The organism is Hymenobacter fastidiosus, from assembly GCF_039539565.1.
GTDB classification, from domain to species: Bacteria; Bacteroidota; Bacteroidia; order Cytophagales; family Hymenobacteraceae; genus Hymenobacter; species Hymenobacter fastidiosus.
This window is the reverse complement of record NZ_BAABDJ010000007.1, coordinates 456742-514412: the sequence shown is the minus strand read 5'-3', so window position 1 is coordinate 514412 and position 57671 is coordinate 456742. Positions and strand designations below refer to the sequence as shown.

At 62.8% G+C, this 57671-nt stretch carries 51 protein-coding genes and 1 pseudogene (2 of these 52 only partly in view); 31 read left to right on the top strand and 21 right to left on the bottom strand.

The window, feature by feature from the left end; translation table 11 throughout:
- The 7 genes from ABD833_RS07210 to ABD833_RS07180 form a co-directional block, all read left to right on the top strand.
- Window positions 1-1655, top strand: the 3' portion of a protein-coding gene (locus ABD833_RS07210; protein ID WP_345071959.1) for an ATP-binding protein. Its footprint begins 664 nt before the window's first position; only the last 1655 of its 2319 coding nucleotides appear in the window; its start codon lies beyond the left edge, outside the window; the stop codon is at window positions 1653-1655.
- Window positions 1656-2102, top strand: coding sequence for a response regulator (locus ABD833_RS07205; protein ID WP_345071957.1), 447 nt, complete (start codon window positions 1656-1658; stop codon window positions 2100-2102). It begins immediately after the preceding gene.
- A 10-nt stretch (window positions 2103-2112) separates the two neighbouring features.
- Window positions 2113-3306, top strand: a complete 1194-nt coding sequence (locus ABD833_RS07200) for a sensor histidine kinase (RefSeq protein WP_345071955.1) — start codon at window positions 2113-2115, stop codon at window positions 3304-3306.
- A 361-nt stretch (window positions 3307-3667) separates the two neighbouring features.
- Complete coding sequence (locus ABD833_RS07195; protein ID WP_345071954.1) at window positions 3668-5431, top strand: amino acid permease; 1764 nt, start codon at window positions 3668-3670, stop codon at window positions 5429-5431.
- 123 nt (window positions 5432-5554) lie between these two features.
- Window positions 5555-10558 carry a DUF3320 domain-containing protein gene (locus ABD833_RS07190; protein WP_345071953.1) on the top strand — a complete coding sequence of 1668 codons (5004 nt, stop codon included), beginning with the start codon at window positions 5555-5557 and terminating at the stop codon, window positions 10556-10558.
- A gap of 5 nt (window positions 10559-10563) precedes the next feature.
- Complete coding sequence (locus ABD833_RS07185; protein ID WP_345071952.1) at window positions 10564-11187, top strand: hypothetical protein; 624 nt, start codon at window positions 10564-10566, stop codon at window positions 11185-11187.
- A gap of 154 nt (window positions 11188-11341) precedes the next feature.
- Entirely contained in the window at window positions 11342-12322 is a 981-nt protein-coding gene (locus ABD833_RS07180; protein WP_345071951.1) for a lipid A deacylase LpxR family protein, read from the top strand.
- Window positions 12323-12534: 212 nt separating this feature from the next.
- Here ABD833_RS07180 and ABD833_RS07175 read toward each other — a convergent pair whose 3' ends face one another.
- Together ABD833_RS07175 and dusB are read right to left on the bottom strand one after the other, a co-directional pair.
- Window positions 12535-13497, bottom strand: coding sequence for a DMT family transporter (locus ABD833_RS07175; RefSeq protein WP_345071950.1), 963 nt, complete (start codon window positions 13495-13497; stop codon window positions 12535-12537).
- Between the two features lie 231 nt (window positions 13498-13728).
- A complete protein-coding gene (gene dusB, locus ABD833_RS07170) occupies window positions 13729-14718 on the bottom strand; it encodes a tRNA dihydrouridine synthase DusB (protein ID WP_345071948.1) in 990 nt (329 codons plus the stop codon).
- A gap of 292 nt (window positions 14719-15010) precedes the next feature.
- On the opposite strand from dusB, the gene ABD833_RS07165 reads away from it, so the two are divergent.
- The 4 genes from ABD833_RS07165 to ABD833_RS07150 all read left to right on the top strand — a co-directional run bounded on the left by ABD833_RS07165 (window position 15011) and on the right by ABD833_RS07150 (window position 19591).
- Window positions 15011-16075 carry a CPBP family intramembrane glutamic endopeptidase gene (locus ABD833_RS07165; RefSeq protein WP_345071947.1) on the top strand — a complete coding sequence of 355 codons (1065 nt, stop codon included), beginning with the start codon at window positions 15011-15013 and terminating at the stop codon, window positions 16073-16075.
- Between the two features lie 28 nt (window positions 16076-16103).
- Entirely contained in the window at window positions 16104-17060 is a 957-nt protein-coding gene (locus ABD833_RS07160; protein WP_345071946.1) for a phosphatidate cytidylyltransferase, read from the top strand.
- Between the two features lie 328 nt (window positions 17061-17388).
- Window positions 17389-18678 carry a Glu/Leu/Phe/Val family dehydrogenase gene (locus ABD833_RS07155; RefSeq protein ID WP_345071945.1) on the top strand — a complete coding sequence of 430 codons (1290 nt, stop codon included), beginning with the start codon at window positions 17389-17391 and terminating at the stop codon, window positions 18676-18678.
- A 250-nt stretch (window positions 18679-18928) separates the two neighbouring features.
- Window positions 18929-19591 (top strand): phosphatidylserine decarboxylase family protein, encoded by a 663-nt coding sequence (locus tag ABD833_RS07150; RefSeq protein ID WP_345071944.1) that lies wholly within the window; start codon window positions 18929-18931, stop codon window positions 19589-19591.
- Window positions 19592-19833: 242 nt separating this feature from the next.
- Here ABD833_RS07150 and ABD833_RS07145 read toward each other — a convergent pair whose 3' ends face one another.
- Both ABD833_RS07145 and ribD read right to left on the bottom strand, forming a co-directional pair.
- On the bottom strand, window positions 19834-20316 hold the full coding sequence (locus tag ABD833_RS07145) for a GAF domain-containing protein (protein ID WP_345071942.1): 483 nt from the start codon (window positions 20314-20316) through the stop codon (window positions 19834-19836).
- A 126-nt stretch (window positions 20317-20442) separates the two neighbouring features.
- Window positions 20443-21477 carry a bifunctional diaminohydroxyphosphoribosylaminopyrimidine deaminase/5-amino-6-(5-phosphoribosylamino)uracil reductase RibD gene (gene ribD / locus ABD833_RS07140; RefSeq protein ID WP_345071940.1) on the bottom strand — a complete coding sequence of 345 codons (1035 nt, stop codon included), beginning with the start codon at window positions 21475-21477 and terminating at the stop codon, window positions 20443-20445.
- A gap of 224 nt (window positions 21478-21701) precedes the next feature.
- Here ribD and prmC point away from each other — a divergent pair, with 224 nt between their 5' ends.
- The 7 genes from prmC to rfbA all read left to right on the top strand — a co-directional run bounded on the left by prmC (window position 21702) and on the right by rfbA (window position 29047).
- The gene (gene prmC / locus ABD833_RS07135; RefSeq protein ID WP_345071939.1) at window positions 21702-22562 is read left to right on the top strand and encodes a peptide chain release factor N(5)-glutamine methyltransferase; all 861 of its coding nucleotides are present in this window, start codon (window positions 21702-21704) and stop codon (window positions 22560-22562) included.
- A 144-nt stretch (window positions 22563-22706) separates the two neighbouring features.
- Window positions 22707-23309 (top strand): acyltransferase, encoded by a 603-nt coding sequence (locus ABD833_RS07130; protein ID WP_345071938.1) that lies wholly within the window; start codon window positions 22707-22709, stop codon window positions 23307-23309.
- A gap of 54 nt (window positions 23310-23363) precedes the next feature.
- Window positions 23364-24662: a nucleotide sugar dehydrogenase gene (locus tag ABD833_RS07125; protein ID WP_345071936.1), complete on the top strand. Its 1299-nt coding sequence runs from the start codon at window positions 23364-23366 to the stop codon at window positions 24660-24662.
- Between the two features lie 91 nt (window positions 24663-24753).
- Complete coding sequence (gene galE, locus ABD833_RS07120) at window positions 24754-25770, top strand: UDP-glucose 4-epimerase GalE (RefSeq protein WP_345071935.1); 1017 nt, start codon at window positions 24754-24756, stop codon at window positions 25768-25770.
- Between the two features lie 90 nt (window positions 25771-25860).
- Entirely contained in the window at window positions 25861-26916 is a 1056-nt protein-coding gene (gene rfbB / locus ABD833_RS07115) for a dTDP-glucose 4,6-dehydratase (protein WP_345071933.1), read from the top strand.
- Between the two features lie 129 nt (window positions 26917-27045).
- A complete protein-coding gene (locus ABD833_RS07110; RefSeq protein WP_345071932.1) occupies window positions 27046-28053 on the top strand; it encodes an SDR family oxidoreductase in 1008 nt (335 codons plus the stop codon).
- A gap of 112 nt (window positions 28054-28165) precedes the next feature.
- Complete coding sequence (rfbA, locus tag ABD833_RS07105; RefSeq protein ID WP_345071931.1) at window positions 28166-29047, top strand: glucose-1-phosphate thymidylyltransferase RfbA; 882 nt, start codon at window positions 28166-28168, stop codon at window positions 29045-29047.
- A 76-nt stretch (window positions 29048-29123) separates the two neighbouring features.
- Here the strand turns inward: rfbA and chrA are convergent, their stop codons facing one another.
- Window positions 29124-30266 (bottom strand): chromate efflux transporter, encoded by a 1143-nt coding sequence (gene chrA, locus ABD833_RS07100; protein ID WP_345071929.1) that lies wholly within the window; start codon window positions 30264-30266, stop codon window positions 29124-29126.
- Window positions 30267-30494: 228 nt separating this feature from the next.
- Window positions 30495-31472, bottom strand: a complete 978-nt coding sequence (locus ABD833_RS07095; RefSeq protein ID WP_345071928.1) for an isopenicillin N synthase family dioxygenase — start codon at window positions 31470-31472, stop codon at window positions 30495-30497.
- A 136-nt stretch (window positions 31473-31608) separates the two neighbouring features.
- Between ABD833_RS07095 and ABD833_RS07090 the strand changes: the two genes are divergently transcribed.
- The gene (locus ABD833_RS07090) at window positions 31609-32439 is read left to right on the top strand and encodes a hypothetical protein (protein WP_345071927.1); all 831 of its coding nucleotides are present in this window, start codon (window positions 31609-31611) and stop codon (window positions 32437-32439) included.
- A 170-nt stretch (window positions 32440-32609) separates the two neighbouring features.
- Here ABD833_RS07090 and ABD833_RS07085 read toward each other — a convergent pair whose 3' ends face one another.
- Window positions 32610-34631, bottom strand: a complete 2022-nt coding sequence (locus ABD833_RS07085; protein WP_345071925.1) for a hypothetical protein — start codon at window positions 34629-34631, stop codon at window positions 32610-32612.
- 260 nt (window positions 34632-34891) lie between these two features.
- On the opposite strand from ABD833_RS07085, the gene ABD833_RS07080 reads away from it, so the two are divergent.
- On the top strand, window positions 34892-36937 hold the full coding sequence (locus tag ABD833_RS07080; protein WP_345071924.1) for an OmpA family protein: 2046 nt from the start codon (window positions 34892-34894) through the stop codon (window positions 36935-36937).
- A gap of 304 nt (window positions 36938-37241) precedes the next feature.
- Here ABD833_RS07080 and floA read toward each other — a convergent pair whose 3' ends face one another.
- From floA to ABD833_RS19430, 3 genes and pseudogenes are all read right to left on the bottom strand, one after another.
- Window positions 37242-38246 carry a flotillin-like protein FloA gene (floA, locus tag ABD833_RS07075; RefSeq protein WP_345071922.1) on the bottom strand — a complete coding sequence of 335 codons (1005 nt, stop codon included), beginning with the start codon at window positions 38244-38246 and terminating at the stop codon, window positions 37242-37244.
- 72 nt (window positions 38247-38318) lie between these two features.
- Window positions 38319-38555, bottom strand: coding sequence for an NfeD family protein (locus ABD833_RS19435; protein ID WP_486326960.1), 237 nt, complete (start codon window positions 38553-38555; stop codon window positions 38319-38321).
- 27 nt (window positions 38556-38582) lie between these two features.
- Window positions 38583-38828: pseudogene (locus tag ABD833_RS19430) on the bottom strand (hypothetical protein); the annotation flags it as partial.
- Window positions 38829-38934: 106 nt separating this feature from the next.
- On the opposite strand from ABD833_RS19430, the gene ABD833_RS07065 reads away from it, so the two are divergent.
- From ABD833_RS07065 to ABD833_RS07050, 5 genes are all read left to right on the top strand, one after another.
- Entirely contained in the window at window positions 38935-39528 is a 594-nt protein-coding gene (locus tag ABD833_RS07065) for a Crp/Fnr family transcriptional regulator (protein ID WP_345071920.1), read from the top strand.
- A 69-nt stretch (window positions 39529-39597) separates the two neighbouring features.
- Complete coding sequence (locus ABD833_RS07060) at window positions 39598-39825, top strand: hypothetical protein (RefSeq protein ID WP_345071919.1); 228 nt, start codon at window positions 39598-39600, stop codon at window positions 39823-39825.
- A 39-nt stretch (window positions 39826-39864) separates the two neighbouring features.
- Window positions 39865-40158: a DinB family protein gene (locus tag ABD833_RS07055; RefSeq protein WP_345071918.1), complete on the top strand. Its 294-nt coding sequence runs from the start codon at window positions 39865-39867 to the stop codon at window positions 40156-40158.
- 127 nt (window positions 40159-40285) lie between these two features.
- Entirely contained in the window at window positions 40286-40756 is a 471-nt protein-coding gene (locus tag ABD833_RS19330; protein WP_425553583.1) for an IS4/Tn5 family transposase DNA-binding protein, read from the top strand.
- Window positions 40681-41742, top strand: coding sequence for an IS4 family transposase (locus ABD833_RS07050; protein WP_345071916.1), 1062 nt, complete (start codon window positions 40681-40683; stop codon window positions 41740-41742). The genes ABD833_RS19330 and ABD833_RS07050 overlap by 76 nt, the downstream gene beginning before the upstream one ends.
- A gap of 163 nt (window positions 41743-41905) precedes the next feature.
- Here ABD833_RS07050 and ABD833_RS07045 read toward each other — a convergent pair whose 3' ends face one another.
- The 3 genes from ABD833_RS07045 to ruvX all read right to left on the bottom strand — a co-directional run bounded on the left by ABD833_RS07045 (window position 41906) and on the right by ruvX (window position 44106).
- The gene (locus ABD833_RS07045) at window positions 41906-42883 is read right to left on the bottom strand and encodes a zinc dependent phospholipase C family protein (RefSeq protein WP_345071915.1); all 978 of its coding nucleotides are present in this window, start codon (window positions 42881-42883) and stop codon (window positions 41906-41908) included.
- Window positions 42884-43084: 201 nt separating this feature from the next.
- Window positions 43085-43699, bottom strand: a complete 615-nt coding sequence (locus ABD833_RS07040) for a peptide deformylase (RefSeq protein ID WP_345071913.1) — start codon at window positions 43697-43699, stop codon at window positions 43085-43087.
- On the bottom strand, window positions 43696-44106 hold the full coding sequence (gene ruvX, locus ABD833_RS07035) for a Holliday junction resolvase RuvX (protein ID WP_345071911.1): 411 nt from the start codon (window positions 44104-44106) through the stop codon (window positions 43696-43698). Before ruvX ends, ABD833_RS07040 begins: the two co-directional genes overlap by 4 nt.
- 460 nt (window positions 44107-44566) lie before the next feature.
- On the opposite strand from ruvX, the gene ABD833_RS07030 reads away from it, so the two are divergent.
- The gene (locus tag ABD833_RS07030; protein ID WP_345071909.1) at window positions 44567-46225 is read left to right on the top strand and encodes a S41 family peptidase; all 1659 of its coding nucleotides are present in this window, start codon (window positions 44567-44569) and stop codon (window positions 46223-46225) included.
- Window positions 46226-46467: 242 nt separating this feature from the next.
- Here the strand turns inward: ABD833_RS07030 and ABD833_RS07025 are convergent, their stop codons facing one another.
- The gene (locus ABD833_RS07025) at window positions 46468-47490 is read right to left on the bottom strand and encodes a transglutaminase-like domain-containing protein (protein WP_345071907.1); all 1023 of its coding nucleotides are present in this window, start codon (window positions 47488-47490) and stop codon (window positions 46468-46470) included.
- Window positions 47491-47782: 292 nt separating this feature from the next.
- On the opposite strand from ABD833_RS07025, the gene ABD833_RS07020 reads away from it, so the two are divergent.
- A complete protein-coding gene (locus ABD833_RS07020) occupies window positions 47783-48991 on the top strand; it encodes a homogentisate 1,2-dioxygenase (protein WP_345071905.1) in 1209 nt (402 codons plus the stop codon).
- 112 nt (window positions 48992-49103) lie between these two features.
- The gene (locus tag ABD833_RS07015) at window positions 49104-49643 is read left to right on the top strand and encodes a hypothetical protein (RefSeq protein ID WP_345071904.1); all 540 of its coding nucleotides are present in this window, start codon (window positions 49104-49106) and stop codon (window positions 49641-49643) included.
- Between the two features lie 235 nt (window positions 49644-49878).
- Here ABD833_RS07015 and ABD833_RS07010 read toward each other — a convergent pair whose 3' ends face one another.
- The 6 genes from ABD833_RS07010 to ABD833_RS06985 all read right to left on the bottom strand — a co-directional run bounded on the left by ABD833_RS07010 (window position 49879) and on the right by ABD833_RS06985 (window position 53999).
- Window positions 49879-50025, bottom strand: a complete 147-nt coding sequence (locus ABD833_RS07010; RefSeq protein ID WP_345071903.1) for a hypothetical protein — start codon at window positions 50023-50025, stop codon at window positions 49879-49881.
- A gap of 3 nt (window positions 50026-50028) precedes the next feature.
- On the bottom strand, window positions 50029-50241 hold the full coding sequence (locus ABD833_RS07005) for a hypothetical protein (RefSeq protein ID WP_345071901.1): 213 nt from the start codon (window positions 50239-50241) through the stop codon (window positions 50029-50031).
- A 20-nt stretch (window positions 50242-50261) separates the two neighbouring features.
- Window positions 50262-51014: a hypothetical protein gene (locus ABD833_RS07000; RefSeq protein WP_345071899.1), complete on the bottom strand. Its 753-nt coding sequence runs from the start codon at window positions 51012-51014 to the stop codon at window positions 50262-50264.
- A gap of 39 nt (window positions 51015-51053) precedes the next feature.
- The gene (locus tag ABD833_RS06995; RefSeq protein WP_345071898.1) at window positions 51054-51239 is read right to left on the bottom strand and encodes a hypothetical protein; all 186 of its coding nucleotides are present in this window, start codon (window positions 51237-51239) and stop codon (window positions 51054-51056) included.
- 109 nt (window positions 51240-51348) lie between these two features.
- Window positions 51349-52905 carry a hydroxymethylglutaryl-CoA reductase gene (locus tag ABD833_RS06990; RefSeq protein WP_345071897.1) on the bottom strand — a complete coding sequence of 519 codons (1557 nt, stop codon included), beginning with the start codon at window positions 52903-52905 and terminating at the stop codon, window positions 51349-51351.
- 287 nt (window positions 52906-53192) lie between these two features.
- Complete coding sequence (locus ABD833_RS06985; protein WP_345071896.1) at window positions 53193-53999, bottom strand: WG repeat-containing protein; 807 nt, start codon at window positions 53997-53999, stop codon at window positions 53193-53195.
- Between the two features lie 203 nt (window positions 54000-54202).
- Between ABD833_RS06985 and ABD833_RS06980 the strand changes: the two genes are divergently transcribed.
- Window positions 54203-55018: a phytanoyl-CoA dioxygenase family protein gene (locus ABD833_RS06980; RefSeq protein ID WP_345071894.1), complete on the top strand. Its 816-nt coding sequence runs from the start codon at window positions 54203-54205 to the stop codon at window positions 55016-55018.
- A gap of 93 nt (window positions 55019-55111) precedes the next feature.
- A complete protein-coding gene (locus tag ABD833_RS06975; protein WP_345071893.1) occupies window positions 55112-55894 on the top strand; it encodes an SDR family NAD(P)-dependent oxidoreductase in 783 nt (260 codons plus the stop codon).
- A gap of 178 nt (window positions 55895-56072) precedes the next feature.
- Here the strand turns inward: ABD833_RS06975 and ABD833_RS06970 are convergent, their stop codons facing one another.
- A complete protein-coding gene (locus tag ABD833_RS06970) occupies window positions 56073-56753 on the bottom strand; it encodes a phosphatase PAP2-related protein (RefSeq protein ID WP_345071891.1) in 681 nt (226 codons plus the stop codon).
- Between the two features lie 105 nt (window positions 56754-56858).
- Here ABD833_RS06970 and ABD833_RS06965 point away from each other — a divergent pair, with 105 nt between their 5' ends.
- On the top strand, window positions 56859-57671 hold the 5' portion of the coding sequence (locus ABD833_RS06965) for an amidohydrolase (protein WP_345071889.1). Its footprint extends 492 nt past the window's final position; 813 of the gene's 1305 nt are visible here — the first part of the coding sequence; it begins with the start codon at window positions 56859-56861; its stop codon lies beyond the right edge, outside the window.

Sequence of the window (57671 nt, the reverse complement as noted above, 5' to 3'; positions counted from 1 at the left end):
AAAACTGGCTGCGCTTCATTGCCGACGTGGACTACGCGCCCGTGCCGCTGGTGCCACCTCTCCACCCGCGCACCGCCCGCCCGCCCGACATGACCTACGCCGTGCTGCGCAGCGTGTCGCCCATTCACCTGGAATACCTGCGCAACATGGGTTCGGGCGCTACTATGACCATCTCCCTTATTCAGGAGGGGAAGCTGTGGGGCATGATTACCTGCCACCACCAGAGCCCGCGCCTGGTGAGCTACGAGCTGCGCGACCTGTGCCAGTTTCTGGGCAAAACCCTTTCGGCGCTGCTGGGCAGCAAGGAGCAGCAGGATCAGCAGGCCTACCAGGCCCGGATTCATCTGGCCCAGGCCCGGCTGCTGGAGCACGTGAGTACCGGCGAGAATTTTGTGGCGGGACTCCACCGGCACACCCCCACCATTCGCGACGTGTTCGATTGCGGCGGGGCGGCCATCTGCCTCGCCGACGACATCAACTGTATAGGTGCCACGCCCAGCGTCGCCCAGATCGACAGCTTGGTGGCCTGGCTGCGCACCCACACCGACCAGCCGGTTTTTCATACCGACTCCTACGCCCGGCTCAACCCGGCCGGGGCGGCACTGCAGGCCACGGCCAGCGGCATTCTGGCCGTGGCCCTGGCCCCGGAGCAGGGCGAGTATCTGCTGTGGTTCCGGCCCGAGCAGGCCCGCACCGTGACCTGGGCCGGCCGCGACGAGAAAACGCCGCGCCTGGTGAACGGGGAAGTGTTTCTCTCGCCCCGGCAGTCGTTTGAGGCCTGGAAGCAGGCCGTGGAGCACACTGCCACGCCCTGGCTGCCCCTGGAGCTGGAGGCCGCCCGCGAAATCCGGCAGCACCTGGTGGAAGTGCGGCTCAAGGTGTTCAACGAGCTGCAGGCCCGGGCCGCCAGCCTGGTGCGCCTCAACGTGGAGCTGGAGCGCAGCAACGACGAGCTGGATGCCTTCGCCTACGTGGCCTCCCACGACCTGAAAGAGCCCCTGCGCGGCATTCATAACTACGCCGTGTTTCTGCTCGAAGACTATGCCACCCAGCTCGACGCCGAGGGCGTCAGCCGGCTCGAAACCCTGGTGCGCCTCAGCCAGCGGATGGAGGCCCTCATCGAGGGGCTGCTCCAGCTCTCGCGGGTGGGAAGGCTGGAGCTGACGCTGGCCGAAACCAACCTCAACGACACCCTGGCCGGGGTGCTCGACCTGTTGCAGCCCCGCTTCGAGCAAACCCACACCACCGTGACGGTGGCCGGGCCACTGCCCATCATCCACGGCAGCGAGGTGGGCCTGCGGGAGGTGTTCAGCAACCTGATCACCAACGCCATGCGCTACAACGAGCAGCCCGAAAAGCGCGTCGCGGTGGGCGTGGCCCCGGCCGCGGCCCGCGGCCCGCGGGGCACCGGCAACCCGGCCGACTTCCACGTGCTGTGCGTGCAGGACAACGGCATCGGCATCGCACCCCGCCACTTCGAAAACGTGTTCAAGCTCTTTAAGCGGCTGCACGCCCCCGAGAAGTACGGCGGCGGCACCGGCGCGGGCCTGGCCATTGCCAAGAAGATGGTGGAAAAGCACGGCGGCGAGCTATGGGTCGAGTCGGTGCCCGGGGAGGGGTCTACGTTTTTCTTTTCGCTTTCTAAGCTCCTGTAAGTGCGTACTACCCTCCCTGCTCCCATCCTCGTGGTGGAAGACAACCTCGAAGATTTCACGGCCCTGAGCCGGGCCTTTCGCAAGCATACCGTGCCCAATGCCGTGGTGCGCTGCGCCGACGGCGAGCAGGCCCTCGAATACCTGCGCGGCCACGGCCGCCACCCGGCCTGGCCCGCCGTGCTGCCGGCCTTCGTGCTGCTCGACCTGAACATGCCCGGCCTCGACGGCCGCGACGTGCTCGGGGCCCTCAAGCTCGACCCCGTGCTGCGGGCCATTCCCATCGTCGTCTTTACCACCTCGGCCAACGTGCGCGACGTGGAGGAGTGCTACCGCCTGGGGGCCAACAGCTACCTGACCAAGCCCATGGGCTACAGTGCCCTGGAAGAAAAGGTGGGCCTGCTGGCGCGCTACTGGCTCGACGCCTCCGAGTTACCTCACCCTGGTTAGCCCCGCTGCCGTGAAACGAGTTCTGCTCATCGATGACAATGCGGCCGACCGGATGCTGTACCGGCGCTACCTGGCCCCGCAGCCGGCGTGGGAGCGGCTGGAGTTTGCCGAAGCCGCCACGGGCGCGGAGGCCCTGGTCCAGTTCATGGCCTGGCAGCCCGACTGCATCCTGCTCGACTACGACCTGCCCGATACCAGCGGCCTGCTGCTGCTGGCCAGCCTGCAGGCCCTGGCCCCGGCCGACACGCTGTGCGTGGTGATGATTACGGGCCGCGGCAACGAAACCCTGGCCGTGCGCGCCCTGCGCGAGGGCGCCCTCGACTACCTCGTGAAGCAGCAGTTCGACCCGGCCCTGCTGCACAAAACCGTCACCCACGCCATCGAGAAAAACGAGTGGCGCCAGTACGTGGCCCGCTACCACCACCAGTTGCAGGCCGTGAATCAGCAGCTGGCCCGCACCAACCAGGACCTCGACAACTTCGTGTACGCCGCCAGCCACGACCTTAAGCAGCCCGTCCATAACCTGATGGGCCTGTTTGCCGAGCTGCGCCGCACCGCTACCTTCCACGATGCCGACGAGGCCGTGGTGCTGCGCCTGATCGACGAGGCCCTGCGCAGCCTCTCTACCACCATTCACGACCTGGCTGCCGTGGTGCAGGAGCAGCGGCAGCCTGCCCCGCAGCCCGCTGAGCCCGTCGTGCTGGCCGAGCTGACGGCCGAAGTAGCGCAGGCGTTGCGCCCCGAGCGGCTGGCTATCCAGGCGCAGCTCAGTACTGACTTCGCGGCCCTGCCCGCCGTGGAGTACGTGCGCGGTAGCCTGCGCACCATCCTGTTCAACCTCGTCAGCAACGCCCTCAAGTATCACCAGCCCGGCCGGCCGCTGCGGGTGCAGGTGCGCACCTACGCCGACGCGGGTCGCCCCGTGCTCGAAGTGCAGGACAACGGGTTAGGCATCGACTTGGACCGCTACGGCGCTGAGCTGTTTCACCTGTTCCGGCGCTTCCACCCCGCAGCCGGCGAAGGCACCGGCGTGGGCCTGTTTCTCGTCAACCGGCTGGTGGAAAGCTGCGGCGGCCACATCGAAGTCGACAGCCAGGCCGGCTCCGGCACCACCTTCCGCGTGTATTTGTGCCTCACCCCCCGCCCGCCCGCCACCGGCCCCGAAGGCCGGCGGTGGGAGCCGGCGTATCCGGAGCCGGGGTAGGGAAGGCGCGGCCTTTTCCAGGTCAGGATACGTTTGCCGGTCCGCCGGCAAAGCCGTTTGACCGGTCGTCGTTAGCAGACGGGAAACGTCGGAGCCAGGCGATGAACGGCCCGCCGGCCGCCAGCCGCCGGACCTGTACCCCGGCTCTTGGAAAACCGTCAGGGCCGCTGGGGCAACGGCAGGAGCTGTACCGTGCAGCAGGGGGGGCGCACTGGCAGTCAGGCCTTGATGTGCAAACGGCGGTATTCCTCCTGTCGGTTATATTCAGCAGCGGGAAGCGAATGGCGGCCTTTTTGCGCCGCCCTCGCCGCAAATTCTTTATCTTTTCGCCCTAATTCCCTTCGCTCCCTCCCCAACCCGAATGAGTTCTTTCTCCAGTCTGTTTCGCCGCAAAGACATCGGCGCCATCCTCCAGAACCCACCCGCCGACGCCGAACTGCACGCCCACGGCGGCTTAGAACGCAACCTCACCGTCCGCGACCTGACGGCCCTGGGCATTGCCGCCGTCATCGGGGCCGGCATCTTCAGCACCATCGGCAACGCCAGCCACGACGGCGGCCCGGCCGTGTCGCTGCTGTTCATCTTCACCGCCATTGCCTGCGCGTTTTCGGCCCTGTGCTACGCCCAGTTTGCCGCTACCATCCCCATCAGCGGCTCGGCCTACACCTACGCCTACGCCTCCTTCGGGGAGCTCACGGCCTGGATTATCGGCTGGGCCCTGATTATGGAATATGCCGTGGGCAATATCGTGGTGGCCATTTCCTGGTCCGACTACTTCACCGGGCTCATGGATGGCATCGGGCTGCACATTCCCATCTGGCTCACGATGGGCACCCAGAGTGCCTACAAGGGTTATAATGAAGTGCTGGCCCTGATGCAGGCCAACCAGTCGCTGGCCGACGTGGCCCCGGCTACGCTGGCAGCCTACCAGGCCTGGAACTTGGCCCCGGTGCTGTTCGGCAACTTCCGCCTGGTCTGCGACCTGCCCGCGTTTATGATTACGGTGCTCATCACGGCCGTGGTCTACGTGGGCATCAAGGAGTCGAAAACGGCCTCCAACCTGCTCGTGCTGCTCAAGCTGATCGTGGTGGCCGTGGTTATTGCGGTGGGCGTCTTTTACATCAATCCGGCCAACTGGAGCCCGTTTGCCCCCAACGGGGTAGCGGGCGTGCTCAAGGGCGTGTCGGCGGTGTTCTTCGCCTACATCGGCTTCGACGCCATTTCAACCACCGCCGAGGAGTGCAAAAACCCCCAGCGCGACCTGCCCCGGGCCATGATCTACGCCCTCATCATCTGCACCGTGCTCTACGTCATCATCACCCTGGTGCTCACCGGCATGGTCTCGTACAAGGAGCTGGGCGTGGGCGACCCGCTGGCTTTCGTGTTCCAGAAAGTAGGTTTGCCCCAACTGGCGGGCGTAGTGGCCGTGTCGGCCGTGTTTGCCATGTCGTCGGTGCTGCTGGTGTTCCAGATCGGTCAGCCCCGCATCTGGATGAGCATGAGCCGCGACGGGCTGCTGCCCCCGATTTTCGCCCGGGTGCACCCGCGCTTCCACACGCCTTCGTTCAGCACCATCGTCACGGGCTTTTTCGTGGGCGTGCCGGCGCTGTTTCTCAACATGGACCTCGTTATCGACCTGACCAGCATCGGGACCCTGTTTGCCTTCGCCCTGGTCTGCGGCGGTATTCTGGTCATTGATCCGCAGGGTACCTCCGAAGCCCGCTTCAAGGTCCCTTACATCAACGGCAAGTTCCTGGTGCCGCTCATCATGCTGATCGGTATCGTGCTGCTGTTTGCCTACAACGGCGCGGCGGTGAGTGAAATGGGCCGCACCGTAACCGGCGCCGGGGGCTACGCGGCCTTCAAGCACTACATCCCGATGCTGGTGTTCTTCGGCTTCTGCATCTACCTCAGCATCGCCTCCTTCCGCCGCAGCCTGTCGTTGCTGCCCACCCTGGGGCTGCTCACCAACCTGTATCTGATGACGCAGCTGGGCGTGAACAACTGGCTGCTGTTCTTCGGCTGGCTGGTGATTGGGCTGGCGCTGTACTTCAACTACGGCTACAAGCACAGCAAGCTCAACGCCGGCGCCACGGCCAACAACCGGTCACCGGTGATTCGGTAAGCACACTGAGGTATAGAAAAGCCGGGCTTTGGCCGGCAAGCCGGATAGCCTCAGGTTGGTTGTTCCCGGGTTGTCGGTCAAAGCCCGGCGGGCATTACGCCCAATCATTTACGCGCTATTTCTATGGAAAACGAGCCGATTATTCCCGTTCCTGGCCTGCTCACCCGCCTGCAGGCCTCCCGCGAGGAGCTGCTCGACCTGGGTCTGCGCAATCCGCTGCTGAACTTCCGCCTTTCCCCGGCCCGCGGGGTGCCGATAATCCAGGAAGAGTCGGCGGCGGTGTACGAGCTGCTGGTGCGCCAGGGCAAGACGATGTACTTTTTGGGCGCGGCGGAGGCTGAAAATCCGCCGCTGGCCCTGCCGGCAGGAGCCTCCCGGGAAGTATCCGACGTAGCGGAATCGTCCGGTTCCCCCTCTCCTTTTTCGGACTCTGCGCATAAAGCAGATGCGGGGTTGGGGGGTGAGGCGCCCGGCCCCGCGCCAGTAGCGGCAAGCTGGGACAACAAGCTGCAAACCGCGGAGCCGCTGGCGAAGCTCGAAACCCGCCTGCTCAACACCTACTACGCGGCCCGCACCAGTCTGGAAGAGCAGGGCGTAAACATTCTCTACCTCGCTTTGGGCCAGCTCACCTGGTACGAGGCCGACAGCAGCCCGGAGCCGCGCCAGGCGCCGCTGCTGCTGGTGCCGGTGCTGCTGGAGCGCGGCACCGCCGCCGAGCGGTTTAAGCTGCGCCACACCGGTGCCGAAACCGAGGGCAACCTGTCGTTGCAGGCCAGGCTGCGCGCCGGTTTCGGCGTGGTGTTGCCGCTGCCCGAAGCCGACGACGACCTGCGCCCCGCCGAGTACTTCGCGGCCGTGGCGGCGGCCGTAGCGGGGCTGCCGCGCTGGCAGGTGCAGCCCGACCGCATCGCGCTGGGCTTCTTCTCCTTCGGCAAGTTTCTGCTCTACCGCGACCTGGACCCGGCCCTGTGGCCCGCCGAAGCGCCGCTGCTCGGCCATCCCGCCATTGCCGCCCTGCTGGGCCCCGCTACCGGCTTCCGCGACGCGGCCCCCACCATCGGCGACACGGCTTTCCTCGACACCGAAAGCCCCGCTCACGAGCTGCACCAGGTGCTCGACGCCGACTCGTCCCAGCTGCTGGCGCTGCTGGCCGTGCACGAAGGCCGCAACCTCGTCATTCAGGGGCCGCCCGGCACCGGCAAGTCGCAGACCATTGCCAACCTGCTGGCCGAAGCCATCGGGGCGGGTAAGAAGGTGCTGTTCGTGGCCGAGAAGATGGCGGCCCTGGAAGTGGTGAAGCGGCGGCTGGATAGCCTGGGGCTGGGCGCGGCCTGCCTGGAGCTGCACAGCCACAAAGCCAACAAGAAAGCCCTGCACGACGAGCTGAAAGCCACCCTGGCCCTGGGCTGCCCCGCCGCCGTGCCCGTGGTGGCCGACCAGATGGCCCAGCTGCCCCACTACCGCGCGGCCCTCAACGATTACGCGTTAGCCGTGAATGCGCCCCTGGGCCGCAGCCGCCGCACTGCCCAGCAGGTTGTCGGCGAGCTGCTGCAGCTGAACGAGGAGCGCGGCCCGGTAGAGCTGCCCCGTCTGAGCTTCGCCAACCTGCCCGCCTGGACCGATGCCGACGCGGCCCGGGCCGAAGCCCTGGCCGCCCGGGTGCAGGCCACGCTGCAGAAAATCGGGGTGCCCCGAAACCTGCCGTTCTGGGGCAGTGAGCTGACGGTGCTGCTGCCCGCCGGGCAGGAGGCCCTGGCGGTCCGGCTGCGCGAAGCCGGGGAAGCCGTAGCCGCGCTGCTTGGGGCCGCCGAAACCCTGGCTCACCACCTGGGCCTGCCCGCCGCCGCCGACCGCGCCGCCGCCGAGGCCCTGCTGCCCGCCGCCCGCCACGCTCAGCGGGCCCCGGCGCTGAATGGTGCCGTAGTGGCTGATGATGCCTGGCTTGCCCAGGCCGGCCGGATTGCCGAAGCTCTGCAGGCCGGCGCTGCCCACGCCGAACTGCGCCGCCGGCACGAGGCCACGCTGCTGCCCGAAGCCTGGGGCCAGCCACTGCTCCCCGAGCGGGCCGCCTTCCTGACGTACGGTGACAAGTGGTGGAAATTTCTGAGCGGCGACTACCGCCAGGCCAAAAAGCGCCTGCAAAGTCTGTGGCGCGGCCCGCTGCCCGCCGAAGCCGCCGGCATCATCCAGGCCATCGACGCCATTCACGAAGCCGCCCACCACGAGCAGACCCTGACCGCCGCCGCGCCGCTGATGACCGGCCTGTTCGGCCCCGCCTGGCAGGGCCCGCGCTCCGACTGGCCCGCGCTGACCACAACCCAGCAGTATCTCACGCTCACCCACCAGCGCATCAGCCGGGGCGAGCTGCCGGCCGCGCTGCTGACCTATCTGGAACGAAGTGGTGCCACGACTTTTTCAGTCGTGGTACCACTAGCGTTGAACGACAAGGGTCCAGGTGGATACCTTTCTTTGAGGCATCCCCTGGTCGTGGTACCACCAGCGTTGAACGACAAGGCCGCGCCTGATGAGCCTGGGCCGGGAACTTCGGGCTTCCGCAACGATAGTGGTACCACGACCGAAAAGTCGTGGCACCACCACCTGAATCACCGCCTCACCGCTTTGGAAGCGGCCCTGGCCCGGCACCGCGCCGCCGGGCAGGCCGGGGCCGAGGCCCTGCAGCTCAACGAAGCCCGCCGCTTCGGCCCCGCCGGCCGCCTGCAGTTTCAGCCCTTCGAAAGCCAGCGGGCGACGCTGCAAGCCTGGGCCGCCGACCTGCCCGCGCTGCGCCTGACCACGGAGTGGAACAACGTGGCCGCGGCCGTGCGGCAGGAGCAGCTGCCGGAGCTGCTGGCCCTGGCCGAGAAGTGGGAGCCGGCCGCGCGCTTGCTGGTAGCGGCGGTGCGCCAGACCTGGCTGGAGTATCTGCAGAAGCTGGCCTACGAGCAGCACCCGGCCCTACGCCAGTTTGAGCGCGCCGGCCACGAGGAAACCGCCGCCCGCTTCCGCCGGGCCGATGAGGACTCGCTCTACCACAACCGGGTGCGGGCTATGCAGCAGCACTTCCGCCAGCTGCCGAACCAGCAGGCCAGCGGGCAGATGCTGCTGCTGAAAAACGAGTTTGCCAAGAAAACCCGCCACCTGCCCCTGCGCCGGCTTATGGAGCAGGCCGGCCGCGCGGTGCAGGCCATCAAGCCGGTGTTTATGATGTCGCCGCTGTCGGTGGCCGGCTACCTGCCGCCGGGCGCGGTCGAATTCGACCTCGTGGTGTTCGACGAAGCCAGCCAGGTGAAGCCCGTGGATGCGCTGGGTGCCATTGCCCGCGGCCGTCAGCTGGTGGTGGTCGGCGACTCGAAGCAGCTGCCGCCCACCTCCTTCTTCGACTCGCTTACCGCCGCCGGTGAGGAGACCGACGAGGACAACGTGACGGCCGACATCCAGAGCATCCTGGAGCTGTGCAAAGCCCGGCAGATGCCCGAGCGGATGCTGCGCTGGCACTACCGCAGCCGACACCAGTCGCTGATCGCGGCCTCCAACCACCTGTTCTACGACGATCAGCTGGTGATATTTCCCAGCCCCGGCGGACGGGAGCAGCTGGGGCTGGTCTTCCATCATTTGCCCGATACCCACTACGAGCGGGGCACCACCCGCACCAACCCGCGGGAAGCCGCGGCGGTGGCCGAAGCGGTGCTGCACCACGCCCGTACCGCTCCGAAGCTCACGCTGGGGGTGGTGGCTTTCAGCACCGCTCAGCGTCAGGCCATTCAGGATGCGCTGGAAATACGGCGGCGCCAGCACCCCGAAACGGAAGCGTTTTTCAACCGCCACCCGCACGAGCCCTTCTTCGTGAAAAACCTGGAAAACGTGCAGGGCGACGAGCGGGACGTGATTCTGATCAGCATCGGCTACGGCCGCACCCGGCAGGGCTACCTGAGCATGAGCTTCGGCCCGCTCAACGGGGAGGGCGGCGAGCGGCGCCTGAACGTGCTCATCACCCGCGCCCGCCAGCGCTGCGAAGTCTTCACCAACCTCACCGCCGACGACCTCGACCTTGCGCGGACCAAAGCCCAGGGTGTAGCCGCGCTCAAAGTCTTCCTCGGCTTCGCCCAGCACGGCCGCCTGAACCAGAACGAGGAAACCGGCCGGGCTATGGAGTCGCCGTTTGAGGAAGCCGTGCACCGCGCCCTCACCGCCCGCGGCTACCTCGTGCGCCCCCAGATCGGCTCCCAAGGCTTCTATATTGATCTGGCCGTGGTAGACCCCGGCCAGCCGGGCCGCTACGTGCTGGGCATCGAGTGCGACGGGGCCATGTACCACAGCGCCCGCTCGGCCCGCGACCGGGACCGGCTGCGCCAGCAGGTGCTCGAAAACGTGGGCTGGCGCCTGCACCGCATCTGGAGCACCGACTGGTTTCGGGATCCGGCCCGCGAAACCGCGCGGGCCGTGCAGGCCATCGAAGAAGCCCGCCACCTCGCCGCCCTCGGCGAAGCTGATAAGCCGGCGGCGGAGCTGACGCCAGCACCGGCAGCGCCGACCGGAATCGCGCGGGAGGATGCGCCGACGGGTCCGGTGGCGCTGGCCACGGCCTACCAGCTGGCTCAGCTGCCGGCCGCCGTAGCCGAGCTGGAGCTGCATCAGCACCCCATGGGCCGGCTGGCGACCTGGGTGGCGCAGGTGGTGGCCGTGGAAAGCCCGGTACATATCGACGAGGTGACGCGGCGGCTGGCCCTGGCTAGCGGGGCCAGCCAGGTGGGTGTGCGCATCCGGGCCAGCGTGGCGGCGGCGGCCCGGCTGGCGGGCAACCTGCGCCATGTCCGGCCGGAAGGCGACTTTCTCTGGGCCCCGAGAATGCCGGCGGAGGCCGCGCCGCTGCGCGACCGGAGTGCGCTGCCGGCGGCCTCGCGCAAGCCGGGTCTGGTGGCCCCCGAGGAGCTGGCCCGCGCCGTGCTGACGGTGGTGCGGCACAGCTTCGCGCTGGAACGGCCGGCCGTGCTGCTGCCGGTGGCGCGCCTGCTGGGCTTCGCCCGGCCCGGCGAGGAAATGCGCCAGCAGATCGACGCGGCCGTGCGGCAGCTGGTGGAAAGCGGCGCGCTGCTGGAAACCAACGGCGTTTTGCAGCCGGCGGGCTGATTGTTATGGCTGCCATCACTGCTCCGGCCCTGACACCCGGCGAAACGCTGTTTACCACGTTCCGCCTGGCCGGCTCGGTGCCGGCGCGGGCCTTTCGGGTGCTGCACCGGCAGCGGCAGGAGGCCCAGGAAACGGCCCGGCAACTGACCGACGCGGCCGCGTACCAGGCCGCGCTGCGCCGCGCCGAAAAGAGGTTCTTCGCCGGCTTCGATGCTTTGCTGGATGCGGCCACCGTCGGCCCCACGTTTCTGGAAAAGGAGAATATAGCCGAAATCGTGGCCGGGGAGCTGATGCTGCTGGAGGAGCTGGGGTTTCAGGTGCTGGGCTTCGCGCTGCTGCCCAACCACGTGCACGCCGTGCTGCACCTGCCGGCCGGCAGCGGCGTTTCCCTCTACAAATCCCTGCAGCTGCTGCACCAGCGCACCGCCGCCCAATGCCGCCGCCTGCTGCGCACTACTCTGCCGCCGGAGGCCGACTTCTGGCAAACCGGCAGCTACGACTACGCCGTAGATGACCCCGCCGAGCTGGTGCGCCTGCTCGATTACGTGCGCCACAACGCGGAACGGACGAACAGAACAGGCCGTTGGCTGGAGTGGCCGTACCGCTACCTGAGTCCGGCTTATGAGTAGCTCGAGCAACTGGGAGAACGGTCCTGCTTCATCTGGCGTCCGCGTAGTTGAAGCATCCTGCGGGCTGCCGCTGGAGCACTACTCAGACGCCGCCACGCGAGATGCTTCGGCAAGCTCAGCATGACCGTTCTTTTTTTCTGTTCGCCAGCCTTTCATGATGCGTTTTCTCCTGTTACTTCCGGTGCTGCTAGCCATGACGACCACGGCTGCCCGCGCGCAGTCGGAGCCGGACAGCCTGACCAGCCCCGACCGGCTCATCCAGTACACCTTCGCCAACGACGCCTTCTTCCGTACCGACTACTACTTCACCCAGGGCATGACGCTGAACGTGGTGCTGCCGGTGTTTGCCAAGTCGCCGGTCAACCGCCTGCTGCTGCCCGGGCCCGCCGGCGCGCGGCAGCACTACGGGGTGAAGCTCTACTACGACGGCTTCACGCCCCTGCGCATTCAGGACGACACCATCCGCCGCGGCGACCGGCCCTACGCCTCTTATATCTACGCCGCCCTCTACCGCATTGCCACCGACAAAGACCGTCGTCAGCGCCTGACCTCGGGCCTCAACCTCGGCTTCATCGGCCCCGCCGCCGGCGCCAAGGGCTTCCAGACCGCCGTCCACCGCCTGCTTGACGCGCCCACGCCCCGGGGCTGGGATTTCCAGATCCGCCACGACCTGGTGCTGGGCTACACCATCGGCTACGAAAAGCAGCTGCTGGCCGCCGGCCGCGCCGCCGAGCTGATTGGAACTGGTCAGGCCTCTTTGGGCACGTTGAACACGTTTGGCGCGGCCGGGCTCTTGCTGCGGGTGGGCCGGATGAACCCTTATTTCAGCAATCTGGGTGGGGCCGTGGGGCCAAATCGGAGCCTGGGGCAGAAAATTCAGCTTTACGCCACGGGCCAGGTCGAAGGCCGGCTGGTGGGCTACAACGCCGCTATGCAGGGCGGCTTATTCAATCGTTCGAGCCCCTACACGCTGCCGGCCCGCCAGATTTCGCGCACCGTAGGCCAGGCGACTACCAGCCTGGTGGCGGCGTATGGCGGCGTGAGCTTGCGCACCTCCGCCACCTGGATTACGCCGGAGTTCCAAGGCGGCCGCCACCACGCCTGGGTGCAGTTCGGGCTGGGGGTGGCGTTTTGAAGAGGTTTCTTCCGTCGGTCATCTCGCGGCTGTCATCCTGAGCTCCGCGAAGGACCTTCCTCCTCGTGCAATAGCGAGGCTCGTTAAATGAGCAAAGCCCTTTACCAGCGGATGATAAAGGGCTTTGGGCGTTGAAAGGAGTTGTATAGCACGGAAAGAGGAAGGTCCTTCGCTCTGCGTACGCCAGATGAAGGATGACCGACGACAAAACGTCACTTCGCCCGGTGGATAATGGCTACGCTGACCAGGATAATGACCATACCCAGCAAATGCCATAGGTTGAAGGCCTCGCCGTCGAGCACCCCCCAGGCCAGGGCCATAATGGGTACGAGGTAGGTATTGGAAGCCGCGAACAGGGCTGTCGACTGCTGAATGAGCTTGTTGAACAGCACCATGGCTACGGCCGTGCTCATGGTGGCCAGCAGGGCAATGTAGCCGAAAGCTTTCCAGGCCCCCGGCACCGTGGCCAGCTTGTGCAGAAACTCCGTACCCAGCAGCAGGTAGGCCAGGGCCGGCCCGCCGATGAACAGCAGCAGCAGGCCCGTGACGGCGAGCGGCGGAATCCCGTGCAGGCGGTTCTTAATCACGTTCACGCTGATACCGTAGCCTACCGTGGCCAGTACGATGTAGAGGCCATACCAGGCGTTGCCCTCCCCGCTGGGGGTAGCCGCGCCCCCGCTGCCGCCGAGCAGCATCAGCACTACCGTACCCACCAGCCCCAGCGCGATGCCCGCCACCCGGAGCGGGGTGAGTTTCTGGCCAAAGAAGAAAGCGCCGACCACCAGCGTAAACACGGCCGTCAGGGCATTGAGCACGCCGGCCAGGCCCGAGGCCAGCTTGGTTTCGGCGTAGGCAAACAGAAACGCCGGCAGCAGCGTACCCACCACGCCGGCTAATAGCAGCCACTTGATGCGGGCCCGCTCCAGCCGCGGCAGGTGACGCACGGCGAAAGGCAGCAGGATCAGCGCCGCCACCGTGACCCGGGCCGCGCCCAGCTCCATGGCCGAAAACACCACCAGCCCTTTTTTCATCAGAATAAACGACGTGCCCCAGATGGTGGCCAGCGTGATGAGCAGCACCCACGCCGAAGCCGGCGTGCGGTGCGGCGGGGCCACGGCTACCGGAGTGGCCGTCGGGGCGGTGGCAATGGCCGGTGCGGTAGGAGTGGGGGGCATTGGGGTGGGTGAGAAGTAGGGAAACCAACAGAATCGGCTGTCATCCTGAGCCTGCGAAGGACCTTCCTCTTTATCTGCGACAAGCCATTTTCAAAAAAGAAAGCCCTTTGCCTTTGTACAGCAGAAAGCTTTCCTCGTCTAACAGGGCTTCTGCTGACTTAGGAGGAGGGTCCTTCACAGGCTCAGGATGACAGCCGGCAAAACAGAACGGACCTGAACAGAAGAAAAAAACTACCCTACCAGCACCGGCTCGGCGGCGGTGATTTCCTCCAGGATGGCCTGTACCTCATCCACCGAGTCGGTTTCGACCAGGCGCATGCGCCACTGCTTGGCGCCTTCGAGGCCGCGGAAATAGTGGGCGTAGTGGCGGCGCATCTCGAAGATGCCGGCGCGGGTACCTTTCCACTCCACGCTTTTCTCGAAGTGCATCCGGCACATAGCCACCCGCTCCTCCACCGTGGGCGGGGCCAGCAGCTCGCCGGTAGCCACGAAGTGCTTGATTTCGCGGAAGATCCAGGGGTAGCCGATGCTGGCGCGGCCCACCATGATACCGTCCACGCCGTAGCGGTTCTTGTATTCCAGCGCCTTCCGGGGCGAGTCGATGTCGCCGTTGCCGAAGATGGGGATTTTGATGCGCGGGTTCTCCTTGATCTTGGCCATCAGCCGCCAGTCGGCGTCGCCCTTGTACATCTGCACCCGGGTGCGGCCGTGGATGGTAAGGGCCTCGATACCGATGTCCTGGAGCCGCTCGGCCACTTCCTCCACGTTGAGCGTGTTCTCATCCCAGCCCAGGCGGGTTTTCACCGTCACCGGCAGGTGGGTGTTCCGCACCACGGCGCGGGTCATTTCCACCATCTTCGGAATGTCGCGCAGCAGGGCCGCGCCGGCACCGCGGCAGGCGACCTGCTTCACGGGGCAGCCGTAGTTGATGTCGATCAGGTCGGGGCCGGCCAGGGTGCTGATGCGGGCGCACTCGCCCATCGTTTCCACGTCGGAGCCGAAGAGCTGGATGCCGATGGGCCGCTCGTAGTCGAACACGTCGAGCTTCTTGCGGCTCTTAGCGGCGTCGCGGATCAGACCTTCCGACGAAATAAACTCGGTGTACATCAAATCGGCGCCGTTGGCCTTGCACACGGCCCGGAACGGCGGGTCCGATACGTCCTCCATGGGAGCAAGCAGCAGGGGGAAATCAGGCAGGGCAATGTCACGGATGTATACCACGGGGCAGGCTATTACAGGAATTTGCGCAAATTTACGTCTTTTAGGGCAGGCGTCTGTCATCCTGAGCATCCCGCGCTTCAAGCGGTGACGAAGGACCTCCCTCGTTATGAAGTGCGGAAGTCTTTTCAATGGCCTAAACCCTTTTCGGCAACGGATCAGACGGTTTACGCATTTAAAAAGGCTTGCAGCGCCAAATGAGGAAGGTCCTTCGTCACCGCTTGAAGCGCGCTTTGCGCAGGATGACAGCGGAAATAAAAATCAGCACCCCAAGCTTCTCAGACCCCAAACCCCCATGAAAGGTTTCGTATCCAGCCGCCTGCACCCCGTGGTCAACCTGCTGTTGCTGGTGGTCATTATGTTCGCCGCCTTCTGCGTGGCGGGCTTTCTGATTGGGGTGTTGGGCAATGTTTTCTACGGCGTGGGCATCTTCGCACTGGGCAACGTGACCCAGAATCCGGCGGCGCACCCCAATGGCTGGGCCATTTCGATGATGTCGCAGGGCCTGCTTTTATTCGTGGGTTTCGGCGGCGCGGCGCTGGCGCTGGTTTCGCTGATGGGCTACCGCTGGGCCGACTACTTCACACCGCGTCGGCCGGTATCGTGGCTGTGGCTGCTGGCCGCCGCAACCGTGGTGCTGGCCAGTATTCCGTTTATGTCGGGCCTGGTGGAGTGGAATGCCAAGGCCCACTTCCCGGCGTTTCTGCAGGACCTCGAAGCCCAGGCCCGGGAGCTGGAAACCCGCGCCCAGGTGCTCACCAAATTCCTGACGCATTTCAATACGACAGCCCGGTTTCTGGTGGGGGTGCTGGTTATTGCCGTGGTGCCCGCCATCAGCGAGGAGCTGGTGTTCCGGGGCATCATCCAGCGCAATCTGGTGCAGTGGTTCGGGTCCCGGCACGTGGGCGTGTGGCTGGCGGCGGCCATCTTCAGCGCCATTCACTTCCAGTTTTTCGGCTTCGTACCGCGCTTCGTGCTGGGGTTGATTCTGGGCTACCTCTACGAGTGGAGCGGCAACATTCTGGTGCCCATGGCGGCCCACTTCACCCAGAACGCCTTCCAGCTGGCCCTGCTCTACGTGCAGCAGCGCGAGTGGACCACCTCCACCTTCGACCCCGACTCGACCGAAAGCCTACCCTGGCCCTGGATGGGGGCCTCGCTGCTGCTCACCGGCTACCTGCTGTACTTTCTGCACCAGCGCTGGCAGGCCGAGCGGGTGGCTGCGCCCACCGAGATGCACGTGCTCAGCAGCAGCGGCGTAGCCGTGGCCCGGCCGCAAGCCGCGCTGCCCGCCGGGCATACCCTGGGCGGCACCGGCATCGTAGAGGCGAAGCCCACGGAGCCCCGCGCCCGGAACTAGTTTATCCATTCTCCCGAATCCCGCTTCCTTGCCTGTACCTTCTACCCCTGCCCCCGTTCCCGCCCAGCCCACCGAGGGTAAAAAGCCCCTGTCGAATCTGGCGCAGCGCGTCATCTTCGGGGTTATCGGCGCGGCCGCGCTGCTGGGCAGCGTGTGGTACGGCCCCTGGACGTTTGCCCTGTTCTTCGCCGCCGTGCAGGCCAAGATGCTGCTGGAGTTTTATCGGATGATGCGCGCTGGTGGGTATCAGCCGGCCAAGTGGATTGGGTTGACGGTAAGCCTGATGCTGTTTGCCAGCTTTAGCTTCATGGCTTTTTATAAAGCGCCGCCAAAAGATTTTGATACCCAAGACACCATGCTGTTTTCAGTTGGTGGAGCAGTTCTGCTGCTCCTCGTAGTGTTGCCAATAGCCTTGGTGCTCCGTGAGATGGTACTGTGGCCAAAGTATAAAAGCCCGTTCGGGAATATCGGAGCGACGCTTACCGGTCTGCTTTACGTCAGCATTCCCATGAGCCTGCTCTGCGTTATCAGCTGCACCAGTTACAGTGAGGTAACAGGTAAGGTCATGCCCGGGCTAGTCTTTTATGACTACCGCCGCATCTTCGCGCTGTTGTTTCTGGTCTGGTGCTCCGATATCGGGGCCTACGCGGCGGGCAAGACTTTCGGCCGGCACAAGCTCGCTCCAAGCATCTCACCCGGCAAAACCTGGGAGGGCGCTATCGGCGGGTTCCTGCTCACGCTGGTTATGGGCTGGGCCCTGGGCTACCTGCTGCCCGAGCTGTCGCTCACCTACCGCCTCGTGGCCGCCGGCGTAGTAGCCGTCTTCGGCCCGCTCGGCGACCTAGCCGAATCCATGCTTAAGCGCAGCGTGGGCGTGAAGGATTCGGGTAGCATCATGCCCGGCCACGGCGGCCTGCTCGACCGGTTCGACGCCTTCCTGTTCATTTTGCCCGTGCTGGCCCTGTTGCAAGTGCTGCTGGGGTAATAAACCCTTCCCGCCGTCGCCCGGCTGTGCCGAGAGCGTGCCGCGCCGGGTGGCCGGGGTGTCGGAGCGGCACAGACGGATTCGCAGCGCAGCTGCTCAGGGCGGAGTCGTCGCCCGGCGCAGCCGAGCGACGGCGGAAACGGGGTTTGAGCCTTGGTAACGACAAGGCTCAAACCTGAAAGTCCTCCCTCACGAGCCCCGGCCCTCCGCTCCTGCGTATGGCATAAACCTACTACCTTTGGCCCCGCAATCCCGGCGCCCGGTTTCGGCTTTCCCCCCGCTGATCCGTCGCTCTTTCTTCCCACCCATCCCAATTTATCCTCCCCGTATGGCTGCCACCACGGTGTACAAAGAACCGGCTCCCCGCGTCGATGCCGAAAATCCCCTCGAATCCATGATGTCGCGCTTCAACGTGGCTACGGAAATCCTGGGCCTCGATGACGAGACTTACAATGTGCTCAAAGCGCCCGACAAGCAGGTGATTGTGCATATTCCCGTTACGATGGACAACGGCAAGGTGCGCGTGTTCGAAGGCTACCGCGTGATTCACAACACCATCCTGGGTCCTTCCAAGGGCGGGATTCGCTACGATAAGAACGTCCACCTCGACGAGGTAAAGGCCCTGGCGGCCTGGATGACCTGGAAGTGCGCCGTGGTTGATATTCCCTACGGTGGGGCCAAAGGCGGTATCATCTGCGAGCCGACCACCATGAGCGCCGGCGAAATCGAACGCCTGACCCGCGGCTACACGCTGGCCCTAAAAGACGTTTTCGGCCCCGATAAAGACATTCCGGCCCCGGACATGGGTACCGGCCCGCGCGAAATGGCGTGGCTGATGGACGAGTTCAGCAAGACCGTGGGCGCCACCTCGCCCGCCGTCGTGACCGGCAAGCCGCTGGTAATGGGGGGCTCACTGGGCCGCACCGAGGCCACCGGCCGCGGCGTGATGGTCTCGGCTTTGGCTGCCATGAAGAAGCTGGGCATGGACCCCAAAAAGGCTACGGCCGCCGTGCAGGGCTTCGGCAACGTGGGCTCCTGGGCCGCCAAGCTCCTCTGCGAGCAGGGCGTGACCATCAGGGCCATATCCGACGTGAGCGGGGCGTACTGGAATGAGCAGGGTATCAATATCGACGAGGCCATTGCCTATAAGAATGAGCACAAAGGTCGCCTCGATGGCTACGCTGGCGCTACGCTGATGGACAATGCCGACGACCTGCTGCTCACCGACGTGGACGTGCTGGTGCCCGCCGCCGTGGAAGATGTGATTACCGAGCACAACGCGCACAGCATCAGGGCGAAGCTCATCGTGGAAGGTGCCAACGGCCCAACCTCGGCCTCCGCCGACCCGATCATCAACGAGAAGGGCATTATGGTGGTACCCGACATTCTGGCCAACTCGGGCGGCGTCACGGTTTCGTACTTCGAATGGGTGCAGAACCGCCAGGGCTTTAAGTGGACCGAGGAAATGGTGACCGAGCGCGCCGACCGGATCATGTCCGACGCGTTTGAGAAAGTGTACGCCACGAGCCAGAAATACAAGATTCCGATGCGCATCGCCGCCTACGTGGTGGCCATCGACAAAGTAGCCCAGACCTACAAGTTCCGCGGCGGCTTCTAAATCACTGATTCCCGCTGCTCAGGATGGTTTCGCTGATTTTTTTTGGGTGAATCGGCCCGGAAACTTTGTCCGGCGGCGCGCTAAGCGGTTATATTTGTTTTCGGATAGCCCGGCCCTGTAGGTCCGGGCTATCTTTGTGCCCTGCGGCGCGTATGTGCTTTAATGACTACCCCGGCGCGGTGCCGCTTCCCTCGTTCACCTTGCGCGTTGAATCAGCGAAATCATAAAAATCAGCGCCAATCAGTGATTTATGAAAATTCATAAGGAAGGACGACGAATACTTTTTTTTACGCTGCTGGCCCTGCTGGCGGTCAATCTGCTGCTGTTGCAGTTCAACCGGCCGGCCGAGACCTTTAACCGCATCTTCGTGGGGGCTTCGCTGGTCGCCTTCCTGATTCTGCTCCAGTTTTTCCGCAGCCCGGCCCGCCGGCTGTTCACCCACGAAGACCTCATCATCGCGCCCGCCGACGGCAAAGTAGTCGTCATCGAGAACGTGCATGAGTCGGAGTACTTCGATGATATGCGCAAGCAGATTAGCATTTTCATGTCGCCCATCAACGTGCACATCACCCGCAACCCGATTTCGGGTGTCGTACGCTACTTCAAGTACCATCCGGGCAACTATCTGGTGGCCTGGCACCCCAAGAGCAGCACCAAGAACGAGCGGACTACCGTCGTGGTCGAATCGGAAGTTGGCCCTTTCGTACTGTTCCGTCAGATTGCGGGGGCCATGGCCCGGCGCATTGTGTGGTACGTGAACGAAGGCGACGAAGTAAGCCAGGGCGAAGAGTTCGGCTTCATCAAATTCGGCTCCCGCGTCGATATTTTCGTGCCCATCGATACCGAAGTGAAGGTGCAGATCGGCGAAAAGGTGAAAGGCGGCCAGACCATCATTGCCCAGCTGAAAGTCTGAACCACGGATTCCTCCGGATTAGTCGGATTACACGGATTTTGTGGACCACGGATTCGTCCGGATTTTTCGGATTAGTCGGATTTTGTGGACGATTACCTGGAGTTAAGAAAGGCCACCCGGACGGGTGGCCTTTCTTATTGGGAGTTGCTACCCGGGCGTCTGCGCCAACTACAAAATCCGTGCAATCCGAAAAATCCGGAGGAATCCGTGGTCCAGAAATCCGGCCGAATCCGTGGTTCAGATTAAAACCACCCGCTGGCCGTCAGCATCAGTTGCTCTAACGCCCGCTGGTCGTCGTGGTCGAAGTCGTTGAGCTGGTCGCTGTCCACGTCGAGCACGGCCACTACCAGCCCGTTTTTGATGATTGGGACTACGATTTCGGATTTCGAGTCGGAGCTGCAGGCTATGTGGCCGGGAAACTGCTCCACGTCGGGCACCAGCAGGGTTTGGGCCTGGGCCCAGCTGGCCCCGCAGACGCCCTTGCCGTGCCGGATGCGGGTGCAGGCAATGGGGCCCTGGAACGGTCCCAGGACCAGCTCGTCGCCCTTCACCAGGTAAAACCCGACCCAGAAGAAGCCGAATGCCTGGCGCAACGCGGCCGCGGTATTGGCCAGGTTGGCGGTCAGGTCCGGCTCGCCGGTGGTCAGGGCCTCAATCTGGGGCAGCAGCTGGCGGTATTGCCCGGCTTTGGTAAGCGTGGTATCGAGAAGGAGTTCTTCGGCCATGAGGTGAAATTGGGAAGTGGTGAAATGGGGAGGGGTGGAGTGACGTAGTGGCGAAAGGATGAGTTTTTGTTCGGTCCGCGCCAGCAGAACATAAAACTCGTCCTTTCACCACTGCCCAGGTTTGCCTTAGGGTCGCAGGTACACGAACACCTCGTCGTCGCCGAGCCGGAACTGCTCGTGCAAACCCGACAGGCCATGTTTGGGGGCCAGAATGCCGCCGCCCAGCGTGCGGGGGCTGCGGATGATGCGCATTTCGTCCCACAATCCGTCGCGCAGCAGGGAGGTGAGCACCGTGGGGCCGCCCTCCACCAGCACCGACTGCACATTGCGCTGATAAAGGTTGCTGAACAGCTGCGGAAACAGGTCGTCGGCTTCCGACAGCGTGATGTAGCCCAGGTTGCCCTGGGTGGCCCGGCTGCGGTAGGTATACACCAGCGTGGGCTGCGTACCGTCGAAAAGATGGTGGGTGGGCGGCAGACTCAGGTTTTTATCGATGACGATACGGGTCGGATTCTGCCCGGGCCATTCGCGGGCACTCAGCCGCGGATTGTCGTGCAGCGCCGTGCGGGTACCCACCAGAATAGCCTGCTCCTCAGTGCGCCACTGGTGCGTGGCCAGGTGCGCCAGTGGCCCGCTGATCTGCACTGGCTGAAAATAGGGTCCGGCCAGGTAGCCGTCGGCCGTTTCCGCCCATTTCAGCACGATGTAGGGGCGCTTCTTTTCCTGGAAGGTGAAGAAGCGGCGGTTCAGCCAGCGGCCTTCGGCGGCCAGCAAGCCGGTTTCGACGGTGATGCCCGCCGCGCGCAGCTTTTCGATGCCGTGGCCGGCTACCAGCGGGTTGGGGTCGAGGTTGCAGACCACCACGTCGCGTACGCCTTTGGCAATGAGCAGGTCGGCGCAGGGGGGCGTTTTGCCGAAGTGGGCACAGGGTTCCAGCGTCACGTACACCCGGCTTTCGGCCAGCAGGCGCGGGTCGGCCACGGCGGCCAGCGCGTTTGCCTCGGCGTGGGGGCCGCCATAGTACTGGTGCCAGCCTTCCCCAATGATGCGGCCCTCGTGCGTTATCACGCACCCCACCACAGGGTTGGGCCGGGCGTAGCCGGTGCCGAGGCGGGCCAGGTCCAGCGCCCGGCGCATCATCAGAATATCGAAATCGGTCATACCGGGCGGGAGTGTAGCTTTGGGAAGCCGAAGGTACTTTGTCTGGACGACAGATAGCTGCCGGTGGTGCCACGACTTAAAGTCGTGGTACCACTACCGGTGCTGACATCTGCTCCATGGCCGTTCAACGATAGTGGTGCCACGACTTTGAGTCGTGGCACCACCCACCCGGCTGGGCGCTCCGGCCAGCCTTCAGCTTTTAAAATTCACCAGCCGACCTTGCCATGACCGTCCGGGAACTGACTACTACTCTTTCCACTGCCCTGCAAGCTATCTACCCGGAGGCCGAAGCCACCGCCATTGCCGGTATCGTGACCGAGCATCTGTTGCAGGTGTCGCCCTTGCAGCGTCGGATGCGGGCCGCTGAGCTGGTGCCGGCGCCGGTTCTGGCGCAGCTGCCGGACGTGCAGCAGCGTCTGCTGTGGCACGAGCCGGTGCAGTATGTGCTGGGCGTGGCGCATTTCGCCGGGCTGGAGCTGGAAGTCACGCCCGCCACGCTTATTCCGCGCCCGGAAACCGAGGAGTTGGTGCAGTTGATTATCGGCGAGAATAAGGGGCAGGCGGGCCTGACTTTGCTGGATGTGGGCACCGGCAGCGGCTGCATCCCGCTGGCCCTGAGTCTGGCGCTGCAGCCGGCCCTGGCGGTGGGCGTCGATATTTCGGCCGCGGCGCTGACCGTAGCCCGCCGCAATGCCCGGCGTTATGAGTGCGCTATTGAGTTTGAGCAGGTTGATATTCTGACCCAGGAACCCCGCAGGATTGCGCCGGCCTCCCTGGCTGTTCTGGTCAGCAACCCGCCCTACGTGCTGGAGCAGGAGCGGCCCCTGATGCGCCGCAACGTGCTGGACTACGAACCGGCCACGGCCCTGTTCGTCCCCGACCACGACCCGCTGCTCTTCTATCGCCGTATTGGGCAGTTGGGTCGAAAATACCTGCGACCCGGCGGCCGGCTGTACTTTGAAATCAATGAGCAGTACGCGGCCGAAATGGTGGCGCTGCTGCTGCAACTGGGCTACCAGGAGGTGATGCCGCGGCCGGATATGTTTGGCAAAGACCGGCTGCTACGAGCGGCTCAGCCCGCGTAACCAGCTCAACTGCCTGGCGCTGGCCAGGGAGGAGTTATTTTGACGGCTGGTAAACTTCTGAGCTGGAGCAGCCATAAACTTTTGAAAAGCTATACCTTTGCCGGCTGAAAAACTCCCCGCCCATCAGCGGTTTATTACGCTCCCGTGACTGAATCCCCCGCCTACTTTGCGCATCCCACCGCCGTCCTCGACGAGGGTTGCCGCATTGGCGCCGGGAGCCGCATCTGGCACTTCGCCCACCTGATGCCGGGCTGCGAGCTGGGCGAAGGGTGCAGCATCGGGCAAAATGTGATGATTGCCGACGGGGTCCGGCTGGGCCGCAACGTGAAGGTGCAGAACAACGTGAGCCTGTACACCGGCGTAGAGTGTGCCGACGACGTGTTCATCGGTCCTTCGGTAGTGTTTACTAACGTGCGCAACCCCCGTAGTGCCGTGCCGCGCCGCAACCACTACCAGCTCACCCTGCTGGCGCGGGGCGTGAGCATCGGCGCCAACAGCACCATCGTATGCGGGGTGCGACTGGGCGAATATGCCTTTGTCGGAGCCGGCGCGGTGGTTACGAAGGACGTACCGCCATACGCGCTGGTGTACGGCAACCCCGCCCGGCAGCACGGCTGGATGAGCACCCACGGCCACCGCCTGAACTTTGATGAAGCCGGCCGGGCCCAGTGTCCGGAGAGCCTCGAATATTATTTACTGACCGAGCAGCAGGTTTCCCGTATCAGCCCAACGGAAGCCGTTTGCTGACAGCAGCTATCAGAATTCAAGATCCTAAGTCCCCAAGACCCTAAGTCCCCAACCGTGTACGAGCAACTCCTCCAGAAAAAGACCAAGCTCGCCGTTATTGGCCTCGGCTACGTCGGCTTGCCCATCGCCCTCGAATTTGCCCGCCATACCAGTGTCATCGGCTTCGATATTAATGCGGCCCGCGTGGACCTGATGCGCCACAACATCGACCCGAGCGGGGAGCTGGAAGCCAAGGACTTTGAGGGCCGCGATATTGAGTTCACCGACTCATTGGAGGTGCTGCGGGAGGCCACGTTCTTCATCGTGGCCGTGCCCACCCCAATTGATGAGCACGCCCAGCCCGACCTGCGGCCCCTGCTTGGAGCCTCCACCACCATGGGCAAGGTGCTGAAGAAAGGCGACTACGTGGTGTTTGAAAGCACGGTATACCCCGGCTGCACCGAGGAAGACTGCATTCCGGTGATGGAAAAGCATTCGGGCCTGAGCTTCGCCAACGATGACTTCAAAGTGGGCTACTCGCCCGAGCGCATCAACCCCGGCGACAAGGAGCACACCCTGGCCCGCATCGTGAAGGTGGTGAGCGGCTGCGACGCGGAGTCGCTGGACCTGATTGCCAAGGTGTATGAGCTGGTCATTACGGCCGGCGTGCACCGGGCCAGCAGTATCAAGGTGGCCGAGGCCGCCAAGATTATCGAAAACACCCAGCGCGACGTCAACATTGCCCTGATGAACGAGCTGTCGATGATTTTCGACCGCATGAGCATCAATACCTACGAGGTGCTGGAGGCGGCCGGCACCAAGTGGAACTTCCTGAAGTTCTCCCCCGGTCTGGTGGGCGGCCACTGCATCGGCGTGGACCCCTACTACCTGACTTACAAGGCCAAGGAGCTGGGCTACGATGCGAAGGTGATTCTGAGCGGGCGCACTACCAACGACAACATGGGCGCCTACATCGCCCGCAAGACGGTGCAGATGATGATCAAGCACGGCAAGGACGTGTCGAAGAGCAAGGTGCTGGTGATGGGCGCCACCTTCAAGGAAAACGTGGAAGACATCCGCAACTCCAAGGTGGCCGACGTGATTCAGGAGCTGAAGAACTTCTCCGTCAACGTCGATATCGTCGACCCCCACGCCAGCTCCGACGAGCTGCACCACGAGTACGGCTTCCGCCTGACCCCTATCGACGAAATCAGCCGGGACTACGACGCGGTAATCGTGGCCGTCAGCCACCTGCCCTACGCCGCGCTCGACGAAGACTATTTCAAGTCCATCACGTCCGAAAATCCGGTGCTGGTCGACATCAAAGGCCTGTTCCGCGGCAAGATCCAGGACATGCACTACTGGAGCCTGTAATTCAGTTGCCAGTTGCCGGTTGCCGGTTGCCAGCTCGTTCAACGAGTGGGGCCTGGCAACCGGTAACTGGCAACTGGCAACTGATAAACTGATGACACGAACGAAAATACTGGTAACGGGTGGGGCGGGCTACATCGGCTCGCACGCGGTAGTAGAGCTCTACGAGGCCGGCTACCAGCCCGTGATTGTAGACGATTTCAGCAACTCCCAGGAGTCGGTGCTGGCGGGGCTGAAGGCTATTCTTGGCGTGGCCGTGCCCTGCTACCGTATCGACTGCGCCGACGCCGTGGCGCTGCGCGGCGTGTTTGCCCAGGAGCCCGGTATTGCGGGCGTCATTCACTTCGCGGCGTTCAAGGCCGTGGGCGAATCGGTGAGTGAGCCGTTGAAGTACTACCGCAACAACGTGGGCTCTTTGCTCACCCTGCTCACGGTGATGCCGGAGTTTGGAGTGAAAAGTCTGGTGTTCTCGTCGTCGTGTACCGTGTATGGGGTGCCCGATCAGCTGCCCGTGACGGAGCAGACGCCGACCAAAAAGGCGACTTCGCCCTACGGCAACACCAAGCAGATGTGCGAGGACATCCTCAACGATACCGCCGCCGCCGATGCCAGCCTGCGCACGATTCTGCTGCGCTACTTCAACCCGATCGGGGCCCACGCCTCGGCCCGCATCGGGGAGCTGCCGCTGGGCGTGCCGAATAACCTGGTTCCGTTTATTACCCAGACGGCCGCCGGCATCCGCGAGAAGCTCACCATCTACGGCGACACCTACGCTACGCCCGACGGCACCAACATCCGCGACTACATTCACGTGGTAGACCTGGCGCAGGCCCACGTGGTAGCGGTGCAGCGGCTGCTGGAAGGCAGCAGCGCGGCCGTTGAAACCTTCAACGTGGGCACCGGCCGCGGCAACAGCGTGCTGGAAGTAGTGCAGACGTTTGAGCGCGCCACCGGCCAGAAGCTCAACTACATCATCGGCGCCGCCCGGCCCGGCGACGTGCCCGCCATCTACGCCGATGTCACCAAGGCGACGCGGGAACTGGGCTTTCAAACCACTACTTCTTTGGAAGACTCGCTGGCCAGCTCCTGGAAGTGGCAGCAGTCTTTGTAATGTGGCAATTAAGGAATGGGAGAAATGTAAAAACTGACGAACAGATCATTTTTACATTCAGCACAGCAACACATTTAGCACATTAACATCATGAAAATCATCATCACCGGCGGGGCCGGCTTCATTGGGTCGCACGTGGTGCGCCTGTTCGTGACCAAGTATCCGGAGTATCAGATTCTGAACCTGGACGCACTGACCTACGCCGGCAACCTGGAAAACCTGCGCGACGTTGAAAGCGCGCCCAACTACCGGCTGGTGAAAGGCGACATCACCGACCAGGCTTTCGTGGATCAGCTCTTCGCCCACGAGGAGCCCGACGCCGTGATTCACCTGGCCGCCGAAAGCCACGTAGACCGTTCCATCACCGACCCGCTGGCCTTCGTGAAAACCAACGTGCTGGGCACGGTGAACCTGTTGCAGGCTGCCAAAAACCTGTGGAAGCCCCTGGGCTTCGAGGGCAAAACCTTCTACCACGTGAGCACCGACGAAGTGTACGGCTCCCTGGACTTCGGCCCCGACATGTTCACCGAGGAAACCAGCTACGACCCCCGCTCGCCGTACTCGGCCTCTAAAGCGGCTTCCGACCACTTCGTGCGGGCCTGGCACCATACCTACGGCTTGCCCATCAAGCTAAGCAACTGCTCGAACAACTACGGCCCGAACCACTTCCCCGAGAAGCTGATTCCGCTGGCCATTCACCGCATTCAGCACGGCCAGCCCGTGCCGGTGTACGGCAAGGGCGAAAACGTGCGCGACTGGCTGTTCGTGAAAGACCATGCCACCGCCATCGACGCCGTGTTCCACAAGGGCACCGTGGGCGAAACCTACAACATCGGCGGCGTGAACGAGTGGGCCAACCTGGCGCTGATCCATCTGCTCTGCGACACGCTGGACGAAAAAACCGGTAAGGAGCAGGGCACCTCCCGCAAGCTCATCACCTTCGTGAAGGACCGCGCCGGCCACGACCTGCGCTACGCCATCGACTCGAGCAAAATCATGAACGAGCTGGGCTGGAAACCATCCGTCACCTTCGAGCAGGGCCTGAGCCAGACCGTGGACTGGTACCTGGAAAACGAAGCCTGGCTGAACAACGTGACCAGCGGCGCATACCAGCAGTACTACAACCAACAGTACGCTCAGCGCTAGGGCGCTGAGTAATTAAGAATTGAGACTTAATGTGCTGGTGTAGAAATGGGCTGATGTGCTAAGCTCGTAGCGGGCCACTAATCAACTCATTTCCACATTTCTCACATTGGCACATTAGCACATTAAAGAATGTACGAAACTCCTTTTCACGACCAGCCGCTCGACAACCTGACCTTTCTGGTGACGGGCGGGGCGGGCTTTATCGGCTCCAACCTGGTGGAATACCTGCTCAGGTACGGCGCCAAGCAGGTGCGCGTACTCGATAACTTCTCCAATGGCTTCCGCAAGAACGTGGCGCTGTTTGCCGCCAACCCGGCGCTGGAAGTTATCGAGGGCGACATCCGCGACCGGCAGACCTGCATCGACGCCTGCCAGGGCGTGGACGTGGTGCTGCACCAGGCCGCGCTGGGCTCGGTGCCCCGCTCCATCAACGACCCGATTACCTCCAACGACGTAAACGTGGGCGGCTTCGTCAACATGCTCGTGGGCGCCAAGGAAGCCGGGGTGAAGCGCTTCGTGTACGCGGCCTCCTCCTCGACCTACGGCGACCATCAGGCCCTGCCGAAAGTAGAGGACCGTATCGGCAAGCCCCTTTCGCCCTACGCCGTGACCAAGTACGCCAACGAGCTGTACGCCGACGTGTTCGGCAAGACCTACGGCATGGAAATCATCGGGCTGCGCTACTTCAACATCTTTGGCCCCCGCCAGGACCCGAACGGGGCCTACGCCGCCGTTATTCCGCTCTTCATTGATGCGGTGCTGGAAGGCAAGCCGCCGCGCATGAACGGCGACGGAGGCCAGACCCGGGACTTCACCTTCGTGGAAAACTGTGTGCAGGCCAACATCAAAGCCGCGCTGGTGCAGAATCCGGCGGCCGTAAATCAGGTCTACAACGTGGCCGTAGCCGACCGCACTTCCCTCAACGACCTGTTCAACATCCTGAAGGAAGAAGCCGGCTCCGACATCACCCCCGAGTACGGCCCCGACCGCGCCGGCGACATCCGCGACTCCCTGGCCGACATCAGCAAGGCTAATACTCTGCTCAACTATCAGCCCCAGATCCGCATTCGGGAAGGCCTGCAGAAAACACTCAATTGGTTTAAGGAAAACCAGGCGTTTATTGCCGAGCGCAATTAATGTCAGAAGCACCGCAGGCTGGACTTACGGAAGTCTCTGATGTGCTACGGAATTACTGCTTCAACTTCGCTTCAGCATAACGCTCTTTTAGTAAAGTCCCAAGACCCCCAACATGAAAGGTATTATTCTCGCCGGCGGCTCCGGCACCCGCTTGCACCCGCTCACGCTGGCCGTTTCCAAACAGCTGATGCCCGTCTACGACAAGCCGATGATTTATTATCCGCTGTCAATTCTGATGATGGCCGGCATCAAGGATATCCTCATTATCACCACGCCCCACGACCAGGCACAGTTTCAGAAGCTGCTCGGCGATGGCAAAAACCTGGGCTGCAACTTCCAGTACATCGTGCAGGAAGTACCCAACGGCCTCGCCCAAGCCTTCGTGCTGGGGGCCGACTTCATCGGCGACGACAAAGTGGCGCTGGTACTCGGCGATAATATTTTCTACGGCAGCGGCATTGAGGAACTGTTGCGCTCAAATAACAACCCCGATGGTGGGGTGGTGTATGCCTACCATGTGCACGACCCGGAGCGCTACGGCGTGGTAGAGTTTGATGCGGACAAAAAAGCCCTCAGCATCGAAGAAAAGCCGGCTAAGCCCAAGAGCAACTATGCCGTGCCGGGGTTGTACTTTTATGATAATGACGTAGTTCAGATCGCCCGCGACCTGAAGCTCAGCCCCCGCGGCGAGTACGAAATTACGGACGTAAACCAGGAGTACCTGCGCCGCGGTAAGCTCAAAGTGGGTATCCTGGGTCGTGGCACGGCCTGGCTGGATACCGGCACGTTCGAAAGCCTGATGCATGCCGGTGAATTTGTGCGCGTACTCGAACAGCGGCAGGGCCTGAAGGTTGGCTCGATTGAGGAAGTGGCCTACCGCCAGGGGTTCATCGATGCCGCGCAGCTGCGTAAAATTGCCGAGCCGCTGCGCAAAAGCGGTTACGGCGACTACCTCATCCGGCTATCGGAGCAGGCTGTTTCCCGGCTTGGCTAAGCTACCTACGGGAAACGGCACGGCCGTAAGGACATCTATAGAACAAGCCACTTTCCGTCGGGAAGTGGCTTGTTCGCTAAAATATTGCCCCCGCCAGCAGCCCCGCTACTACGATGGCATACGAGGGTATCTTCTCCCACAGCAGCAGAAAAAACGTGGCTCCCACCAGAATCAGGTTAACCGGGGTATCGGGTAGCGGATGGTAGAGCAGAAAGGTGGCTGCGCATACCAGCCCCGCCGATACGGCATTGATACCCTCCAACGAGGCCTTCACCACCCGGTACTGCTTGAGCTGGTCCCAGAAGCGAATCAGAAAGAAGATCAGCAGCGTGCCCGGCATGAAGATGCCGGCCGCCGCTACCACGGCCCCCAGTACCTGCCCTCCGATGCCGCTGCCGTCGCGCCGCATGGCCAGGGCCCCGATGTAGGAAGCAAACGAGAAGTTTGGTCCTGGCATAGCCTGTACCAGCCCCAGCCCCGACAGAAATTCCTGGGTGCTGAGGTAGTGCTTGAACCCAACAAACTCGGCGTAGAGTAGCGGGGCCAGCACCTGGCCACCCCCAAAAACGAGGCTGCCGTTGCGGTAGAAGTTCTCGAACAGGCGCACGGGCAGCAACCGGGTGTAGGACCCCAGCAAAGCGGCCCCAATCAGTATGCCCAGCCATAGCACGAAGTTGGCCCATTCAATCTGCAGGGGCTCCTTATCCGCGTGCAGGGGCATTTTGCGGTAGCGGAGCGTGGTGACGGCTCCGCCTGCCAGCAGCAATAGCGGCAGCAGCCAGGGCAGCTGAAACCGGTAAGCCAGCATGGCGGCCGCCACCATCAGGGCCACCGAGGTCTTGGTGTGAATGACTTTATCGGCAATCTTGTAGGCTGAGTAGGCCACGAAGCCTACGGCAATAGGCTGCACGTATTGCACCAGATTGGTCACCTGGGCTTTGTCGAGGTAGGTAATGGTAAGACCGGCCAGGGTCATGAACGTCACGGCCGGCAGCATCCAGACCAGTACGGTTAAGTAAGCCAGATTAGGTCCGCCGAGGCGGTAGCCAATGGCCGTGATGGTCTGGGTCGACGTCGGGCCGGGCAGGATCTGGCAGAGGGCCGTCAGCTCCAGCAGTTCGGCTGCCGTCAGGTAGCGGCGTTTATCCACCAGCAGGCGCAGCATCATGGCTAAATGGGCCTGGGGGCCGCCAAAGGCAGTGAGGCCCAGGGTGAGCACGTCTCGCAGAAAAATAATGCCCCGCACCCGTTTCGTGCGGGCACCGCGGCGGCTCCGGGAGGGGGGCGCAAGCTGAACGTCTTCCGTTTCCAAAGCGAGGGAGGTGGTTTTCAGGGGCGGGCAAGCAAAGCAACAAACCCAAAGCCGCTCAACTTACCAAAAAAAAACGGTTGCCGAGGCTGAAGTCAGCCTCGGCAACCGATCATAATTCGTCAGCAGGCGAGCTCCTTACTTCTTTTTCAGGCCCAGCTCAATCAGCCGCTCATTCAGAAATTCACCGGCGGTGATATCGGCTTCCTTCTTCGGGTTTTCGGCCGTTACGCAGCTCTCCAACGCCGCCAGGCTCATTTCGGAGCGCGGGTGCATAAAGAACGGCACCGAGAAGCGCGAGGAGTTCATCTTCTCGCGGGCCGGGTTCACCACGCGGTGAATGGTGCTTTTCAGCACGCCGTTGGTCAGGCGCTGCAGCATGTCGCCCACGTTTACCACAATCTGGTCGGGGAGTGCCGTGATGGGAATCCACTGGTCGTCGCGGCGTTTCACCTGCAGCCCATCGGCGGAGGCGCCCATCAGCAAGGTAATCAGGTTGATATCACCGTGTTCGGCGGCCCGGACGGCATCGGCCGGAACCGCTTCCGGATTTTCAATCGGGAAATAATGAATAGGGCGCAAAATGGAATTTCCATTGCGTACCTTGTCATCGAAATAGTTCTCGGCCAGCTTCAGGTAGAGCGCAATAGCCCGCAATACATCTTTTCCCGCAGCCTCCAACGTTTTGTAGGTGGTGAGCGTGCTCTGCCGGAACGAGGAAATTTCCTCGGGCCAGATGTTGTCCGGATACTCGTGGCGGATGGGGTCGGTCTGATCGTCGACTTCCTGGCCCACGTGGAAGAACTCTTTCAGGTCGCCGGTGTTGCGGCCCTTTGCATGTTCTTTGCCTTTGCTGATGTACCCCCGCTGCCCGGCCAGGGCGGGGTTTTCGTAGCGTTGCTTGGCATCGTCGGCCAGAGCGAAGAACGTCTTCACGTCGCGGTAGAGCGCCTGAGTTTGTTCGTCGGTCAGGCCATGATTCTTCAGGGCCACGAAACCAATGTTCTGATAGGCTTCGCCCAACTGTTGAACGAAGCGGGCCTTGCGCTCCGGGTCACCGGAACGGAAATCGGCCAAGTCGAGGGAGGGAATTTCTTCCAACAATTTTTCTTCCATAGCGGAAAATCAATATACTTTTGAGCAAACCTTACGTATTGCGCAAGGTACTGAAAAAACATTCGTCGTTTCGATGTCGGAACGCGACCGGACGAACGGTTCGGTGATCCTGTTAACACTTCCATTTATTCCCCACATGAAAGCATCTGCTTTATTGGTGAGCAGCGCGATGCTGCTCGGTCTGGCCGCCTGCGATACGGCTAAACAGCAACAGGATTCTGGCACGAATGCCACGGTCAGCACTATTTCGGGTAGTACCGCTGCCGCGATGGAGAAAAACGGCCTGCGCCTGACGCCCTTCACCGATTCGCCTAAAATGCCGGAAGCCCTGATGCAGCTGAAATCGCCGGCCGCGGGTTCCGCTACCGCCAGTGGCAGCGTGGCTTTTGACTACGATGTTTCCAATTTCCAGCTTTCCAAAATGACCGGCGGCGTGCATGCCGGGGAAATGGCTACCGCTGAGAAAGGCCAGCACATCCACAATATTGTGGATAACGAGCCCTATACGGCCCATTACACCACCGAATTTACCAAGCCCATTGCCGACGGGCAGCACGTGGTGCTCTCGTTCCTGTCGCGCTCCTACCACGAAAGCCTCAAGCATCGGGGCGCATACGACCTGCGGGTAGTAACGGTAGGCAACGCGGCTGCAGCCAAGCCCCTGAATGCTGATCTGACGGCTCCGCACATGTTCTACAGCCGCCCAAAGGATACCTATTCCGGGGCTGATGCCAAAAAGGTGATGCTGGACTTCTTTCTGGTGAACACGACTTTGTCGCCCGATGGTAACAAGGTGCGGGCCACCATCAACGGTACCGAATTCATGATTGACCAGTGGGCTCCTTACATGATGGAAGGTCTGCCTGCCGGGCAGAATACCGTGAAGCTGGAATTGGTAGATGCCAACGGCACCATGATTCCCGGACCATTCAACTCCGTAACGCGCACGTTCACCCTGCAGCCTTAATCCCCCGCGGCCCGACCGGCCGGAACGTAACTGTAAAAGAGCCTCCTTTCCGGCCGGAAGGGAGGCTCTGGCATTTTCAGGGACTACTCAAGCCCGGGGAATGTCGTTTTCGGCTCCGTAGTGGGTGCCTTTCCCGTAGCGCAAGACCGCCGGCGTGATAAAGATGCCCACTAGCGCCGCCAGCCGCCCAGCCGCCAGTTCACGGCCAGCTCAAAATAGGGATATAGATTGCTCGTTTCGCGAGCCAGCTCTTCGGCCGTGTAGCTGCTGGCGGCGTACACTCCCTGGCCCGTATGGTAGCGGTAGAACGTGCGCAGCTGCTGCAGCCACAGCGTAGCCGTAAGGGAAAAGCCGGTCGCAGTGCGCCGTTCGTACGCCAGGTCGGGGCCCTGCTGACGGGTTACGTTACGGAGGTAGATGAGCGTAGCCATGCCGCCATCGGCGGCCAGCCGCGTAGCCCGACCGTGGGTCCGCTGCTCCAGGAAACGATAGCCCAGGCGCAGGCTGCTCTGGGCCCGCGGCCCGCTCCAGCCCTGCCGGATTCCCCCGGCTAAATCGTGGGTGATGGTCGTGTCCAGCGGGCTTTCCCGGAACTGTGGCCAGTTGAGTAGCCCCACCCGGTTTTCCCGCCGCACGTAGTCCAGGTTAATCAGGCGGCGGGAGCTGAGCTGGTAGCTAAGGTTCTGCTGCTGCTCCAGCACGCGGTTGGCGCGGTTTTTCAGCTGCTCGCCGGCCCGGTCGCGCACCTGGTAGCTTACCCACAGGTGGTAGGTTGACTTCAGACTGAAGCGTCCCGGCACCCAGGTGAAGCCCGGTTCCCAGTGTAGCAAACGGTCAGCGTAGTTTTCGGCACTCTGGGCGGCTTTCACAAATACGAACTGTCGGTACTCACCGCCCACGGCCAGCGTGGTGCGGAAGGAGCCGGCCCAGCGCCCGGTCCAGGTCAGGCGCAGCAAGTGCTGCGCTTCGTCGCGGTCCTGCTCATTCTCTTCGCTCGGCGTGTCTACCCGCAGCAGGTGGGCCGTGCCCAGCAGGGTGAAAGCGTGGCGCGGTTGGGGCAGCCACGTCAGCTCCGACTGCCAGAGCGTGGTTTTCTCGGTGATGTCCTTAACCCGTTCGCGGGCAGTAGCGGTTTCCAGCCGGCTGAGCGTCAGGTTGCGGTTGTTGTCGAGGGCGTAGCCGCGGTTCCGCTCCCGGTAGGTAAACGTGAGCATAAACTGCAGCTTGCGGCTGCTCATGCGTAGTTCCTGCCGCGTATCCAATTCCTGCTGACGGTAGCGCAGATTCTGGATCGTATCCGATTCAACCGCAAGCTGACGATAGAGAAACGCCCGGCTGGGTAAAGCCAGAGCATTGTCGGAGCGCAGCGAAACCCGGTCCGCCAGCCGGTATACCCAGCTGAGCTGGGTGGCGATGGTGTCGCTCTGAATGCGTTGCACATTGCCCGGAACATAGTCTTCGGCCCGGTTGGAGCGGTAGCCCAGCCGTAGCGACCCGGTGGAGTAAGCGTCGAAAGTGCGCTCATAAAACCCTTCCGCCACGGTCCGCTGCCAGATTCGCGGGCCCAGATTGGCACGCGTCCCGGATAGCCGCACCGCCACCGGCTGGGTGGAAGTCCGATCCGGATACACCAGCGTAGTGACCTCCAGGCCATACGAGGGGCCCCGGTCCTGCCGCCCGTTGCGGGCATCGTAGCCCAAGCCTCCAAAGATCAGGTAGCGCGCCACCGACAACGTGTCGACGCCACTCAGGGCGCGTAGCCGGTGCTGATACCCCATTCGGGCCAGCCAGGCCCCGGAGCGGGTGGCATTAGCCCGGCTTTGCTCATAGTGCACCACCTGGCCGGCCTGCCAGCCCTGGCCCAGAGCTGCGGTATGCACCAGGTGGGTCAGGTAGTCTTCCCGGACGAAAGAGGGCCGGCCCCGCTCGTCGTAGAGCCATTCGCTGAGCAGCCGGTAACGCAGATTCTGGCGGGTGGTGAGCCGGGTGCTGCCCTGTAGATCGGTTTGCTGGGCGTAGGTACTGATGCCCACGCGGCGCGCCCGAAAGGTTAGCAGCAGCAGGGAGTCGGGCGGTGGGGTAAGCAGTAGTACGTCTCCGGCTGACTGGGCTCGTCCGGGCCGGGGCCATCCGGCAGCCAGCAGTAATACAGCAAAAAAGGCAAACGAGAAGCAGGCACCGCGGCGACGCATAACAAGCAGCTAACGGGAAGCATCTGCACGGTGCTGCCACTGGTGCGTAAGGTAGCCAATCCGACCGCCGACCGCAACCGTACGGAGGGGGGGAGCCCGTACAAAAAATAATGGCGAACCCCGTCTCAGGAGCTTACTTTTGCCGGGGCTTGCCCGATGCGTTGAAACTTCCCGGCGACTCAAGACGTCTTGAGTGGCTGGAGCTGTTGCACAACCCCGTTTAGGGTGTCCGCAGACCTTTGTTTTGCTACTTGTCGCTTATGATTGTTCGGAAAATTTTTCTGTCGTTGGGATTGGTATTAGGTAGCAGGGGAATGGTGCAGGCGCAACACGCCATCTGGGCTGCGAAAGTGGTAGCCGTATCTTCTCAGAAAACCGAGGGGAAAGAGCCTTTTTCGCCCGAAAAAGTCCTGGGCCAGCCCGATGCTCAACCGTTGGGCCAGATCAGTAACGACGCCTGGATTCCAAAGAAGGAGGGAACCAACGAATTTATCGAGGTGCGCTTCGGCAAATCCCTGGTGGCGAGACAGGTGACGGTAGTGGAGAACTTCAACCCGGGCTCCGTCATCAAAATCGAGCTCATCGATACCCGCGGCACTAAACATCAGGTATACGACAACCCCAATCCGGGTTCGATTCCGGAACCGTTCCGCTCGTTGCAGGCTACCTTTGCGGCCAGTAATTACCGCACCATAGGAGTGATTGTTTCTATGAATACCAAGGCGGTAAACGGCGTCAACCAGATTGATGCCATCGGTATTGCTGACGTCGCCGAGGTAATGGTGAAGAAAGAGTTTGCCAATGCGGCTCCCGAAGGGGGAGTCAGCTTCGATTCTTCCATGGTGAACCTGGGGCCAAACGTCAATTCCAAGTACGTCGACACGCACCCGGTAATTACTCCGGATGGGAAGACGCTGTTTTTTGCCCGCCAGGAGAGCCCGCAAAACGTGGGGGGCGCCAAAGACGGGCAGGACGTGTGGTACAGTACGCTGGGCAACGCGGCCAAGAAAAGCTGGAATGCCGCCAAGAATATTGGTGGGCCCATCAACACGCCGGGGCCCAACGGGCTGGCTTCCGTATCGTCGGATGGCAACAGCGTAGTGCTGATCAACGTGTACCGCCCCGATGGCTCGCTCGATCCGAAAGGAGTGAGTATGGCGCGGCGCACCAAAACGGGCTGGGGAATGCCGGTGAAAATGGAAATCGAAGATTTCTACAACGACGATCCGGAAAACGTGGATTACTTCCTGGCTACTTCCGGGAAAGTACTGCTCATGGCGGTAGCCCGCAAAGACGGGCAGGGGGAGCAGGACCTCTACGTTAGTTTTCTGAAGCCCGACCGGGGCTGGTCGCGCCCCAAAAACCTGGGCGCCGCCGTCAATTCCAAGAAGCCGGAGTTTGCGCCGTTTCTGGCTGCCGATGGTAAAACCCTGTATTTCGCTTCTGAAGGCCACGGCGGCTACGGCAACGCGGACATCTTTTATTCCAAGCGCCTCGATGATACCTGGACCAACTGGACGGCCCCGCGCAACCTGGGCTCCAGCATCAACTCAACCGACTTCGATGGCTACTTCACGCTGGCCGCTTCCGGCGAGGATGCTTACCTGGTGTCGGCACGCAAGGGAATCGACAACTCCCGGGATATTTTCCGCATCAACCTCACCCCCCAATTTAAGCCCGAGGTAGTAACCCTGATTCGGGGCCGGGTGCTGGACGCCTCCACGCAGAAGCCGGTCGTGGCTACCATCCGCTATGAAAACCTGCTGACCGGGGAAGAAATAGGCGTAGCTGAAACCAGCCCCGTCGATGGATCCTACACCATTGTGCTGCCCTCGGGCGCCCACTACGGCTACCGCGCTGAAGCCGAAGATTACCTGGCCGAGAGTGACAACCTCGATGCCACCGACAAGCAGAAGTACAGCGAAATGACCCAGGATTTGTTCCTGGTGCCTTTCGCCGTGGGCTCGACCATTAAGCTCAACAACATCTTCTTTGCCCAGAGCAAGTACTTTCTGCGCGAGAATTCCTACCCCGAACTATTGCGGCTGGTGCGTATTCTGAAGGACTATCCAACGGTGGAAATCAAGCTGGAGGGCCACACCGACAACCAGGGCGACGCCCTGCTGAACGTGAAGCTAAGCCTGGACCGCGTGAACGAGGTGAAGAAGTATCTGGTGTCGAAAGGCATTGGTGGCAGCCGCATTACTACCGAAGGCTACGGCGGCTCCAAACCCATTGGCAGCAACGAAAAGGAGGAAACCCGCAAGCTCAACCGCCGGGTGGAATTCCGGGTTACGAAGAAGTAATGTGCTGATGTGAGAATGTGGTTAATGTGCTGATGTGAGAATGTGGTTAATGTGCTGGTGTGAGAATGTGGTTAATGTGCTGATGTGAGAATGTGGTTAATGTGCTAACTAGGTAACGCTAACTTACCACCCCCGTGGCAACAAAGAAGGCCGGCTCTTATGCAGAGCCGGCCTTCTTTGTTGCCGCTTCAAAAGCCTTATACGACCAGCAGCACCTTCTCACATTAGCACATCAACACATTAGCACATCAACACATTCTCACATTAGCACATCAGCACATCAGCACATTCCCACATTAGCACATTACGACAGCCGCCCTTCCTCGCGGCCCGGTTTGGCGCTGCCGCCCTGGCCCCCGGGATTGGCAATGGAGTCGCGCATATCGGTGTCGGCCTGCACGTTGCGCATTTTGTAGTAGTCCATCACGCCCAGGTTGCCGGAGCGGAAGGCATCGGCAATGGCTTTCGGAATCTCGGCTTCGGCCTCTACTACCCGGGACTTGGCTTCCTGGGTTTTGGCGCGGTTTTCCTGCTCCACGGCCACGGCCATGGCCCGGCGCTCCTCGGCCTTGGCTTCGGCTACTTTCAGGTCGGCGTTGGCCTGGTCGATCTGGAGCTTGGCCCCGATGTTGGTGCCGATTTCAATGTCGGCAATGTCGATGCTCAGGATTTCAAAGGCCGTGCCGGCATCCAGGCCTTTGCTGAGCACGAGCTTGGAAATCCGGTCGGGATGCTCCAGCACCTCTTTGTGCGACACCGATGAGCCAATGCTGGTCACGATGCCTTCGCCCACCCGGGCCAGAATGGTTTCCTCGCCGGCCCCGCCCACGAGCTGGGTGATGTTGGCCCGCACCGTAACGCGGGCAATAACGATGAGCTGAATCCCATCCTGCGACACGGCGGCCACGTTGGGCGTGTTAATCACCTTGGGGTTTACCGACGTGGTGACGGCCTCAAACACGTTGCGGCCGGCCAGGTCGATGGCGGTAGCCTGCTTGAAGGTGAGCGGAATGTTGGCTTTGTCGGCCGAAATCAGGGCTTTGATGACGCTGGGCACGTTGCCGCCGGCCAGAAAATGGGTTTCCAGCTCATTGCTGGTCACCTGCAACCCGGCTTTGGTGGCCGTGATGAGCGAGTTGACGATGAGCGTGGGCGACACCTTGCGCACGCGCATCAGCACCAGCTGGAACAAACTGACCCGCACTCCCGAGAAGATAGCCGTAATCCAGAGGCTGATGGGGAAGAAATACAGGAAAACCAGCAGGGCCACGCCGGCAATGGCAACCGGGACAACGGGAAAGTCATTCATAGGAGTAAGAGAATTGGCAAGGCAAGGTGGCGCTTAAATAGCGGAAATAACAGCGGCCGGACAATTCAGCTTTTAGCTCACGGCCTCTACCACGATACGGTTCTGCTCGATGCGTAGCACCCGCACCTCGGCTCCGGTCGGTACGAACTCGCCCCGGGTTACCACTTCGCGGCGGTGCTCGTCAAACAGCACGGTACCCGAGGGGCGCAGGGCCGACAGGGCGCGGCCGGTGGCGCCGGGCTGCACGTCGGGCAGGCGGGCGTCGCGCACATGGCCGTCGTTGACATCCGTCAGGGCCAGCTTCGCCATATTTTTGGGCCGCAGACCGAGGTAGAGAATCACGCCCGCCAGCACCAGCGACGTAACCAGCGTAACGTGGCCGGCCGTACTGCCCAGGTCGCGGTAGCCAAACCAGATGCCGGCGGCCAGCAGGGCAAAGCCGGCCAACCCAACTACGGTGGTGCCGGGAATAAACAGGACTTCGGCAATCAGGAACAGCAGGCCGAAGAGCAGCAGCAGCGCAATACTAATCCAGTCCATGAGCAGAAGGCGAAAAGGGTGAGAATGGGCTAAAGATACGCAGAAAGCCGCCGCGCCAAAGCGGCCATTTGCCGCCTAAAGCGTAGTTTCGCCAGACCTCGGCCGGGACCTGTGCGCCCGTTGCCCCAGGGTAATACCGCGGCTTCCCATGACTTCTGCGCCTTCAGCCCCCGACATTTCTGCTCATGCCCTGCTGGCGGCACTGCTACGGCAGGTGCCTTTTCTGACGGCGGCCGATATTGCCGCTTTCCTGCCGCTGTGGCGCAAGCGCACCAGCCTGAAGCGCGGCGACTTTCTTCTTCAGGCCGGGCAGGCTGAGCACCACCTGTACTTCGTGGGCGAAGGCACGCTCCGGATCTACTACCCGAGCCGGTCCGAGGAAATCTGCGTGGGCTTTGCCTACGCCAACACGCTGGTGTGCTCGTTTCCCTCCTTTGTAGCGGGTCAGCCGTCGGAATACTGCATTCAGGCGCTGCGCCGAAGTGAGCTGATCGGTATCAGCCGCACCGACTTCTCGGCTATGGTGGAGGCGTACCCCAATTTCGCCCGGTTCTGGCGGCTGGAGCTGGAGCGGGCCGTGGTGGGCCGCATCGAGCGGGAAATCGATTTGCTGCTGCCCGAGCCGGAGCGCAGGTTGGCGCGGCTGCTGGCACGCAGCCCCCACTTGTTCCAGCTCATTCCCAAAAAGTACATTGCCTCCTACCTGCGTATGACGCCCGAAACACTGAGTCGGCTGCGCTAAATCTTGCGCTCAATCAAGGTTTGCCAGGGCTTAAGTGAGGAGCTTTGGCTATCTCAAAGCCCTGCCCCTATGAACGCTACCACTTTCCTGGAAACCCTGCACAGCCGGGTGCAGCAGCAGCACACCACCGTCAGTGCCGATTTCGCGCCTTTAGAAGCTACGCTGCTGAATTTCAAGCCCGGTCCCGAAAGCTGGAGCATTCTGGAATGCCTGGAGCACCTGAACCGCTACAGCCGGTATTACAACGAGCGGCTGGCTCAGGCCCTGGCCCGGCCGGCCGCAGTGCCTTCCCGGTAGGTCAGCCACAGCTGGCTGGGTAAAAAGTCTATTGCTACGGTGCGGCCCGAAAACCGCAAAAAGCAGCAGACCCTGGCCCGCATGAATCCCAACCAGAGTCAGCTAGGTGAAGCAGTCGTGGAAGAATTCTTACAGCATCAGAGCCAGCTTCTCGCTTTGCTCACGCCGGCAAAAGAAGCCGACCTGAACCGTAAAGCTATTCCGGTCGAGTTTTTTCGCCTGCTTAAGCTCACTATCGCCGACGCGCTGGAGTTTGCAATAGCCCACCAGGAACGGCACCTGCAGCAGGCCGCCCGGGTACGGCAGCAACTGCGACTGGAGCTCAGAGCGTGAGGCTACATCTAGTCCGTGGACGCAGAAAAGCCCCGTCAGAGCTCTGACTTGTCCTTACCCAAATCTTAAGAAGAGCGCCGGCCGGGAGGCCGGCGCTCTTCTTAGGCGCCGTTGGTAGCTTGCGGGCATGCGTATTTCGACACACTTTGGCGACCCGCAGCAGTGGGCGCACACGCATTTTGCTGGAGTGGCGCTGGGCGACGTGCGCCGCAGTCGGTGGGTGGTGCAACTGGCGGCGGGTTGGGCCCGGGAGCCCGGGGCGAGTATTCCGTGCCTGAGCCAGGGGCAGGCCTACGCCAGTAAGGCGGCCTACCACTTGCCGGGGCAAGCGCAGACCACGCCGGATGCGTTGCAAAACCCTCCCCGGCAGTTGGTTGCACAGCAGCTGCCCGCCCCCGGCACTTACCTCCTGGTCGAGGACACGAGCGAACTGAGTTGGCCCGAGGCGGCCGGGCGTCGGCCCGGCCTCGGGCCAGTGGGGCCGGGCAAGGCCACGAGCCAGGGGGGGGGCTGCACTCGCTGGTGGCCGCCGGCTGGCCCGCGCAGGACCCCGACCCGGCCGCCAAACGGCCCGCCTTGCCGCTGCTGGGCCTGCTGAATCAGCAATTTCACGTCCGCCAGCCGGTGCCGGAAGCCGAAAAAGACTATCCCCACGGCGGCTCGCGCCTGCGCCAGGGCCGCGCACGCGAGTCGGCGCTCTGGAGCCACAGCCTGCGCCACGTGGGCAGCGCGCCGACGGGCACGCGCTGGGTGGTGGTGGCTGACCGGGGGGCCGACATCTACGAGCACTTGCCGCAGTGCCACGCCCAGGGCCTGGGCTTCGTGGTGCGGGCCGCCCAGGACCGGGCCCTGGTGGCGGGGCCGGCCAAAACGCCGGCTGGCCGCCTGTTCGAGCTGGCGCGGGCCCAGCCCAGCGTGGGCACGTTTGCCCTGGCCCTGCGCGGGCGGCCACAGCAGCCGGCCCGCGAGCTGGTCTTGCAGGTCAGTTTCAGTCCGCCACTGGCCTTACGAGCCCCGCAGCGGCCTGGTGGGGCCACGGGCAAGGGGGAACCGGTGCCCGGCAGTGTGGTGCGGGTCTGGGAAGAAACGGCCCCTGACGCGGCCCCCGGCCTGGAATGGCTCTTGCTCTGCGACCAGCCCATCACCGATTTCGCCCAGGCCCTGACCTGCGCCCGCCAATACACCAGCCGCTGGCTGATTGAAGACTTTCACAAAGTCCTGAAAACGGGGCTCAGGGCCGAAAAGCTCCAGTTGCAAACCGCCACCCGCCTCTTCGCGGCCGTGGCCCTGCTTAGCCTCGTGGCCCTGGCCCTGGTGGACCTGCGCGAGAAAAGCCGGCTGGAGCCAGATGCGACCGCCGAGGCCTACGGACTCACGGCCAAGGAGTTACGGGTGCTGCGCCACCAAAGTCGGCGCTCCTTGGACACGGTCTGGACCGTGTATTTGGCCCTGGCCGCCCTGGGCGGGCACCTGGGGCGCAAAAGCGACGGCCCACCCGGCTGGCAAACCCTCTGGCCCGGTCGCCGCAGCCTGCGCCTGCTCGTGGAAGGTGTCCAGATGGCTGCCCAACTACTTGATGATTAGTAACCAAAAAAAGCGCCGACCCTTCGGCCGGCGCTTTGCGCGATTTGGGTAAGGACAAGGCGTAGTCGTACGTCGGGGCTTGCTGCTGAAACACTGTTTCGCTCATTGTCCAGGACGGATTGCTTCGTTCCTCGCCATGACCATGAAGCTGTTCAGGGCAGCATCAGTCCTCGTGGCCCGGCACGGCCGCCGGGGCCGGCGCGTTGCGCAGCTCGGTGGCTTCGCGGGCCAGGCGCTTCTTCTCACTTTCGGAGGCGGTTTTCGGCAGCTGGTCGAGGTCGGGCTGACCGGCATCGACCCAGCAGGTGTACCAGTAGGCCCCGGTGAGCCGCACGGCCAGGCGCAGCTGCCGCTCTACCTGTCCGTTCAGGCGCTGGTGATACTCGTTGGTGAAGTCGCGGGAGTACACGCGCACGGTCTGGTTGCCCCGCTCCTCGAAGCCGTATTTGCGGTCGTCGGCAAACTTCGCCGTCAGCTCCTTCTCCAGCCGCAGCACCGAGTCGACGGCGGCGTGGGAGCGGCCCACCACGGTCCAGATGGTTGCGGTGGGGTTTTCCAGGTAAGGGGCGGGGCCCACGAAGAAGTCGTAGCTGGCGCTGAGCACTTCCGGTATCCGGCTTTCCCAGAAGCCGTGAATGCCGCGCTGCCCGCTGAGCTGGCCGTTGTAGTTGCGGGTGGTGTGCAGCGGCACGCAGGCATCGGCAACGTAATGGCCCAGGTCGGCGGAGAGGCGCAGGATATTGTCGGCGTCGCGGGTGCGGAAGGCCTCGGTGAGCTGATACTTCATCCGGGTCACGTGCCAGGGCACGATGCCGTGGCGCTTCAGCGAGTCTTCGCCGTAGCGGGCCACGGCATCGGCCCAGTTGTGGGGCAGCTTAGCCAGGGCGCTGTCGCCGTAGGCATCCACATCCAGAAAGTGCCGCGGGGCCTCGTCGGGGACCACGGCGCGGCGCGAATCGGGCCGGGTGGCGTTTTCGGTCAGGTAGTCGATATTGGTTTTGTAGAACCCGATCATTTCGGGCGGCAGCGTGAATACCGCCAGCCGGTTGATCAGCCGGTGCCCAAAGAACCCCCAGGCCTGCGGCTGGTGGGGCAGCAGCAAGCCTACTCCCAGGAGGCCAATGAGTAGTGTTTTCTTCACACAAAATCATTTTATAAGTCAACGGAAGACTGCTTCGAATGTAGAAATAATTACCCGGTAACCAGGTGCCCAGTAAAACGCCATTCCGAGCCTGCCGAGGAATCTCGCGGGCTGACGTCAGATTAGTAGTCCAACATCAGCCCGCGAGATTCCTCGGCAAGCTCGGAATGACGGTCAGAAACGTAAAAAGGCTATTACCGATTACCGGCGGCCCTGCCCGGCGAAACGCATGCGGTAGTCGGCACTCACGTCGCCCTTGCTGATGCGGGTGAGCTTGCCTTTGATAAGCTGCTTTTTGAAGCTCGAAATCAGATCGGTGAACAGGATGCCTTCCAGGTGGTCGTATTCGTGCTGAATCACGCGGGCCGTCATGCCGGAGAAGGTTTCTTCGTGGGTCACGCGGTTTTCATCCTCGTAGCGAATCACGATGGTCTCGTGCCGGAACACCATTTCGCGTACGCCCGGAATGCTCAGGCAGCCTTCTTCAAACCCCCATTCCTCGCCGGTTTCACTCACCATCACCGGGTTGATGAAGGCGCGCTTCACGGGTGCTTCCATGGGGTCGACTTCAACCGAATCTTCCGCTGCTTCGTCTTCTTCATCCTCGTCGTCGAGCATCGGGGACGAGTCGATTACGAACAGGCGGACGCTTTTGCCCACCTGGGGCGCGGCCAGCCCGACGCCGTGGGCGTGGTACATCGTGTCGTACATATCCGCCACCAGCTGCTTCAGCTCTTCGGCCGGCAGCGTGGCCGCGAGGTCTTTGGCACGGGTTTTCAGCACCGGGTCGCCAAAGGCTACAATAGGGTAAATCATCGGGATTCGAGGAAGGATTGCAAAATTAAGGTGGCGCTCACCCGGTCGACGGTCGCTTTGTCGCGGCGGTCTTTTTTGGACAGCCCCCCGGCCAGCATCGCCGCCTGGGCCATGCGCGAAGTGAAGCGCTCGTCTATTTCATGGATCGGCAGGTCCGGCAATTCCCGGCGCAGGGTACGCAGCAATCCGACCACGGCGCTGGTTACGGTGGTATCTTCGTTGAGCAGCGTGCGGGGCATTCCGACTACCAGCGCGGCCAGCGGCTCGCGCTGGTGGTAGGTTTTGACGTAGGCCAGCAGATCCTGGCTATGAATTGTTTCCAGCGGAGTGGCAATGATCTGAAGCGGATCCGTCACGGCCAGTCCGACGCGCTTGTTGCCGTAATCGATGGCAAGAATTCGGCCCATCGCAGAGAAAAAGAAAAAGAGACAACTATGCTGTCACCTTTAAAGGTACAGCCGGGCGCCGCAAAGATACGACAGTCGGGGCAAAGGCGACTTATCTTATTGGCAGGCAAGTCAGACCCCGGACCGCTGAGGTTGTTAGCCGGGCGACGGTAACAGGAGCTTGATCGAATCACACTCTTCTTTGTAAAATCATAAAATTATCTGCGGCCTGCGGCGGCTTTCCGCTAACCGGTTAACCGGCATTTACCGGTTGTTCAGGGGTGTAATTGCTTTTAATAAATAATAAATTGCACTGTTATTGGAAAATTAATATACAGTGATGGATAGCTTGGTTTTCTTGGAAAAGTTTCAATAATTTTGAAGGCTTACCTCCGCTGCAAGTTTTTCATTATCGACTGAACTTGCACTCTCTCAACTGCTTATGACCGACGAGCTAAACGCTGCTCCGAAGCCTCATTCCGTGGCTGAGCTTTCTGCCCCCCCGCGCAATACGCGGGCGCAGATTCGCCAGCCCCTGTTGCTGGCGCTCGTACTGGCCTGTGGGATCCTGCTGGGAGCAAACCCATTCCGGGCATCGGAGCAGAATCCGGACGGTACGGCCCGCGGCTACCTCAAGTTTAAGGAGATTCTGAGCTACGTCGACCGGGACTATGTCGATTCGGTGGATGCGGAGGCTCTTTCCGATTATGCCATTGCCCGCATGCTGGAGCGGCTCGACCCGCACTCAGTGTTCATTCCGGCCAAGCAGCAGCAGCAGGCGTCGGCCTTTCTGCAAAGCGACTTTGACGGCGTTGGCGTCGAGTTCAACCTGTTTCACGATACCGTCACGGTGGTTTCGCCCCTGAGCGGCGGCCCGGCCGAACAGGCCGGCCTGCAGCCCGGCGACCGGATCCTGGCCGTGAATGGCGAGCGGGTTTCGGGCGTCCACATCACCACCGAGCTGATGTTCGGCAAGCTGCGCGGCCCGCGCGGCAGCAGCGTCCAGCTGCTGGTTCAGCGCCGGCACCAGTCCAAGCCCATCAACGTGGCCGTGAACCGCAACCGGATTCCGAACAGCTCGGTGGATGTGGCTTACCTGATGGACAACGAGACGGGCTACATCAAAGTGAGTCGTTTTGCCAGCGGCACCTACGACGAGTTCAAGCAGGCCCTCGGCGACCTGAAGCGGCAGGGCATGACCCGCCTCGTGCTCGACCTGCGCGGCAACCCCGGCGGCTACCTCGACCGGGCCACCAAGCTGGCCGATGAGTTTGTCAGCGGCACCAAAAAGCTGGTGTATACCGAAGGTAAAGGTGACCAGTACGACACCCAGATTTACTCCCGCACCCTGGGCGAGTTTGAAGACGGCCCGCTGGTGGTGCTGGTAGACGAAGGCAGCGCCTCGGCTTCGGAAGTCGTGGCCGGGGCCCTGCAGGACCACGACCGGGCCCTGGTAGTCGGCCGCCGCACTTTCGGCAAAGGCCTGGTGCAGCAGCCCATTGCCCTGAACGACGGCTCGGAGCTGCGCCTGACTATTGCCCGCTACTACACGCCTTCGGGCCGCTCGATTCAGAAGTCGTACCGCAGCGGGGTGGAAGCCTATGAACAGGAGCTGACGCGCCGGCAGCAGCACGGGGAATTTTTCCACGCCGACAGCATCCATTTCGCCGATTCGCTGCGCTACCGCACCGCCCGGGGCCGCACCGTGTACGGCGGCGGGGGCATCATGCCCGACCTGTTCGTGCCCCGCGACACGTCTGCTTACTCAGCGTACTACACCCGTCTGCAGAGCCATAATCTGATCCGGGAGTTTGCCCTGAACTTCTTCCAGGACCACCGCGAGGAGCTGGAGGCTATGCGCTTCGAGCAGTTCAACACCACCTTCCGCATCTCCGACGCCCAGCTTCAGGCCCTGACGGCCAAGGCCAGCCGCGACGGCATCCCGAACGACGTAGCCGGCATGCGCCGCTGCACGGCGCTGGTGCGCAACCAGCTCAAAGCCTACATTGCCCGCAGCGCCTACGGCAAAACGGCCTACTTCCAGGTGCTGCGCGAGCAGGACAACGAATTGCAGCAGGCTTTCCACGCCGTAACGGACGGCAATGCTTCCCTGATGCAGGGTATCACGATGAAGCAATAGCGGAGCAAAACCAGACTAAAAGAGCAGGCCGAAACGTACGTTCCGGCCTGCTCTTTTTAGCCCCAGCAGGGCGATATGTCGGTAGCAACGGAGCAGGATAATATAACAAAGCCCCAGTGGGGCGACATCTTCGATGCGACGATTGGGGTCGCCCCGCTGGGGCTTTTGAACGGCCTGGCAGGCCTTTCTCTACTGCCGTGCCGCCCCACTGGGGCTATGCAAAGCCGGCAGTTGATGGAGCGTTACTGCTTATCGCTCGTCAGGTCGTGGTAGAGGAACTGCTTGTCGACGGCGGTGAAGGGCTGGCCGTCGACTTCGGCGTAGGGGTAAATGAAGTAGTTGAGCGGGGAGCCCTGCTGCTGGGGCGCTAAGGTCAGGTCGCGGCCCCGGGAGAATTCGAGGCGGTTTTCGTCGTGGGCCCCGAAGAAGTAGGTGCGCCGGGCGGGGTCCTTGGCGGCTTCGGAGGCATCGACGGGAACCCAGCCGGTGGCCGGGGTGTAGAACTCAGCCCAGCAATGGTAGCCTTTCACCTCGCCCGTGCCCCGCTCGGGCGGCAGCGGAAAGCCGATGCTGAACCGGGCCGGAATGCCCAGGGCGCGGCAGTAGCCAATGAACACGGCGTGAAAATCGGTGCAGTTGCCCCGGCGGGCATCGCAGGCGTAGTAGATGTCGCCGCGGCCCCAGCCCTGGCCGGTCTTGTCGTATTGCACCGTTGCCACGACGTGGTTGTAGATGGCCCGGGCTTTTTCCAGGTCGGTCTGGGCGTTGGCTTTCGTCACCACTTCCAGGGCCCAAAGCCTGATTCTGGGGTCGAGGGGCACGAGGTTGTCGGGTTGGAGCCAGCGGCTCATATTGGGGTCCGCCACTTCCTTGGCCGCCGTTTTCGCGGGCTGAGCCGGGAGCATAGGGTTAATATGCTCCCGGCGGCGGGCCTGGACCTGCATCGTAACGGCAAAGCCGGCCGGCGGTGGGTCGGTCACCTTCAGGTGCAGCACCTTATTACCGTACTGCCCGGTCAGGATTTCATAGGCATAGGGCGAAGTGATCTTCAGATCGGTAATGTCCTGCGACTTGTCGGGGCGAGGTACGGGCAGCCAGAGGTCGAGCTGCCGGGCGCCGGCGGGCAGGTCGTGCACTTTAGCGGTGTAGTCGAACGAAAACGTGCGGCTCCGCAGCGGGGCAGCGGCCGGGGTTTTCCCGGCGGGGGCGAGGCTGTCGACGGCGAAGGCCAGCAGCAGGGGCCAGGTAAGAGTAGGGAAAAGCACGGGAATCGGGAAAGTGAGAGGGCCGGAGCAGGCCGCTAACCAGGTGGGGCGCAAGTTATGGCCTATTCCCGCTCCGCTGGCTTTTGGGGGAGATGGGAAGAGCGGACTTTAACGCCGCGCCCGTTAGAAGCCAAATGCGGACGGATTGGTTTACTCAGGGTTGAAAACCTGGGGGAGCAGGCCCTGCCGGGCGGCCTGAATCGTGCTGTTGCCTCCGCCGTTTCTAAACCGGGCTGCGTACCTTCACGCTACGGACTCCCCCCGTTTTCCCACCCGCAACGCTACTTTCCGTATGGCTTACTACCACCGCCTGGGTCAGATTCCGCGCAAGCGCCACACCCAGTTCCGCCAGCCCGACGGCACGCTCTACGCCGAGCAGCTCGTGGGCACCCTGGGCTTCCACGGCGTATCGTCGCTGCTCTACCACGTTCACCCCCCCACCCAGATCAAGCGGGTGGGCGAGCCGGAGCCCTACGGTCCGAAGCTGCTCAAAGACCGGCCCCTGGCCCCCAGCCACCTGCGCACCCTGGCCCAGACCACTACCGGCGGCGACTACCTGGCGGCCCGGCAAACGATGATCGGCAATGCCGACGTGACGCTGAGTATCTGCAACCCCACGGAGCGGCGGATGGCGTACTACTACAAAAACGCCCTGGCCGACGAAGTGATTTTCGTGCACGAGGGCAGTGGCGAGCTGTGGAGCCAGCTGGGCATCGTGCGCTTCGAACCCGGCGACTACGTGGTGATTCCGCGCACCATTATCCACCAGCTGCACTTCGATGAAGGTCCGGTCCGGCTGCTGATCATTGAGTCGTTCAGCCCGGTGGAAACCTGCCGGCGCTACCGCAACCACTTCGGCCAGCTGCTGGAGCACTCACCCTACTGCGAGCGGGACATCCGGCCGCCGGCCGAGCTGATTACCGGCGACGTGCAGGAGTCGGGCGAGTACCTGGTCAGGATCAAGAAGGAAGGCTACCTGCACCAGCTCATTTACGCCCACTCGCCCTTCGACGTGGTAGGCTGGGACGGCTACTTCTACCCCTACGCCACCAGCATCCACGACTTCGAGCCGATTACCGGCCGGCTGCACCAGCCGCCGCCCGTGCACCAGCACTTCGAAGCCCATAACTTCGTCATCTGCTCGTTTGTACCCCGCCTGTTCGACTACCATCCGCTGAGTGTTCCGGCGCCCTACAACCACTCCAACGTCGATTCGGACGAGGTGCTGTACTACGTGGCGGGCAACTTCATGTCGCGGCGCGGCGTGGACCTGGCCTCGTTTACGGTCCATCCGAGTGGTATTCCCCACGGGCCGCACCCGGGCACGGTGGAGGCCAGCCTGGGCAAGAAGGAAACCCACGAGCTGGCCGTAATGGTCGATACGTTCCGGCCGCTCTACCTCACCGAAGCGGCGCTGCCTTACCTCGACGAGAAGTATCCGCTGAGCTGGAGCCCCGACTTCCAGCACGAGCCGCCCCGCGCCGCCGATATGATGGATTGACGTTTGCCAGGACTGCGACCAAGGCCCGAAAGCAGCTACCTGCCCGTTGCCACTCCACCCCGCTCTGGACCACAGTTCTCCCCCTTTGCTTTCAGCTTCCTTTCCTTACTCCATGAAAAAGTCCTTCCTGCTTGCCCCGCTCCTGTTGCTGCTGGTGCTGGGTACTTTCAGCTGCAAAAAAATCAACGAGCTGCTGACCTTCGAAATTACGGATACCCAGAGCTTCAAGATTCCGGTTACGCCTCTCGTCGGGGGCCTGCCCGTAACGCTGAACCTGCCCATCCCGGTGACCAACAAAGCCTCGGAAACCTTCAGCAAGAACAACACCCGCGCCGATCTGGTGAAGGATGTGGTGCTCACCAAGCTCACCCTCACCGTCACCGACCCCACCACGGAGACGTTTGACTTTCTGCAAAGCATCAAAATTTCCATCGGCACCGACCAGAACGACAAGGTGGTGATGGCCCAGCTGAACAACGTGCCCCGCGGCGCGAAGAGCATCGAGCTGGTTTCGACCAACGCTAAGCTGGACAAGTACATCAAGGCGCCGAACTACACGCTCTATACCGAGGTCACCGTGCGCCAGGCCACGACCCGGGAAATCACGGTGCAGGAAGAAACCCGCTTCAAAGTAACCGCCGACCCACTGTAGGCCGAGCGGTTATACTCGGAGGGGCGGGGCTTGCGCCCGCCCGTCGTTGCACGAATTTCTGCGCGGGTAGCTACGGATAAGAGTTGTTCCCAAATACTAAAAAGGAGGCGTCATGCTTCGACTTCGCGGACGCCAGATGAAGCATGACGTTCTGTTTTTTTGGATGTTTGAGTATTTGGGAACAGGTCTATAGGCTAATGCACTACCATCACCTTGCGGTGCAGACTGTAATCGCCTACCTGGGCGTGGCGGCCGTCGCGGCCCGCTGCACCTGCATCCGGTCGATGAAGGGGAAGCTGCTGCCCGAGCTGCCGGGGTTGGAAAGGTGGAAAAAGTAGAACGCGCCGGCCGTGTCGGCTACCACGCAGGGGTCGCCCCACACGCCCTAGGGCGAAGTCAGGGGCCGCCAGGTCCAGCTCTGCCCGCCGTTGGTACTGTAGTACTGGTTGCTGCTGTTGGCCCCGGCCACCAGCTCCCGGGTGTTCCTGGGGTTGATGGCAATGGACGTCTCTTCCGGGCTGCTGATGGTGCTCACCAGCACGTTGGGGTGCGCCGACTGCGCCCGCAGGCGCAGCATCGGTAGCAGCGTCAGCAACATAACCGGGAATAGCTTTTTCATCATTGCGCGGCTTTGAGCAGGTCGTTGTAGTACGCTACCAGCCAGACCAGATCCGGCACCTGCTCGTAGCGGAGTTTCTTTTCGGTGGCGTAGGCCGCCACCCGCGGGGCCTGCCGGCCGAAGAGCTTTGCCCCCGCTTTACGCTTCAAGGGCAGCTCCTCCACTCCATGCTGGCCGGGTTTGGCCACGAACAGCCGGGTTAGCCGGTTAACGGAAGCGGGCCGGGTTTCCAGGTTGTAAGCGGCAATCCAGTTGGCGGACTTTTCCTCGAGCGTGTGCAGCAGCAGCAGGATCTGGAGCGGCCCCGGGGTCAGGACTTCGAAGAAATTCCGGCCGTTGGCTGCGCGGCTTACCGGGCGGGTTTCGAAGGTGTGGCTGCCGGGCTTACCGGCTGCGCCCGGCGTGAAACCCCGGAGCCCGCCCACCGGCACGATGCGCAGCCCGGCCGGCCCGCCGGAGTCGCGCACTTCCACGAGGCGCCGGGCAACGTTGTAGCGGACGGCCGCCACGCCCACTGTCTCCCCGCCGGCCGTCCGGAGCGTGCCCGGTTGCCAGTCGGGCGTGAAGTAGGCTTGCTCGGGAGTGAGAGCGGCTTTCGCCACCACCCGGTCGTACTCGGAGGGCGAGTAGTAGCCGGCCGATAAGGCGCGTACTTCCTGCGGGGTAAGCATCCGCGCCTGGGCCCGGCCCGTACGGCCGGCAAGCCCCAGCAGGACGCCCGCCACGGGAAATACGGAGTAACGGCCGTGCATGGCTGGGGAAGGGTTAAGTCCGCCGGGGCGGCTGAATGGTTATTTCACGGCCTGCTTCAGCGGGTTAAAGTGCTCTACCAGCATGACTTCGCTTACCAGCCGCTGGTAGTCGGCGGGAGCCAGGGCCGAGCGGGTGGCTACGTCTACTTCCCGAATGCTGTAGGCGTTGGGCGTGCAGGCGTTGTATTGCTGCTTGTCCTGCGCGGTAGCCTGCACCTGAGCCATCGTATGACAGCAAGGAAAAGGGCAGGGCCAGGCCTAACAGCCTGCCGGCAGAATAAACTGACACGACGGAATGAAATAGGAAAATAGAACCTGAAAAATGAGGCGGGGCTTAGCGGTTGCGGCCGTACTGCTCGTGGCTGCTCACCCAGTCGGAGCTGCTGATGGCGGCGCCCAGGCTCAGCTCGCCGGCCAGGACCACGCCGGCTACAATTTCGGCAAACTTATTCACCGTGCCCCGGCCCACGCAGCCCAGCATCCGCAGGCACTCGTTCTGGGTGGCCAGCCCCGTACCGCCGCCGTGGGTGGCCACGATGAGCGAGGGAATGGTGATGCTGATGTACAGGTCGCCTTCGGTCGTCACTTCCGAATACAGCACGCCGGCGCTGGACTCCGACACGTTGGCTACGTCCTGGCCGGTGGCAATGAACAGGGCCGTGATGCCGTTGGCCGAGTGGGCGCCGTTGTTGTTGGCTCCCGACAAAAAGGCCCCCACGTTGCTGACCTGCCCGTGGTAGGCCAGCTGCTCGGGCGTCACGCGCATGCGCTGCTGCAGAATGTCGCGCTTGATTACGCACTCGGCCACCACGCGCTTGCCCCGGGTGCGCATCACGTTGATCTGGGAGGCCTTTTTGTCGGTGGCGAAGTTCGATTCGAGGTAGAAGTGACGGATGGGGGCACCCTTATACTGTTCCAGAATCCAGGAGCAGGCGGCGAAGGTGGCGCGGCCCACCATGTTCTGCCCCGCCGCGTCGCCGGTGCTGTAGTTGAAGCGCAGGAAGGCGAACTTGTTGGACAGGTAGGTATCGACGTACTGCAGCTTGGCAATGCGGGACGTGCTTTCGGCCTCGGGCCGGATCAGCCCGATATTCTCCTCCACCCACCTGCCAAAGTCCCGGGCCCCGCGGGCGTCGTCGAACACGAACACCGGGGCCCGCTGCATGGCGTCGCCGATGACGGTGCACTTGGCCCCACCGCAGAGGTTCAGGAGGTGAATGCCGCGGTTGTAGCTGGCTACCAGGGTTCCTTCGGTAGTCGCCATCGGAATCAGAAAGTCGCCCTGGGCGTGCTCCCCGTTCACGCTCAGCGGCCCGGCCAGGCCCACCGGAATCTGGGCCACGCCCGTGAAATGCTCGCAGTTGCCCTGCAGGTCGTGGGCGTCGAAGGAGTAGTGCTTGAGGTGGGTGAACTGCTGGCCCGAAAAGTCCTCGGCGAAGCGCTGCCGGGCCTGAATGGCGGCGTCGGAATAGTCGTCCTGGTCCTGGCGCGGAATGCGGGGGCGGTTTTCGGGGATGCTGACGATAGAGTCTTCCACCTCCACGCTCAGGTCGCCGAACGGGTCGGCGGCAAACTGCACCTGCACGGTGTGCAGGCCTTCTTTGAGGTGCCCGGTGGCCAGGTGGAAGGTGGCCGCCTGCCCCACCGGCAGCGTGAAGCCGGTGTGGTCGGCGTTGAAAACGGTGGCCGGTCGCACGTCGCCATTGCCCAGGTCCAGGGCAATATCCTCTACGCCAATGCGCACCCCATTGAGCTGCACGTGGTCGATGCGGGTGATGCGCACGGTATCGAGGCGGTTCTTGATGCTGAAGGCCACGCCCTCGGGCGTGTTGTGCAGGCTGCCGCGGGTATAGAGCAGCTTGAGCAGCATGGGACTGGGCGTGAAGATCATGAAGCGGGAATAGTTAGGCAGGGAAGTAGCGGGGAGTAAAGTGCGAATTTTTCGGGAATAGACGCGCTTCCTGTCGCTACTCCGCGGGCCGATAAACGACGGGGCCTTGCGGGGTGCTACTTGCTGATTGGGTCTGCCCGTAATCAAGTATCTCCGTTCGTCATTGCCAAGCCGCCCATCGGCGCCACGTCATAATCGGCTGCTGGTTTTCCCGCCTGCCCGCCGGCGGACGTTGGGAATCGAGCGGCTGAGCCTGGCGGGATAAGCCGCGGAGTCAGGGCTGTAGCCTAGGGCTCGAAAAACTCCCGGCCCCGCGCGTCCACGTAGCCGGTGCGGCCGTCGGGGGTGGTCACGCGGGCTACGCCTTCCACGAAGGGTTCCGCCGCCCGGTATTTGGGCGGCACCAGCAGGCGGCCATCGTCGGCGAGGTAGCCGAAGCGGCCCTGCTGCTCCACTACCGGCAGGGCGAAGCCGTTGGCCTCGGAAGCCCGGATGGCGTCGTATTCCAGCGGCAGCACCGGCTTGCCCTGGCCGTTGAGGACGCCCCATTTCGCCCCTTGCCGAACGAAGAGCAGCCCCTGGTAATTTTCCTGAACCTCGTCATAAATCGGCGGTACCACGGCCTGGCCTACCGTGAAGCGGAAGCCGACTTTACCGCCCTGGCGGGTTACGTCGCCGTGGGTAAGGAAATCACTTTCCGGTTCCGGCTCGGCTGGCGTGCGGAGGCGGTTGCCGCTGGTATCGAGGTCGTAGGCTTCGCCCCGCAGCTCCACGGGGGCGCGGCCCCGGTGAAAGTTGCCGGCTTTGGTAAACTGCACCGGCGTAACCGGGTTGCCCGCCCCGTCGATGTAGCCGTAGAGCGCCCCCTGCCGGATCCAGGCCACTTCGCCCACGAAAGGGCCGGCTTCATCATATTGCAAGGGCAGCACCAGATGGCGGCTCAGGTCGGCATACCCCCATTTGTCGCCCCGGCGGAACGGGACGAGACGGGCCGTAGTGATCTGGGCGGCCCCCAAAGCCGTGAGCAGCAGCCCGGCCAGGAGCAGGCGGGCCGGGCGTTCAAGAGCAAGTCGGAGCGGCAGGAGGCGGGGCATTGGGTCTAAGATACACAACCGCGGTAAACAGTGGGCCCCGGAATGGGAATTGGGGGGACTCTTCCTGCCCGGGGGGGACCAGCAGCATCGTTCGGGGCGCTGGCTACCAGTCAAGACCAACTGGTTTGCTCCCTTATGCAACCGGCGGGCACGACAAGTGTATCTTTGAGCCCGATAGGCGTTGCAACGCCCGCCTTTGCTCTATGTCATCACCGTCTACTTATCCCCGCTTTACGCTCGGCAGCCGCCTGACTGAAGAGCAGCGGGCGTTTTTTCGCCACCACGGGTTTTTACACTTCCGTGCTTTCCTGCCCCTCGATCAGGTCCAGGCTTTGCTGCGGGCGGCGGAGCAGGTACAGGCCCAATGGCTGGCGGGGGGGGTGGAAAAGGTCAACGGCGTGCCCATCAAATACGGCCGGGACGTGGACGGCACGCCTATCGTGCAGCGCTTCGCCTTCGCCTCCCACTACAGCCCCGTGCTGCACGAGTTTCTGCAGGACTCCCGCTTTGAGGCGCTGTTTCCCCTGCTCGAAACGCCGAACGGCCGGGTGGGGGAGAACGAGAAGGACGGCCTCGTTATCAACCACTACGTGAACGTGACGGGCAGCGAGTTCAGCCAGATGGGCTGGCATACCGACTCGCTGCGCGACGTGTTCTACGGCAAGCGCATCGGCCCCATGCTCAACGTGGGCGTCCACCTCGACGGCACCCCGGCTACTAACGGCGGCCTGCGCCTGCTGGCCGGCACCCACCAGCAAACCCTGCGGGAAATGCTGTTCCGCAAGAAGTACTACAAGGATGTGGGCCCCGACGACCAGGAAATAGCCGTCGAAACCGAACCCGGCGACCTGACCGTGCACGACGGCCGCATGTGGCACCGCGTGGCCCGCTCGCCGCTGGTGGGCGAAGTCTCGCGCCGCCGGGTGATGTACGTGCCCATCGTCGGCGGCAAGTATGCCCCCAAGCACGCTAACAGCGCCACCCCGTTCTACCTGCGGTTTCTGCACCTGGTGAAATAATTTTTCAATGAGCCATGAACAGTGAGCAATGAGCAATTTCGTTCAGATGCCGCGCTCAACGGCTCATTGCTCACTATTCATGGCTCATTGAAGATGTTTGCTCTCATTACCGGTGCTTCCCGCGGAATTGGCCGCGCCCTGGCCCTCGAGCTGGCCGGCCGCGGCTACAGTCTGCTGCTCACGGCCCGCTCCGAAGATCAGCTGGAGCAGCTGGCGGCCGAAGTCCGGCAGCGTCACCAGGTAGAGGCGCGCGTGTTTGCCGCCGACCTGGCGGCCCCCGGTGCCGGCGCCCGCCTGGCCGAATGGGCCGGCGCCCAGACGACGGAGCTGGCGGTGCTGGTAAATAATGCGGGATATGGCCTGTGGGGTCGGTTTGAGGAGCTGCCGCTAGCCCGGCAGCAGAACATGCTCCAGCTGAATATGCTGCTGCCCGTTGACCTGACCCACCACCTGCTGCCCCAGCTGCGGCGGCAGCCCAAAGCCTACATTCTGAACGTGGCCAGCACCGCCGCCTACCAGGCCGTGCCCACGCTCACGCTCTACGCGGCCAGCAAAGCCTTTCTGCTCACCTTCAGCCGCGGCCTGCGCTACGAGCTGCGCGACTCGCCGGTATCGGTTACCTGCCTGAGTCCCGGGGCCACCACCACCGACTTCGCCGACCGCGCCGGCATGAGCGCGGGCCTGCAGGAAAAAGCCGCTAAGCTGTCGATGACGGCCGGACAGGTAGCCAAAATCGGCGTAGCAGGCCTGCTGGCCGGGGAGGCCGAAGTGATTCCCGGCGCCCTAAACCTGATTTCCGCCAAGCTCACCAGCTTCGTGCCCAAGTCGGTGACGGAGAAAATAGCGGCGGGCATCTACGAGAAATACCTGAAGTAAGCCCAATCACTCGTCGGTCATCCTGAGCCGGCGAAGGACCTCCCTCCTTCCGCCCGGTCAGACGCCCGGCAATGCACGAAGCCCTTTGCCATTTCGGTGGCAAAGGGCTTTGCTCATTCAAAAATCTCTATCACTCATCCCGGGAAGGCTCTTCGTCTCTGCTTTAAGCGCAGAATGCTCAGGCTGACCGACGAGTGAAACCCACGGTCCGGCGCACCAGGCGCCCGGCCAGCCAGTAGCTCAGGCCCGCGAAAAACGGGGCGGCCAGCACGTCGTAGGTGTAGTGGGCATGCTGCACCAGCACCAGGGCCCCCACGGCGGCAGTAGCGGCCAGCAGGCTCCACCGCCACCCACGCGGCGGTACCGCCAAAGCCAGCAGGAACAGCGTGGCGGTATGGCCGGAAAAGAACAGGTCTTTGGTAATCGGGGCCGGCCCACCGTAGAAGAAGACGTCCACCAGCGGGTCGCGGAGCAGGAGCAGGCCGGTGGGCGGGTCGAGGGGAACGAGCCAAAGGGTGAGGGTGCGCAACAGATGCAGCAGCAGGTAGGCCCACAGCCCGTGCAGCAACCGCCGCGGCCGGGGCAGCAGGTAGCTCAGCGTCGCGCCGATGCTCAGGTAGATCAGGATAAACGTGGGGAGCGACACGTCGTGGGCAGGCAGCGCGGCCAGCAGCGGGTCGGCCAGCACCACGCCGGGGCGGGCCTGGAGGTAGGCAAAGAAGGGCGGTAGCCGCGCGGCCAGCAGCAGCAGCAGCCCGATACTCAGCAGCAGGCTCCGGCGGAAGGCGGGTTGGGCCCAGGCCGCGGGCCAGGGCAGAGAATCGGGTGGGGAAACGAGGGCCCGGCGGGAAAGCGGCATGGCGGCGAAACAAAGGAAAGTCCGGTAAAAATAGCGGGCTGCCCGCGGATGCGGGGAATGACGACCAGTGTCGTACCTTTTGCCGGCGCTTTTCCGCTGATTCCGATGAAGACTCTCTCCTCCGCTGCGGCCCTGCTCCTGACCGCTACGCCCGGCCTGCTGGCGCAGAATGCCGCCCTCGATGCCCGCATTGCCAAACTGGCCGCGCAGGCCGAACCTAAGGTAATAGCCTGGCGCCGCGACCTGCACGAGCACCCCGAGCTGGGCAACGAGGAAACCCGCACCGCCGGCATTGTGGCCGCCCACCTGAAAAGCCTGGGCCTGGAGGTGCAGACCGGCGTGGCCCGCACCGGCGTAGTCGGCATTCTGCGCGGTGGCAAGCCCGGCCCCGTAGTGGCCCTGCGCGCCGATATGGATGCGCTGCCCGTTACCGAAGCCAACAATCTGCCCTTCGCCTCGAAGGTTCGCACCACTTATCTGGGGCAGCCCGTGGGCGTGATGCACGCCTGCGGCCACGACACCCACGTGGCCATGCTGATGGGCGCGGCGGAAGTACTGAGCCAGGTGAAAAAAGATTTGCCCGGTACCGTGAAGTTCATCTTTCAGCCCGCCGAGGAAGGCTCCCTGCCCGGGGAGGAAGGCGGGGCCAAGCTGATGGTGAAGGAAAACGTGCTCGACAACCCCAAGGTCGATGCCGTGTTTGGCGTGCACATTCAGGCCCAGACGGAGGTGGGCAACCTGCGCTACCGCCCGGGCGGCGAAATGGCCAGCTCCGACCGCTTCACCATCAAAGTAATCGGCAAAGGCGCTCACGGGGCCTACCCCTGGAACAGCGTGGATCCGGTGGTGACGGCGGCCCAGATTATTATGGGGCTGCAGACTATCGTCAGCCGCCAGGTGAAGCTCATCGATGATGCG

Bases quoted from the DNA above. Each gene is read 5' to 3' on its own strand.
- ABD833_RS07090 (WP_345071927.1), top strand. From the start codon at position 31,609: ATGAAAGCATCTGCTTTATTGGTGAGCAGCGCGATGCTGCTCGGTCTG.
- rfbA (WP_345071931.1), top strand. From the start codon at position 28,166: ATGAAAGGTATTATTCTCGCCGGCGGCTCCGGCACCCGCTTGCACCCG.
- ABD833_RS07155 (WP_345071945.1), top strand. From the start codon at position 17,389: ATGGCTGCCACCACGGTGTACAAAGAACCGGCTCCCCGCGTCGATGCC.
- ABD833_RS07005 (WP_345071901.1), bottom strand. From the start codon at position 50,241: ATGTTGCTGACGCTGCTACCGATGCTGCGCCTGCGGGCGCAGTCGGCG.
- ABD833_RS07110 (WP_345071932.1), top strand. From the start codon at position 27,046: ATGTACGAAACTCCTTTTCACGACCAGCCGCTCGACAACCTGACCTTT.
- ABD833_RS07095 (WP_345071928.1), bottom strand. From the start codon at position 31,472: ATGGAAGAAAAATTGTTGGAAGAAATTCCCTCCCTCGACTTGGCCGAT.
- ABD833_RS07185 (WP_345071952.1), top strand. From the start codon at position 10,564: ATGGCTGCCATCACTGCTCCGGCCCTGACACCCGGCGAAACGCTGTTT.
- ABD833_RS06990 (WP_345071897.1), bottom strand. From the start codon at position 52,905: ATGATCTTCACGCCCAGTCCCATGCTGCTCAAGCTGCTCTATACCCGC.
- ABD833_RS07040 (WP_345071913.1), bottom strand. From the start codon at position 43,699: ATGATTTACCCTATTGTAGCCTTTGGCGACCCGGTGCTGAAAACCCGT.
- ruvX (WP_345071911.1), bottom strand. From the start codon at position 44,106: ATGGGCCGAATTCTTGCCATCGATTACGGCAACAAGCGCGTCGGACTG.
- ABD833_RS06975 (WP_345071893.1), top strand. From the start codon at position 55,112: ATGTTTGCTCTCATTACCGGTGCTTCCCGCGGAATTGGCCGCGCCCTG.
- ABD833_RS07190 (WP_345071953.1), top strand. From the start codon at position 5,555: ATGGAAAACGAGCCGATTATTCCCGTTCCTGGCCTGCTCACCCGCCTG.
- ABD833_RS07065 (WP_345071920.1), top strand. From the start codon at position 38,935: ATGACTTCTGCGCCTTCAGCCCCCGACATTTCTGCTCATGCCCTGCTG.
- ABD833_RS06995 (WP_345071898.1), bottom strand. From the start codon at position 51,239: ATGGCTCAGGTGCAGGCTACCGCGCAGGACAAGCAGCAATACAACGCC.
- ABD833_RS07085 (WP_345071925.1), bottom strand. From the start codon at position 34,631: ATGCGTCGCCGCGGTGCCTGCTTCTCGTTTGCCTTTTTTGCTGTATTA.
- ABD833_RS07165 (WP_345071947.1), top strand. From the start codon at position 15,011: ATGAAAGGTTTCGTATCCAGCCGCCTGCACCCCGTGGTCAACCTGCTG.
- galE (WP_345071935.1), top strand. From the start codon at position 24,754: ATGACACGAACGAAAATACTGGTAACGGGTGGGGCGGGCTACATCGGC.
- ABD833_RS07145 (WP_345071942.1), bottom strand. From the start codon at position 20,316: ATGGCCGAAGAACTCCTTCTCGATACCACGCTTACCAAAGCCGGGCAA.
- ABD833_RS07150 (WP_345071944.1), top strand. From the start codon at position 18,929: ATGAAAATTCATAAGGAAGGACGACGAATACTTTTTTTTACGCTGCTG.
- ABD833_RS07195 (WP_345071954.1), top strand. From the start codon at position 3,668: ATGAGTTCTTTCTCCAGTCTGTTTCGCCGCAAAGACATCGGCGCCATC.
- ABD833_RS07000 (WP_345071899.1), bottom strand. From the start codon at position 51,014: ATGCACGGCCGTTACTCCGTATTTCCCGTGGCGGGCGTCCTGCTGGGG.
- ABD833_RS07015 (WP_345071904.1), top strand. From the start codon at position 49,104: ATGAAAAAGTCCTTCCTGCTTGCCCCGCTCCTGTTGCTGCTGGTGCTG.
- ABD833_RS07080 (WP_345071924.1), top strand. From the start codon at position 34,892: ATGATTGTTCGGAAAATTTTTCTGTCGTTGGGATTGGTATTAGGTAGC.
- floA (WP_345071922.1), bottom strand. From the start codon at position 38,246: ATGAATGACTTTCCCGTTGTCCCGGTTGCCATTGCCGGCGTGGCCCTG.
- ABD833_RS06985 (WP_345071896.1), bottom strand. From the start codon at position 53,999: ATGCCCCGCCTCCTGCCGCTCCGACTTGCTCTTGAACGCCCGGCCCGC.
- ABD833_RS07180 (WP_345071951.1), top strand. From the start codon at position 11,342: ATGATGCGTTTTCTCCTGTTACTTCCGGTGCTGCTAGCCATGACGACC.
- ABD833_RS06980 (WP_345071894.1), top strand. From the start codon at position 54,203: ATGTCATCACCGTCTACTTATCCCCGCTTTACGCTCGGCAGCCGCCTG.
- rfbB (WP_345071933.1), top strand. From the start codon at position 25,861: ATGAAAATCATCATCACCGGCGGGGCCGGCTTCATTGGGTCGCACGTG.
- ABD833_RS06970 (WP_345071891.1), bottom strand. From the start codon at position 56,753: ATGCCGCTTTCCCGCCGGGCCCTCGTTTCCCCACCCGATTCTCTGCCC.
- ABD833_RS07175 (WP_345071950.1), bottom strand. From the start codon at position 13,497: ATGCCCCCCACTCCTACCGCACCGGCCATTGCCACCGCCCCGACGGCC.
- ABD833_RS07060 (WP_345071919.1), top strand. From the start codon at position 39,598: ATGAACGCTACCACTTTCCTGGAAACCCTGCACAGCCGGGTGCAGCAG.
- ABD833_RS19435 (WP_486326960.1), bottom strand. From the start codon at position 38,555: ATGGCGAAGCTGGCCCTGACGGATGTCAACGACGGCCATGTGCGCGAC.
- ribD (WP_345071940.1), bottom strand. From the start codon at position 21,477: ATGACCGATTTCGATATTCTGATGATGCGCCGGGCGCTGGACCTGGCC.
- ABD833_RS19330 (WP_425553583.1), top strand. From the start codon at position 40,286: ATGCGTATTTCGACACACTTTGGCGACCCGCAGCAGTGGGCGCACACG.
- prmC (WP_345071939.1), top strand. From the start codon at position 21,702: ATGACCGTCCGGGAACTGACTACTACTCTTTCCACTGCCCTGCAAGCT.
- ABD833_RS07020 (WP_345071905.1), top strand. From the start codon at position 47,783: ATGGCTTACTACCACCGCCTGGGTCAGATTCCGCGCAAGCGCCACACC.